Below are 57671 nucleotides of genomic sequence, written 5' to 3'. Positions count from 1 at the left end.
ACCACGGTGTCAACGCTGTTCTGGACGTCAACATCGAGGGCGAGTCCCAGCTGTCCATGGTCAAGGCTGTTGACCAGAACCCGCTGACCCTCGACATCGACCACGCTGACCTGCTCGCCATTCACCGTGACGAGAAGGTTGAGGTTGAGGTTCCGGTCGTTCCGACTGGCGAGCTCGCTCCGGGCGCCCTGCTCATGCAGGATGCCGAGACCATTCTGGTCAACGCACCGGTTCTGGCCATTCCGGAAGAGATCGAGGTCTCCGTCGAAGGTGCAGAGGTCGGCACCATGGTTCACGCCGGCGACGTTACCCTGCCAGAGGGCCTGGTCCTCACCGACGACGCTGACCTGCTCATCTTCAACATTGTCGAGCCGGAGGAAGAGCCGGCTGGTGACGTCGATGCCGACATCGAGGGCATGGGCGAGGCTGAGACCCCGGATGAGCCAGCTGAGGAATCCGCTGAGTAATTATGAACTCGCAGGCCTAGCTACCACAGCTAAGTAAAAAGGGACGGACACTCTTGTCCGTCCCTTTTTTGCACTCCCCATAATCAAGAGACCGCGCACCGTGTGCCAAGATTGGACTCATGAACGCCTCCACCACACCTTTTCTTGTCGTGGGGCTCGGCAACCCTGGGCCCAAATATGAACTCACTCGCCATAACGTCGGGCATCTGGTGCTAGATGAACTAGCCAGCCGCACTTCTCCGATGCCGTCGTCGTTTAGCGTGCACAAGAAGTCCAACGCTGAGATAGTCCAGACTCGGTTTAAGACCTCCGATGGTGGCGAGCGGCAGGTGATTCTGGCTAAGCCCCGGACGTACATGAATCTGTCGGGTGGGCCGATTGCAGCGCTGGCCAAGTTCTTCAACGTCGCACCTACCGACGTCGTGGTAGTCCACGATGAGCTGGACCTGGACCCGGGCGTGGTGCGCCTCAAGCGCGGCGGGGGCGAAAATGGCCACAATGGCCTGCGCTCGACCACGAAGTCGTTGGGCACGAAGGACTACATGCGGGTGCGTATTGGTATTGGCCGTCCTCCGGGCCGCCAAGATCCGGCGGATTACGTGCTGCGTAACTTCAATGCTAAGGAACGCGAGGAGCTCGCTTTCACTCTGCCCACTGCTGCGGAGGCGGTGGAGCTAATCGCCAGCCACGGGCTGGAGATTGCGCAGAACCAAATCCACGGGCGGTAGCAGCAGCGGCAGAGGCAGCTTCAGGCTTACAGCTCGTCGATGTGCTTGCGCTTCGGGTAGACCCGCGGACGAGCGCCTGCGATCTCCTCAGCAATGCGGATGACCTGGTTGGAGTAACCGAACTCGTTGTCGTACCAGACGTAGAGCACCAGGTGCTTACCGTTGGCGATGGTAGCCAGACCATCGACGATGCCAGCATGGGTGGAGCCGACGAAGTCGGTGGAAACCACTTCTGGGGAGTGGATGTAGTCAATCTGCTGGCGCAGGACGGACTTGAGGGAAACCTCACGCAGGTAGTTGTTGACTTCGTCGCGGTCGACCTCAGTGTCCAGGGTCAGGTTCAGCACCGCCATGGAAACGTCCGGGGTGGGAACGCGGATGGCGTTACCGGTCAGCTTGCCCTCGAACTCCGGCAGAGCCTTGGCGACGGCCTTTGCGGCACCGGTCTCAGTGAGAACCATGTTCAGGGTGGCTGCGCGGCCACGGCGAGAACCCTTGTGGAAGTTGTCGATCAAGTTCTGGTCATTAGTGAAGGAGTGAACAGTCTCGACGTGCCCGAACTCGACGCCCCACTTGTCATTGACGACCTTCAGCACCGGGGTGATGCCGTTGGTAGTACAGGAAGCTGCCGACAAAATGTTGTCAGAGTCCTCGATGATGTTGTGGTTGATTCCGTAGACGATGTTCTTCACATCGCCCTTGCCCGGCGCGGTGAGCAGAACCTTGGAAACACCCTTGGACTGAAGGTGCTGTGACAGTCCCTCGCGGTCGCGCCAACGACCGGTGTTGTCAATGACAATCGCATCGTTAATGTCGTAGGCGGTGTAGTCGACAGTTGCCGGGTCATTGGAGTAAATAACCTGAATCGGGGTGCCGTTTGCCCAGATAATGTTGTTTTCGCGGTCGACCGAGATGGTGCCGTCGAATGCACCGTGGACGGAGTCACGACGCAGCAGCGAAGCACGCTTGACGATGTCGTCCTCACCATTCTGGCGAACCACAATTGCGCGCAGGCGCGGGCCGTTGAACAGTGCCTCGCGGGCCAGCAGAATGCGAGCCAGCAGGCGGCCGATGCGGCCGAAACCGTAGAGGACAATGTCGGTTTTCGGGGTTTGTGTCCCGGCACCGATGACGTCGGCAAGCTCACGCTCGAGGAATGCGCGCAAGTCGCCGCCTTCCTCTTCGAAGCTGGTAGCCAGGGCGCCCAGGTCGATGGAGGCGGTGCCGAGATCCATCTTCACCAGTTCCTGCAGAATCGGCAGGGTCTGGCTCAGGGGCAGCTCCTGCGAGGTGATGCGACGGGCGTAGCGGTGCGACTTAATGATGCCGGTCTCGGTAACGTTTTCCAGTCGGCGGCCGAAGATTGAAGTCACGACATCATTGTTGCGGCGCAGTTGCCCCAGGAGGGGGATCATCTGCTCTGCAAGGCTGATGCGCTCATTCCAGTCATTGCGCTTGATGGGGGCCGAATCCGACATAAATCCTCCTGGCTTAAATGAATATGAGTTCCCCCTCAAAATACCCCGCACATGCTATTCACCGGCTATCGCCCTCAACTGGGTACCCCGTATTGTGGTCCAGCTTTCACCCAATCGGGGGAGACACTGGGAGACACCCCAAGGAAGAAAATTGAACCCTACTTACCCGTTAGAATAAGAGCCATGACGGAACCCCTGGATATCCAGCAGCAATCTCCCGCCCAGCCGCCATACCGCCTTGTAGTCACGGATATGGACGGGACTCTATTAAATGAAGACAAGGAAATCCCGGATTCCTTTTGGCCGGTAGTCACCGAGCTGCTCGACCGCGGTGTCCACTTCGCTCCCGCGTCGGGCCGCCAGTACGCAACTCTGGCCGACCAGTTCGCCCCCATTGCACACCGCATCCCAATCATTGCGGAAAACGGCAACTACGTCGCGGATGCGGGCGAGGTGGTCTCGGTTACCAGTATCGACCACGACATCGTCACCCAGTTGGTGCACGCAATCCGCCAGTTCAACGACAACCGCGTGGCGGCGGGCCGCACACCCCTGTCGGTTATTATCTGTGGCGCTGCCAGCGCATACGTGGAGTTTTTCCCGCCGCATTTCAATATTCCGGAGGAAGTGCAGCAGCTGCAGTTCAACGAGGCCGCCAAGTACTACTTGAAGCTGCAGAAGGTCGATGATGTCATCGCCGCTGCCGCCGAGGACGGCATCGTCAAAATTGCCGCCTTTGATCCTTACTCCGTCGAGGAGGGGTCGGCCGATTACTTGCGTTCCCAGAGCTCGCACCTACGCGCGGTGGTCTCCGGTGCGCATTGGGTCGATCTCATCGATGCCAATACCAACAAGGGCACGGCACTCGCCGCCCTGCAGGAGGCCATCGGTATCTCTCCTGCCGAAACTGTCTGCTTCGTTGACTACCTGAATGATCTCGAGCTCATCGACCACGCAGGCCGTTCGTTTGCCATGTCCAACGGTCACCCGGCAATCAAACGCCGCGCCACCGACATCGCACCGTCGAACGCGGAGGAAGGCGTCATCACGACGCTGCGCGAGCTGTTCAACCTCTAACTGCAATTGACCCCTTACCCCACTGGAGCGGTAAGTTAGAAAGGTTGAACCCGATTCCCTTATTCCGATTTTCTTTTTAAGGAAAGCGTAGTTTCCCTGTGACCACTCTCGCCGAAGAAGCCGCACGCCGCCGCACATTCGCCGTCATCGCACACCCGGATGCCGGTAAGTCCACGCTCACCGAGGCGCTGGCGCTGCATGCTCATGTCATTAACGAGGCCGGTGCTGTCCACGGCAAGGCCGGCCGTAAGTCGACTGTGTCCGACTGGATGGACATGGAGAAGGATCGCGGCATCTCGATTGCCTCTTCCGCGCTGCAGTTCGAGTACCAGCCAGAGGGGCACGACGGCGAGCCGTACATGATCAATCTCGTCGATACGCCTGGTCACGCTGATTTCTCCGAGGACACCTACCGTGTGCTCACCGCTGTCGACGCCGCTGTCATGCTTGTCGACGGTGCCAAGGGTCTCGAGCCTCAGACGTTGAAGCTGTTCCGGGTTTGTAAGTCCAACGGAATTCCCATCGTCACCGTCATCAACAAGTGGGACCGCCCGGGTAAGGCTCCCCTGGAATTGATGGATGAGATTGTCGCGGAGATTGGCCTGCAGCCGACTCCGCTGTACTGGCCAGTCGGTGAGGCCGGCGACTTCCGCGGTCTGCTGGAGCGTGGTGAGGACGGCGAAGCCAAGCAGTTCATCGGCTTCGAGCGCACTGCCGGTGGCGCCACTATTGCCGCTGAGCGTCACCTCACCCCAAATGAGGCCGCCGCAGAGCAGGGCGACGCCTGGGAGACGGCAGCCGAGGAGTCCGAACTGCTCTCCGCCGATAGCGCTGACCACGACCAGGAGATGTACCTCGCTGGCGACACCTCTCCGGTGATTTTCGCCTCCGCCATGCTGAACTGGGGTGTCCACCAGATCCTGGACACTCTCTGCGAGCTGGCTCCGGCACCTGGTGCCCGCGAGTCCGACCCGGCTGCCGTTGCCGCTGCAGCGGCTGGCGGCCAGGGGGCTATCGTCGAAAAGCGCGAACCGACGGATGATTTTTCGGGCGTCGTGTTCAAGGTGCAGGCGGGTATGGATACGCACCACCGCGACAAGCTGGCGTTCATGCGCGTTGTCTCTGGCGAGTTTGACCGCGGCATGCAGGTCACGCATGCGCAGTCGGGACGTAGTTTCTCCACAAAGTATGCTTTGACCGTTTTCGGCCGGACACGTTCGACTGTGGAGACGGCTTACCCGGGCGATATTGTCGGCCTGGTCAATGCGGGTTCACTGGCGCCGGGTGACACGATCTACGAGGGCCGCAAGGTTCAATTCAAGCCGATGCCGCAGTTCGCACCCGAGCACTTCCGCACCCTGCGCGCCAAGAGCCTGGGCAAGTACAAGCAGTTCCGCAAGGCTGTCGATCAGCTCGATGCCGAGGGCGTGGTGCAGATTCTGCGCAACGATGCCCGCGGCGATGCCGCCCCGGTGATGGCCGCGGTCGGCCCGATGCAGTTCGAGGTCATGATGGCACGCATGGAAAACGAGTACAACGTCGAGACCATTGCCGAGCCCATCCCCTACTCCGTCGCCCGCCGCACGAACGAAGAGACCGCGCCTGAGCTGGCAAAGCAGCGCGGCGTGGAGATCTTCACGCGTTCCGACGGCGCCCTCATCGCGCTCTTCGGGGACAAGTGGAAGCTGTCCTTCATTGAGAAGGAGCACCCGGAGTTCACGCTCGAGACGCTGGTCGCGGACTAGAGTTTTAAGGAGATTTCACCAACATTGAGCCAACCGGTTGAGCTTCCTCCACAACCAAGTGCATGGCAGCTTTTTACTGCCTTCCACTCCCGTGCACAGAGATGGCCAGGCGCCCTCCGCGCAGCACTCGCGCTATTCCTGCCGGGTGCCGTGGCACTTCTCACCGGACATGGCTCGGAAATGCTCCTTATCGCCGCTGGTGGTTGCGTGGTCATCTATGGCGAAGGCCACCCCTACCGCAGTCGTCTGCGCGTGATGGCTATCGCCGGGCTATGCCTAATCGCCGGCGTTATGTCCGGCAGTTTTGTCGGCTCGGTGGTCCACAGTGAGATCGCTTCCGGCGGCAGTAATCTATGGCTGCTGCTCATTGCGCTTTTTACGACGATACTGGCCACCATCGGCGCTTTTATTCAAAACGCACTGCGCCTGCCACCGCCGGGTTCATTTTTTATTGTGATGGTCTCCGGCGGCACAACAATGGTCGCCCGCCTTGGCTTCAACCCGGCGGAAACCGCCATGTGGGCTACCGTTGGTGTGCTTTCCGCGATAGTCATCGGTATGGCACCGCGGTTGTGGAATCCGCACGGCCCCGAAATGGCGGCTGTCGAATCCCTTGAATCGGCCATCGATGCGATGGAAAAGTCAGACTCGACATCTTTCGCCGTTCATCATCAGGCGCAAACTGCACTCACCGACGCATGGGAATCGCTTGCCGACGCAGGCATCATCCGTGGCAGCAAGATCGTCAAGCCCTCCCACACGGAACTGGTCAACCGTGTCATTGCTGCTCATCAGCGTCTGATTGCTATCCGCACACGCTTGGGCGTGCACGGCAGCGCTGTGGACATCGTGGACACGCCTAACCTCTTCGACGAGACGCAGACAACCATTCCACTCGCGCGACCAAGCGTGAGTTACCGAATCTTCCGCTCTTTCGATCGCTATTCCCATGCGTCGATGACTGCGGCAAAGGTTGCTATTACCGGTGGCTTAGCTGGTCTCATTAGCGTGCTTGTCGGTCTTGACCGGCCTGACTGGGCGGTGGTCAGCGCATTGATGACTCTGCAGTGGGGTCCCGACCGCACCGCTGGTTCGATCCGAGGGATTCACCGCATGGTGGGCTCGATTATCGGCATTTTCCTCTATGCGCTGCTCTTTTCCTTTGGCCTGGACAGCTGGACGCTACTTATCGCGCTTGCAGCCTGCCAATTCGGCGCGGAGGTTCTCGTGGTGAAGAACTATGCGCTGACGACAATCGTCACCACTCCATTGGCGCTGCTGCTGGGCGGAAACGTCGCTGGCGAACTCGCACCGATTGTGACCGATCGTGTCTTGGAAGTCGGTATCGCCTGCGCGCTGGCTCTCGCTGTCCTGCACTTCTGGCCCACTGAAAGCATTGAAAAGCACTACCTGCGTCACATTCCGCGCTGCTACCGACAGATGGGCGCTCTTCTCGGCGCGCTGCTTACCGGCACTCCGAATCAGGCGCTCGATATTCGTCGAGATCTCCAGTACGAGCTGCTCAGTGAGCGCCAGGCCATCTCGTCTTTGGCCACCAACGACCCCGAAATCGCCGCTCCACACTGGGATGGGCATCGTCGCATTCGCACAGCTGGCTACTTGCTGTTGGACTACTGCCGTACGCATCCGGATATCCGCCCCTCTCACGAGGAGATTTCCAAGCTCGCCGAGGTAGTCCAGGCAGCTAAATCCGAGGAGCGCTAGTCCTCCGGCAGCGGGGGCTCCTTGCGCAGGTCGCGGGCGGTTGCCCGCCGTACCTCGCGCGGTTCCTCCTCCGAGCCCCGCGAACGGAACTTAGCCGCGATGTCCTTCAACGAAGACGACAGCGGCGGCAGCTTCTCCAGCGCGTCACGGCCCGCGTCCCACGCGTCGGTAGCAATATTTTCCGCTTTCCGACGGAACTTGCGGACCTTCTCCTCACGCTGCCGCTTAGTCTCTGCCGCGTCATTCTGCCGCTCGCGCTCACGCTCAAAGGCCGCGACATCGCGGGCCTCCGCGTCGGAAAGCCTCTTCGAGGCGTGTGCCGCGGCGTCCCACGACTCCTCCAGCGATTCCGCGAGGTGCAACATGGCATCGATGCGCTTTTCAACTTCGCGCAACTTCTCGCGGTAGCCCCGCTGAATGTCATAGCGGCGCATGATGCGGCGGGCACGAGTGGCCTCATTGCGCCAGGTGATGATTGCGCCCTCAGAAATCGACTCATCGACGACGAAACGCATCGTCCACGGGTCAACATCAGCGCTGGCCAGATTGTTGCGTACCCGCTCCTCGCGGTCGAGGACGTCCTGCACGAGACTGCGGGCACGCTCTTCGGCTTGATGGGCGCGGTTGGTACGGGAGTTATCTGGTCGGAAGCTCACCTGGACTATCCTACCGCTCGACTGCTGCCAAAGCCGGTACTTGGTCGGCCGCGGAGCTCTTCTGCTGGTCATTGTCGCTCTGGTGCTCGAGGCGAACCCAGGAGACAAAGCCCCAAATAACGAAGCATCCGTAGAAGAGGTACAGCGCCGCCGACGGGTAGTAGCCACCCTTGAGCAGCAACGGCACTCCCACGGCATCAACGGCAATCCAAATCAGCCAGAATTCGTTCCAACCGCGGGCCATACCCCAGGTCGCCAACATCGAACCGACGAAAATCCAGGCATCGGCCCACGGCCCCCACGAGCCCAGCATCCCAAAGACATTGGCACAGATCACAGTGGCGAAGATAGCAACGGTAATCATCCCAATGCGTTCCGATGCCGTCGCCCACCGCGGCTCAATTGCGACCTCGTCACCGCTCTGATTGCGGCTCTTGACCCAGCTGAACCACCCGTAGAGACTGACGACGATAAACATGACCTGACGCCCCGCCTGGCCATAGAGATCAAGATTTTGCGGCGTGTGGAAAACTCCGCCGAGGAAGACGGTAAACAGCAAGGCATTTCCGATAATGCCGACCGGCCAAGCCCATACCTTGCGTTTCATACCCAGGAAGGCACACGCGAGGCCAAAGAGGTTACCAACAATTTCACGAATCAAGATTGGTGCGCCCGCCACACTGAGCTGTGCAGTGAGGAAACCCACCAAAAAATCCGACACGTATTCCACGAATTATTCAACTCCTTCTCTTTCATCCGGACTATGACCGTCGGTTTCGGATTCCAACCGAAATCTGCTTGTCCCCTACCTGATGACCCTTCTGGCCACAGGTAGGGCGCTCGTGGACTTGTCTGCGTCAGCCGCAGCTTCACCACCGGTGAGGAATTTCACCTCGCCCTGAGAATGCGAGTTCAACGTTAGCACTGTCGCCTTGCGCGCATGTGCATTTTATTCAATGAGGTTTCAATATGAGGTTCCAATACAGCCCCGACATAATTACGCATCTATAATGCGTAGTATGAGCCAAAAGCCCAGCCAGCCACGTCCTTCCCGCCCCGCCCGCCGCTCCCACCACAAGCGCTCCGCTGGCTGGGTTCCGGACCAGCACGGTGCCTGGTTCATGGTCACCATTCCCCCACTGACCGCTCTCGCCCTCAACCCCACATGGACAGGCCTTGCCGTCACCGCAACCTGGCTGCTCGGCTACTTCGCTTTCTTCGCCGTGAGCGTCTGGCTCCGCTCTCGTCGCCAGCGCCGCCACCTCGCACCCGCCGCCACATACACCGCGCTCACCGCCGTCGCCGGCTGCATCACGCTGCTTGCCGACGTTTCCCTCCTCATCTGGGTCGCCCTCATCGCTCCTCTTGCCGCTATCGCTATTTGGGAGACCTACCGCCGCCGACCGCGCTCACTCCTCTCTGGTGTCTCCACCGTTCTGGCCGCCAGCCTCATGGTGCCCATCATCGCCGGGCCAACCCCGAAAGCTTGGGCAATTGCGGCTATCTACGCTGGATATTTCGTCGGCACCGTGCCCTATGTAAAAACTATGATTCGCAAGCGCGGCAACCGGCAGTGGCTCATCGGCTCGGTCACGTATCACGTTCTCATTACCGCCGCGGCCATCATCGGGTGGCTCCTCCTCCACGACCGGAACCTCATCAGCTTCGGTGTGCCCATCGTCGCAATTGGGCTTCTCATCAGGTCTTTTGCCATGCCCATCTCCGGCGCTCGCCGCGCTCGGGCGTGGACTCCGAAACAGGTCGGAATTCTCGATGCCTTCTTTGGAGTCGCCGTCGTTCTGGCTGCGTGGTAAAAACGACGGCGGGGACATACTTTGGGGATTTTTGGGGAGGGGATGAAGTCTATGACTTCCACCAAACACGCAGTCAATCACGCAGTTTCCGTCTCAGACTTGGCCGCTAGCCTGCACTCGCGGCAGGCACCACAGTCGGGCTGGCGCAGCTGGGTTCATAAGGCCACCTGGGGCGCAATTTCACCGCGGGAATCATCGTCGGCACGCAAGCAACGCGAGCTGATAGAGCGGGTGCGACAGCCTATCTACGGTGACTACAACATCGCTGTTATCAGCGTGAAGGGCGGCGTTGGCAAGACGTCGACAACCATGTGCCTGGGCGCCACGCTTGCAAGCCTGCGCAGTGACCGAATCGTCGCGATCGACGCGAATCCGGACTTTGGCACCCTCGGCGCACGCGTCACCGCAGCCAATCCCGCATCTATTCGCGATCTGCTCCGAGCCCCGGATACGGACAAATACGCGCAGGTCCGCGCATATACATCACACACGCCGTCAAGGCTGGAGGTTGTCGGCAGCGACCAAAATCCGACATCGACGATCGCGCTTTCCGACGGCGAATACTGCGCGGCCCTTGACATCCTTCGGCGTCATTACAATGTGAGCCTGACTGACTGCGGCACCGGCCTGACGCAGCCCATCTCCGCTTCGATTCTGTCTGCAGCCAATTGTCTGGTGCTGGTCACCACGCCTGCACTGGACGGCGTGAAAAGCGCCTGGACGACATTGGATTGGCTTTCAGCGCACGGCTTCGAACGGCTGGTCTCTACCACTGTCGTGGTGGTCAACGAGCTAAATAAACAGGGACTGTCCACAGAGACCGTGCACGAGTTATTTGCCCAGCGCTGCCGCGCAGTGCAGGTCATCCCCTACGATCCACATATCGCGAATGGTGCCAATATCGAGCTGGACAATCTCCAGCCCGCCACCACCCAGAGCTATCTCGAATTGGCGGCCATGATTGCCGATGATTTCGCGCCGACGACTGGCCGCCACAGCTTTGTCTAACGCATAGCCAGCTAACGAAGGTGCTGTCGAATCTCTTCGACGTCGACTTCCTGCACGGTAGCGGGTTTAAAGGCGGCGTCGCGGTCCTTATCCACCAACACTGCCCTCACACCCTCGGCAAAATTGGGGTGCTGACGCATGTAAGCGCCAAGCTTCATCTCCCGGTCTAGCGCCTCCTGCAGGGTGACCTCGTGGGCGGAGTTAGCCGCATAAAGTTCCACAGCCGCCACGAGACTCTCCGGGTTGGCGTGTGCCAGCAGATCACGGAAGGTCTCCACTGTTGACGATGCACAGGAGCCCGCCTCAGCGGCTTCGTTGAGGGCTCGCTCAATCTCCGCCCAGGTATCAGCCCCAAAGCAAGCCTCAATGCAGTCGCTCCACTCGGCCAACTGCGGATCCCCGAGCAGATCACGAGCCTCAGCTGAGTCCACATCGAGCGCGTACTCCGCGAGCGCCGAATCAATTCCATCGCGGTCCAGAGCCGCAACAAACTCGTCCAGCTGCGCGGATGGGACCGCATGCGTCGCCCATCCAGCCCACAGCATGTCCGCCGCAGTTAGGCGGTAACCGGTCAGCCCCGTAAACCGCGCGATTGCCGACGAGGGCCCTCCCAACCGCGTGTTCACATGCTGCGAAAAGTGGGTAATGCCAACGTCGGGAATAAAGCCGATTGCCATTTCTGGCATGGAAGCGCTGGCACGCTCGGTCACGATTCGGTGGGAGCCGTGCATGGAAACGCCCAGGCCACCACCCATAGCGATGCCGTCAATAATCGCGATGTATGGCTTGGACTGAGCGAATTCCGCAATCATCGCGTTCATCTCGTACTCATCCCGGAAAAACTCCTCCCCCTGCTCCGGAACGCCATCGAGCACAGCCTGCCGAACTGCGCGCACGTCACCACCGGCACAAAACGCCTTGGGGTGACCGGATGAAACAACAATGTGGTCCACCGAGTCGTCGTCACGCCATGCGCGGAGCCCCTCGACGACCTCGGTGACCATATCCAAATCGAGCGAATTAAGTGCCTTCGGCCTATTCAGCCGAAGGTGACCAGATCGCCCGTGGACTTTTCGCAGCACCTTCGGCTCATCGACCTCGGTGCGTGCAGTGCCAGAACCATTATCAGTAGCAGTCATGCCACCCAGTGTGACACAGATAACTAACCAGGAAAAGGTTCTGCTGCGAAGGTCCTGACGACCAGAACCTCACTGAGACTAAAAAGCTACTTCTTCTTGCTCTTCTTGTCCTTTTTGTCCTTCTTGTGCTTCTTGCCCTTCTTATCGGACTTGCCTGCGCCCTTCACGCGGTCAGCCTCGAGATTGGCAGCAACGTCCGGCACATAGCGGAACTCCGTGCGCGGCGGACGCTCGTAGCTTCCCTCCGACTCCGGACGCTCCGGGATTTCCGGAACATCGCGCTGAATGCGCTCGTACGGAATGGTCGTCAACAGGTGGTTGATGACATTGATACGCGAACGCTTCTTGTCCTCAGACTCAACCGTGAACCACGGTGCGGACGGGATATCGGTGTGGATGAACATCTCATCCTTTGCACGGGAGTAATCCTCCCAGCGGGTGATGGACTCCAGATCCATCGGCGAGAGCTTCCAGCGGCGCAGTGGATCCTCACGACGGGACTTGAAGCGGGCAACCTGCTCCTCGTCCGACACAGAGAACCAGTACTTACGCAGGATAATGCCGTCTTCGACCAGCAGACGCTCAAAAATCGGCGCTTGATGCAGGAAGCGACGGTACTCCTGGGAGGTGCAGAAGCCCATGACCCGCTCAACGCCGGCACGGTTGTACCAGGAGCGGTCGAAAATCACGATCTCACCAGCAGTCGGCAGCTTTTCGACGTACCGCTGGAAGTACCACTGACCCTGCTCACGGCTAGTTGGGGCCGGCAGAGCCTCAACACGGCAGGTACGGGGGTTCAGGTACTGCGTGATGCGCTTAATGGCCGACCCCTTGCCAGCAGCGTCACGCCCCTCCATCACGATGACAATTCGGGCACCGGTTTCTACCACCCACTGCTGCATTTCGACGAGCTCCGCCTGGAGCTTTTTGAGCTCGGCCTCATAAGCCTTCTTGTCGAGCTTCGGTGGGCGCTGGACGTCGTCATTATTCATAGTCCACAGTTTACCCGGCAGGGCGCGACGACCCTATTCGCCGGGTTTAACCGCGGGGCCTAATCGCTAACCTTTTTGCAACCCTAGTCACGTGAGTAAAGACGCAGCGTGACCTGCGCAACAAGCCCGGCAAAGACCATGCCGATAACCACCACAATCGGCGCCACCACACCAATATCGCCGTTGGTCAGCGGCGCCAGGAGCTGTGCCTTGTACAGGTTGCTCAGCGCCGGATCGATAACCGTCGCCTTGCCCAGGAACAGCGCACCGATGGCCAGCACGCCACCAATCAGCGACGCAATCACAGCCTCGAGGACGAACGGCGCCTGCGTGAACCAACGGCTAGCACCGACCATGCGCATAATCTCAACTTCCTTACGACGCGAGAACGCCGCAATCTGCACCATGTTCGCAATCAGGAACACAGCGGCAACGGCCTGCACCGCCGCCAGCAGGAAGGTCGCATTTCGCACCGAGTCCAGGTTCTGAGCTGCAGTACCGATCTCTTCATGCTGGTCAGTAACGTGGTCGACCTGTGGCAGCTCCCGAATCGGATCGAGCGGGCTGACATCGGTCGGGTCGCTCAGACGCACCATCACGACAGCCGGCAGCGACTCCGGCGTCGCATTTTCCACGAGCACGGGGTCACTGTCCTTGAACATCTCCACGAAGTGGTCAAAGTTTTGCTGACGGTTTCGGAAGGTCACCGAATCAATGCCGTCAGCCTCTTCAAGCTTGCCGACGACCTCAGCACACTCCGGCGATGAGCAAGTTTGATCTTCGGCGGAGATTTGTTCATTCAGCTCAACCTGCACTTCTACGCGATCGAGATAGAGATCCTTCGTGCGGCTGGTCTGCTCAGTAACCAGGATGCCCGTCGCAAGCAGCGCCAACGACACCGCAGTCGTAATAATCATCGCGATGGTCATCGTGATGTTTCGGCCCAAGGAGGAGAAAGCCTCACCGAGGACAAAGCGAGTCTTCATAGGTCAGTAATACCTTTCGAATGAGTTCTTCTACCGATGGACTGTCTGCTAATTGTTCAGGCCGTAAACACCCGTGGCGTCGTCACGCACGAGACGCCCCAGCTCCAGCTCCAGCACGCGGCGACGCATGGAGTCCACGGCATCGTTGTCGTGAGTCGACACAATAACGGTCGTGCCCATGCGATTGATGCGGTCAAGCAAGAGCATGATGTCACCGGAGGTGCTTGGGTCGAGGTTGCCGGTGGGCTCGTCGGCAAGCAAGATGAGCGGGCGGTTGACGAAGGCGCGAGCGATGGCGACGCGCTGCTGCTCACCACCAGACAGCTCGTGCGGGTAGCGGTTTTCCTTACCCGAGAGCCCGACCATTTCGAGCGTTTCCGGAACTGCCTTGTCGATTTTCGCCTTCGGCTTGCCAATTACCTGCAACGCGAACGCGACATTTTCGTACACCGTCTTCTTTGGCAGCAGGCGGAAGTCCTGGAAGACATACCCCACCTTTTGACGCAATTTAGGGATGTTGCGACGAGAAATCTTGGTCAGATCCTGGTCTGCAACCGTCAGTTTTCCTGAATCCACTTTCTCTTCACGCACCATAAGGCGCAGGAAGGTCGACTTACCAGAGCCCGACGGTCCAATGAGAAAGACAAACTCACCTTTATCTATGTGGACTGAAACGTCGTCGAGAGCTGGTCGGCTAGAAGTCGAGTAGGACTTGGTAACCCCGTCGAAAGTGATCATAAGTAGACACTCTAATCACTTAAGCCACTCAAGTCACTCTGGAATGCGTGGAATTGGTCGCCGTGACGGGATTGCGGGGACGAGCAGCGGCTAACACTAACCCCCAGAGCGTGCGACCGCACGAAAGCTCTCGCCGGAGCAATGTTCGAAACTATTTTCCCCAAAAATCTTTAAATGCCCCTTTACTTCGCTTACCTGTTCGATTAAAATGAGCCATGAAAGATTAAAAGCGAGGATTGAAAACACCAAATAACGTCGCCGAGCTGCTTCAAGCTTGGAAAATTGACACTCAGAGTTAGTCGAAAATACTTTCCCTACCTCTTCCTTATTTCAACATTTCAACGTCCAGGCCTTATCTTTCAGGGGGGATTCACCAATGGCCAGCGGGGAACATATACCACGCAAACGCACTTACGCTGCGGCAATGGAAGCGACGGCACCACGCTTTCACCATGAGATTTCTCAAACAGCACCAGCACGTCTTGGAATTGACCGCAATCGAGCTGACTTGAAGCTTGCCCTTGCTTGTGTTCCCTCTTCTTCAACAAAAGATGTCGAAGATTACATCGCCAAAATCGCTCCAGCTCTTGGCATGTCACGTGGGAGAACACTCCAGTACATCGATGTCGGGATGCAACTAGCGCGACTCCCGCGGTTAAAAGAGCTTCTGCTCAAACGCGCACAGCTACCGCTTCCCCACATGCGGGTCATTGCCACGGCCGTCCTCCCCTTGGATGACGCCTCGGCTGTGAGATATTTCGAAGACCATCTCCTTGAGCTGATCACGCCGAGAGTCAATGGTGAAGTTCTTCGCGGAGTTCGGAGCCTTCAACAGAATATTCAGCGACTTATTGATGAAGTCAGCCCCCTATTGCGCCCGAAGAATGAGTACGACCCGCCGATCACTTCGTTTCAAAAAGGCATCGAGCAAAAAGCTGGCGAATCTATAACGTTCGAGTTAAAGGACAACCTCACTGAAGTCACCATGGAACTGATGCCTGAGCGGGCAATTGAGTTTCAGAAGGTCTTGGAAGAAATCACCGCTGATCAGGACTGCGACTTTGTCGAGGCCTTTTCACATCTTCTGCACGGGACTGCCCAGGTCACCGCCACACTGAATCTGTACTGCCCACTAACCCAAGACAAGCCCCAGGAAGCCTGGATCGGTGGCCTGGGGTGGATCAACAAAATCGCCACTGAATCCTGGCTCGATCGGGTCACTAGCATCCGGCTACTAGCAGACGAGAAAACGGAAAAGTACTCGCCAACAGAGCGACAGCGTACTTACATCCAAGGTAGAGACGGCACCTGTCGCTTTCCCGGATGCGATGTCGATGCGACGAAGTGCGACATCGACCACATTCAGCCGTATAACCACGAGAATCCCGACGAAGGTGGCCAAACCGAGACGCCCAACCTCCATTGCCTATGCCGTCGCCACCACAATCTAAAAACGGCCGGTCTTTGGAATGTCGTGCGCGATATCGACGGCGTGGAGTACTGGACCTCCGCCACTGATCAGAGCGCTGAAAAAGCTGCCCTAATCAGCACAGAATCAGGGCCGCTTTCCGGCCACGGTCGCTACTCCTTCGACCTGCGCAAGGCAAAGAAAGCACAGACACTCAAGGAGTACAACGAGCAGAGGTTGGAAAACCTCCGCGAATCACAGGAGCTGACAAATCAGGCTCGCGAAGAACTGGGAATGAACAAAAACGAGAGAAACGCAGAAGCCGACGAGCCCACCACACCGGAAGCACCCGAAGACGAACCGCCCTTCTAGCGCTACTCCCCTTCGGACTGCTGAGCCATGCGCCAGCGAATACCGGCCTCAATGAAACCGTCGAGGTCACCGTCGAGGACCGACTGCGGGTTGTTGATTTCGTATTCGGTACGCAGATCCTTCACCATCTGGTACGGGTGCAGCACATAGGAGCGCATCTGGTTACCCCACGAGGCATTGCCGCCTGCGCCGAGAGCGTCCAGCTCCGCGCGCTCTTCCTGGCGCTTCTTCTCCAGCAACTTCGCCTGCAGAACACGCATGGCAGATGCCTTGTTCTGGTGCTGCGACTTCTCGTTCTGACAGGTCACTACGATGCCGGTTGGCACGTGCGTAAGTCGGACCGCGGAGTCCGTGGTGTTCACCGACTGCCCACCTGGGCCGGAGGAGCGGTAGACGTCGATACGCAAATCTGACTCGGGGATGTCGATGTGATCTGTTTCCTCTACAACTGGCAGCACCTCGACCTCAGCGAAGGAAGTCTGGCGGCGCCCCTGGTTATCGAAAGGACTAATACGAACCAGACGGTGCGCGCCCTGCTCGACCGAGAGGGTGCCGTACATGTACTCGCCATGGACGACGAAAGTAGCGGACTTAATGCCGGCCTCTTCAGCGTAGGACGTGTCGTAAACCTCGACCTTATGTCCGTGCTTGTCGGCCCAGCGCAGGTACATGCGCATGAGCATCTCGGCCCAGTCAGCGGCATCCACGCCACCGGCACCGGAGCGGATGTTGATGACCGCCTCGCGCTCGTCGTAAGGCCCCGAAAGCATCGTCGTGACCTCGAGGGATTCGATGTCGGCACGCAGCTCAGCGCGTTCGGCATCGGCCATCTCGACGGCGTCGGGGTCGCCCTCCTCTTCCGCGAGTTCGTACATCACGGAGAGATCGTCGAGGCGCCCGCGCAGCGAGTCGATCTTTTTCTTCTTCGCCTGCGCCTGCGACAGTGCGCTGGTGACCTGCTGCGCGTGGTCGGGGTCGTCCCACAGCGACGGGTCGGCGGCCTGGGCTTCCAACTCCCTGATCCGGTCGGAAAGCTCGTCGACATCGACCACCTTCTCAATGGTGGTCAGCGTCGCGTCGAGTTCTTTGAGGTCAGCATTCAGATCCGGGTTCACGGGTACTACCTTAGCTATACCGCCTGTTTCGGTGCACAATAGGACGTATGTCTGAATCCACCGCCAACCAAGATTCCAGCCAAGACCTAGAACTCTTTCTCTCCCAAGTATCCGAATCGATCGTGGCATCGGATACCAGTGTTGCGGTTGCCATCGTGAAGCGTGCCGCTGCCATTGCCGCGCGTATGCGCGACGAAGGCCTGGTCACGGAGTACAAGACATCGATTTCCGACGTCGTCACCGCGGCCGACCGCGCAGCGGAGAAGTTCGTCGTCGAGGCTTTGGCCGCGCTCCGCCCGGAGGACGGCATTCTTGGCGAGGAAGGGTCGGCGAAGGAGTCCCAGTCTGGTCGCACATGGGTGATTGACCCTGTCGATGGCACCTACAATTTCACCACTGGTTCGGACTACTGGTGCAGCGCATTGGCGCTGGTTATGGGCGATGCGAACAATCCGGATGAGGTCATCCTCGGCGCGGTACACCGACCTGCCACGGGCGGAAGCTGGATTGGGGGCCCCAATCTCCCGACCACTCGTATCAACATTGACGGAACTGTTGACGATCTCCGGGTCACTGACCACCCGCTTTCGGAAGTCTGCGCGGCGACCTACCTCCACACCACGGTGGTGAACTCGAGCGAGGAATCCGAGGTCACAGCCACAAAGTCCTGGTTGGATGCGGTGTCCCGCAGCGCTACCTGGCGCATGCTGGGCTCAGCGTCGGTGGATATGGCCGGCGTGGCCGACGGCCGCATCGGCGTGTGGTTCCAGCGGGACGTCGCCGCCTGGGACTGGCTGCCTGGATATGCGCTTATTACCGGTGCAGGCGGCGAATGCACGTCGGTGGGGCGCTGGAAGCTTGCGGGCTCGAGTGGCCAGGTCGCAGAGTTACGTGAGGTTCTGCGCTAGAATTTCGGCCATGACCACCTCTTACTCCGAAGATCTCGCCCTCGCACTCTCGCTTGCCGACGCAGCCGACGACCTCACGATGTCCCGCTTCGAGGCGGCCAATCTAATCGTCGAGTCCAAGCCCGACCTCACACCGGTCTCCGATGCCGATATCGCGTGCGAAAAGCTGCTCCGCGAGATTCTGTCGGACAAGCGTCCGAACGATGAAGTTCTCGGCGAAGAATTCGGTGGCGAAGCTGTGTTTGAGGGCCGTCAGTGGGTCATCGACCCAATCGACGGCACGAAGAACTTCGTGCGCAATGTCCCGGTCTGGGCAACTTTGATTGCCCTGTTGGAGGACGGCAAGCCAGTTGTCGGCGTGGTCTCCGCACCTGCGCTGGGACGTCGCTGGTGGGCGTCCAAGGGCGACGGCGCATTCAAGCGCGTGCAGGTCGGCGGCCGGGACGCCGCTGAGCGCCGCATTGAGGTCTCGAAGGTGGCGAACATCGCGGACTGCTCAATTTCCAACTCTTCGCTCACAGGTTGGGCCGAGCGCGATTTGCGCGACAACTTCATCGGTCTCACCGATGACGCGTGGCGTCTGCGCGGCTACGGTGACTTTTTCTCCTACTGCCTGGTAGCCGAGGGCGCGGTCGATGTCGCCGCTGAGCCGGAAGTTTCCCTGTGGGACCTGGCTCCGCTTGCAATTCTGGTAGAGGAAGCTGGCGGCCGCTTCACTTCCCTGGCGGGCGTCGACGGCCCGCACGGTGGGGACGCAGTTGCGACGAATAGGTTGCTTCACGACGCCGTCGTCAAGCGCCTGAACGCTTAAGCGCGTGGCCCATCGGCACGATTTCCGTGTCGATGATGCCGTAGCCCGCAAGCGAATCGACGAAGCGGACGATGTCAGAAGCGTTCGGCAAGACCACGTTCGCCATCATCTGATGCTGCCCGGAGGTGGCGGCAACGAACCGCGTTTCGGGAAGACTGCGCAGGTGGTGACCCAGTTTTTCGATATGCCCAGGGCTCACGCGCAGCCATAGATTGACGTCGCCGGTGGAGGTTAGGGCGTCCGGATGCACGTCGGCTTCGAAGTAGAGAATGCCGGAATCGACAAGTTTGCGGCGGTGCCGAGAAACCGTCGCAGCGTCAATGCCCAGCTCCGCGGCGAGATGCGAAGCGGTCGCGCGACCGTCCTTGGCGTAGGCGGCAAGCAGGAGGCGATCGATGTCATCAATGGTCTCCGCGCCGGACGTCACGCTGCCCGGCTGACCCCAGACCTCGAGCAGTTGATGGACCTGGATATCGCGCGCGGGCACGGTGGAATGCAGACGAAACAGCAGGTCATCATAGATAGACGGCACCGTGATGACACCGCAGATCAGCTCGCCGCGGTCGCGCGAAAGCCGCACCCAGCGCGTTGTCTCCAGCGCCGCCAGCTCCGCGGCAATCGGCCCGAGCCGACCCGGCGCGGCATAAATACGCGTCAACCAGGCAATTCGCCCGCCAAAACCCGGCAGCGTGCGGCCGTGGACACGCAGCACTTTGTGGCGCGTCAGCAGCTCGAACCGGCGCGCGACAGTGCGTGACGACGACTCCGTCTCCTCAGCCCACTGCGCATATGAGGCCTCTGGGTGGCGGATGATGGCTGCGACCAGCGCGCGGTCGAGCTCATCAAGTTTGTAGTCCAGTTTGCTGTCTACTTTGCCGGGTTCTTGCATTCTATTTTCACCATTTGACGTTTTTAGCGCTTTTTATTGCGATATTGCCATTTCCTTGCATCCTACTATTTTCGTGAAATGAGTCCCCTTAGTGTGACGACGTCAGATTGAGTCATCAGATTGAAACGAGAAAAGGGGCTTACTTCGTGAGTGACACCAAACAAGCCGCGACGCCGCTGATTGCCGTAGCGGCGTTTTCCTGCCTGGTGGTAACACTGCTGCAATCACTTGTGGTGCCAGCGGTGCCACAATTTCCGGCGATTTTGGACACCAGCGCGACGACGGTGTCCTGGCTGGTCACCTCTACCCTGCTGACTGGTGCGATTGCTACGCCGGTCATCGGTCGCCTCGGTGACCTGCTGCCGCGCCGCAGCATGATGATTTTCACTATGGCACTGGTGCTGGTGGGCTCGATTATTGCGCCCCTGGGCGGCATCACCACGGTGATTATCGGCCGTGCACTGCAGGGCATGGGCACTGCACTCATTCCGGTCGCCATGGCGGAAATGCGCTACAGCCTGCCGCCAAAGCGCATTGGTGGCGCATTGGCCCTGCTCAGCGCCATGCTGGGTATCGGCGGCGGCTTGGGTATTCCGCTGGGTGGCGTGATTCTGTCGGCATTCGGCTGGCAGGCAATGTTCTGGTTCGCCGCACTCATGGCGGCAATTTCCATCGTGCTGATTTTCATGTTCGTACCAGCGGATACCTCTCACAATGAGGGCAGCTTCGACTACGTCGGCGCCATCCTGATGTCGCTGGGACTAACCGCTGTACTGACCGCGCTGTCGCAGGGCGGCGCCTGGGGTTGGGGCAGCATGCTGACCATCGGCCTGTTCATTGTCGGCATTGTCATCTTCATCGCCTGGGGCTACTACGAGCTGCGCCTGGACTCCCCGCTGGTCAACCTGCGTACCACCGCGGATCGACCAATCCTGCTGACCAACATCGCCTCCATCCTGCTGGGTATTTTGATGTTCACCAACCTGCTGCTGACCACGCTTGAGCTGCAGAACCCGGTTGCAGAGGGTGGCTTTGCCTGGGACGCCAGCTCCGCGGGTCTGGCTATGCTGCCGTCGGCGGCATCGATGTTTGCCGTCGCACCGATTAGTGCTCGACTGGCGGCGCGCTTCGGTGCTCGCCTGGTGGTTACTATTGGTTCGGCAATTACCGCGCTCGGCTACGTCGGCCGTCTGTTGCTGGATCCCAATGGTGCAATGGTCATCGTGTGGGCAACGATTGTGTCCATCGGTGTCGGTATCGGCTACGCCGGCCTGCCGATGATGATTGTCAAGTACGCACCGGCTGAAGAAACCGGTTCGGCCAACGCCGTCAACGCCCTGATGCGCTCGATTGGTATGGCAATTTCTTCTGCCATGGTGGCTGCCGTTACCGCCACTATGGCTGTGATGAATGAGGGTGTCGCGGTGCCGTCGGCAAGCGGACTTAATACGCTGGCAACTATCGGCATTGTGATGGGCGTGGCGGCCACTGCCCTATCGCTTGCCGCGCGCCACAAGAACGAAAACCAAATCGACGCCAACCACACTGTTTTGGAATGATTATGAGTTACGGTCACGAGAACGCCATCGACACGCATGCACACGTTTTTCCTGCGCGCTACCTGAACTTTTTGGAAAAGCATGGACGCCCGGAAAGCGAAATTGCAATCGCCCGCGGCATGAACGCGGACTCCAGCGATGCGGAGATGTCCGCGCGTATTGAGTGGATGGATCGCGCCGGCGTGAAAACGCAGATTATTGCCGTCACGCCGCAGGTGCCATCGCTTCCCGACGCACAGGATTCGCTCGACGCTGCCCGCCTGGTCAATGATCAGTACGCCGAAATTGTGCGCGATTACCCCGGCCGCTTCTTTGCATACGGCGCGCTGCCGCTGCCGCATATCGACGAAACGCTTGCGGAAATTCCCCACATCTTCGACGAGTTACAGTTCGTGGGCGTATCCATCCCCACCGTGACAATGGGCGATTTCTTCCTCAATGATCCATCGCTGGATCCGGTGTGGGAAGCGCTCAATGAGCGCCACGCGATTGTGAATATCCACCCCACCGGCTCGGGCGCGTGCTCGAAGATGCTGCTGGGTGACCAGTTGGAGTGGGTCAACGGCGCACCGGTGGAGGACGCCACTGCGGCACTGCAGCTGATGAAGGCCGATGTGCCACGGCGATTCCCCAACATCACCTTCCACATCGCGCATCTGGGCGGTGACCTGCCATTTCTCGCCCGCCGCATCGAGGATAACTACGAGGACTGGGATGCCTTCCCCGTTTCCCCGATGCAGCAGTTGCGCGAAATGTACTTCGACGCGGCCAACTTCCACGAGCCCTCACTGCGGCTAGCTGCGGAGACTTTTGGCATTCGCCAGATTCTGGGCGGCTCGGATTTCCCGTACTTCCAAAAGGAAAAGTACGTCCGCGCGTTCACATACATTCGCGAGACCAATCTCACTCAAGACGAGATTGATGCTGCGCTATTTGGCAATGCGCAGCGCCTGTACGGGATTTAGTCCTGCAGCGCGTCCACTGGGTGTGCAATCACGTCATAGTTGCGGTCTTTGAAACTGAAGGTCGCAACTGATTGCCACCCAGTTTTTTCATGCGCAATCATCGACGGCTGGTTGGCGTGCTCGACAAAGCCCACTGCCCAGCGGTATTTGCCAGTCTCCGCCGCCCTGCGAATTGACTCGTCCTTCAACGCCCGCAAAATGCCCTGACCACGGTATTCTTTGGCCACAACGCCGGGACCATACAGGTAGAAATCGCTGAGGCCAGCCTCCTTCGCAGCCGCAACCGCAAGCGCCGGCGGGCCCTGCGTGTACTCGTCGGCCGACGCTGTCAGGATGGCGCCGACGCCACGACCGTCGATAAGCGTGACGACGGACGCAGGGCCGTCGATGCGCCCTGCAATCATGTCGGTGTCGAGTTTGCCCTGGACGAATCCTCCGGTGCGGCGTTGCTCTTCGGTCAGGTTATCGCGGGCGTTGGCCTGGAAAAGTGCGCTTACCCAGGCGATATCCTCATGCGTGAGGGGACGAAGCTTGCGAGTCATGCGGAAATTAGCCCTCCTTGGTCATCAGTTTGCGGATTGCGAGAGTAAGCCACACCACCGCGCCAATGCCGGCGATGAGACCGAGAAGCAGGAAGATGAGGCCCACTCCCCACAGTCCTGTGGTGTCATCGGTGCCGGCAATGATGCTCCAGGCCAGCGAGTAGCCAGCGACGGCCGCCCACCAGATTGGAAGCAGGTTGGGATACGGTGCGCGCACGCGCATCATGGCGATGATGGCGAGAATGACCATGACAAAGCCGCTGAGAAAAACTTGCCACGGCGTGTAGTTGTATTCGCCGGTGGGCATCCACGACAGAGTCGCAAAGCAGATTGCGAAAGCCAGCACGAATACGACGCTGACCTGGCCATAGGCAATTCGTTCACCGTATTTCTTGGCCAACCATGCGGCACCCACCCACGCGAGCGCGGTGGGAATCGCAATGATGAGCAAATATACGAGTAGAACGTTTGGCACCTCAGACCAGGTGAAACTGGTCAGCAATAATCTCATGGCACCAGGTTACGCGCTCTAGCTGAGAGTCCCGATGGGATCTTGCCAGAGCTGATAGGTCGCGACCACCCTCGCGGCATCCTGCACGATTGATTTGCCCGCACGCTGTATTCGCAAGTCACTGAGGCCATGTGAATCCTGGCGCAGCTGCTTCGCGATGAGTTGCACGCCAGCTGGGTCAGCGGTGAATGCGTCACCGGCAAACACAACTGTCTTTGGATCAACCACATCGATTGCCAATTGGATAATGCGACCCAAAAGTTCAGCGCGCTCGTCCAGGAGGCGACGTGCAGTGCGGTTGCACTGCGCAATCTCGACCAGATGAGAAAGATTTTTCGCCGGGATGCGGCGCTGTCTCGCAGCACCTACTACTGCGGCATTGCCCAAGGGATGAACCCCTTCTTGCGCTGTGAAAGTGCCCGATTGCGCGATGCGAGCAAATGCCTGTGGTGGCACTCCTCTGTGTGGCCGGTGAACTGCCCCATGAAATATCCAGGCGTGTGCAATAACTTCGCGGGCATAAAAGTAGAGGGTTGACTCGTTTTCCTGTGGGTTTATTCTCAAGGGACCGTCGTCAAGCGGTGCATATGCGAGTTCTGCCCCGGCCATAGCGCTCACACCGGAGGCGATCCACACTGACCTTCCCAAAATGTCGGCGATGATGTCGCCAGCTGCGACGTTGTCCCAGCCGTAGACGGAGGAAGTTATCGTTCCGGCGCTGGCGACATGTTCGGAAAACGCGACTCCAATGGTCACGGGCCCGCTCAAACCACGGGCGAGCTTGTGTATTTCCTGGCACATTCTTCCTAGCGCGTCGGAGGCGCTGTGCTCGACGATGTGGAGGTCGATCGACTGGGAGCGCACCACTCGTCCCCCACCGTCAGTGATGACCAGCTCCGTTGTCCGCGCGCCGATGTGGATTCCCCACGCCACAAGGTTTTGTCCGTCTATGACAAGTTGCTCTGCCGGCCGCCCGGCGCGAATGTCGCGACAGTGCTCGAGCTGTGTCCGAACAAGCCCGGCGTCAATCAATGTGTTCACGTAGCGCGTGACGCTGGGCTGCGAGTATCCCAGTGTCTTCACCAGTTCAGCGCGGCTGATCGGCTGCATGACTCGAATCTGCTGCATGACCCGGGCTATCGGCTGATTGGGCAGGGAAAACTGAATGCCGTGCGCTTGCGTGCGTGGGGCTGCGATTCGAGTAGTGATTACCATGCCAATGAATTATAGACAGTGTTGTCTACGTTTTATTCACTCTGTAAGAAAGACTCGACCATCAAATAGACCATGTGGTCTACTTTTGGCATGTCAGAAAACAACACCGTAACTCTTCATTGGTTCCTTCCCACCTACGGCGACTCGCGTGCCATCATGGCTGGCGGTCACGGCACCGACCCGCACGTCGGGGAACGAAAAGCAGACCTTCACTACCTAACTCAACTCGCTCTCGCGACAGAAGCCAACGGCTTTGAATCCGTCTTAACTCCCACCGGACAATGGTGCGAAGACGCTTGGCTGACCACCGCGGCGCTTATCGGCCACACCTCAAAGCTGAAATTCTTGGTCGCGCTGCGCCCTGGGCTAGTCAGCCCGACGATCATTGCGCAGCAAGCCCAAACTTTCCAGGACCTCTCAAACAATCGCCTGCTGGTCAACGTTGTCGTCGGCGGCGAGGACCACGAGCAGCGAGCTTTTGGGACCACTTGAACAAGCAGCAGCGCTATGAGCGTGCCGACGAAGTTCTCACAATCACCAACCATCTCCTTACAAAGCCAGACCCCATTGACTTCAACGGCCAGTACGTAACCGTCGAGGGAGCACAGCTGAAATCCCGGCCACAAACCGCACCCCCGATTTTCTTCGGAGGCTCTTCCAAGCCCGGCATTGACGTTGCTGCCAAACATGCCAATGTGTACTTGACCTGGGGCGAGCCGCCACAGAAAGTCTCGGAAAAGATCACCCGCGTTCAAGCGCAGGCCGACCAAGAAGGCCGGGAACTCGACTATGGCATTCGGCTGCATGTGATAGCCCGCGAAACTAGCAAGGAAGCGTGGGCTGTTGCCGAACGACTACTCGCGGAGCTCAATCCCGATACTGTCGAACGCATTCAGGCAGGTCTAGGCTGTTCCCAGTCGGAGGGGCAGCGTCGGATGACCGAGCTGCACAATCAGGGCGGCAACTTCACCAACAGCACTAATGCCCGTGACCTGGAGATTGCACCGAACCTGTGGACCGGCGTAGGCCTCCTTCGTGGCGGAGCTGGCACCGCATTGGTCGGCTCCTATGACGAGGTCGCAGCTCGGATAGCTGAATATCGCAGCATTGGCCTTGAGCACTTCATCTTATCTGGCTATCCGCATCTCGAAGAAGCCTACCACGTCGGCGAAGGCGTCGTTCCCGCATTACAGCGCTTGGGCCTCGAGGTCACTAACCACGACTGCAACACCACTCCCCAGCACAACGCCGTGCCTTTTGTCCCCGTGACCCGATAGGAAAACATGACTTCTCCCGCACTCACCGGAACACATCTCCGCACCGTTCTCGCCCACGCACCGACATCAATTGTCGCATTGGGGTCGCTTGTCGACGGTCAACCGGATGGCATGATCGCAGGTTCTTTTGTCGGCATTAGCCTGGATCCTCCCCTCGTCGGGGTGGCTATCCAAGACACCTCATCGACTTGGCCTCGGCTTCGTTCGGCCAACGCCGTAGGCATCAGTGTGCTGACCGAAAACCACGCTCACCTAGTTCGCCAACTCGCCGGCCCCAAGGAACACCGATTTGACCGAGTTGGCTGGTTTACGGACGGCGATGCCGTGCACCTCGACCACTGCTGCGCACAGCTGACCACTTACGTGGTTGATGAGATTCCTCTCGGGGACCACATTCTCGCCGTGTTGAAGGTCGACGGTGCCACTGAATTCAGCACTACTCGCCCGCTGGTCTTCCACGGTTCCCAGGTAACAACAGTTGCCTCAACTTCTCCCTAACAGCTGGCCCTTAAAAAAGGACACAACAACCATGTCTGAGCGACAAACAAAACGGCAGATCCTCCTCAACGCATTCGATATGAACTGCGTAGCGCACCAATCACCCGGGCTATGGCGACATCCCGATGACCATGCTCGCGATTACAACACCATCGACTACTGGGTTGATTTAGCAAAGACGTTAGAAAAAGGACTATTTGACGGCCTTTTTATCGCTGACGTACTTGGCACCTACGACGTCTACGGCGCTAACAACGAAGCCACTTTGCGTGCTGGCACGCAGGTTCCCGTCAATGATCCGATCTTGCTCGTCTCCGCAATGGCACAAGCGACCGAGCACCTTGGCTTTGGAATTACTGCCGGAACCGCTTATGAGCACCCCTATCCCTTTGCCCTTCGTCTAGCGACTATCGACCATCTCACGAATGGTCGTGTTGGTTGGAACGTCGTCACCGGCTATCTGCCCTCAGCTGCACAAAACCTAGGCGATACTGACCAGCTTCCTCACGATGAGCGCTATGACCGCGCGGATGAATATCTCGAGGTCGTCTACAAACTCCTCGAGGGGTCGTGGGAAGACGATGCTGTTCAGTACGACAAAGCCAGCGGTGTCTTCACCGATTCTGACAAGGTGCACCCCATCAACCACCATGGCAAGTACTTCGACGTTCCCGGCATTGCCATCGCTGAGCCGAGCACTCAGCGCACTCCAGTGATTTACCAGGCGGGCTCGTCGCCGAGGGGCCTGCGCTTTGCCGGAGAAAATGCTGAGGCTGTGTTTATTAACAGCAATACGCCTGCGGCGATGAAGAAGACGGTTGCCAAGATTCGCAGCGCAGCCAAGGCCGCCGGGCGTGATCCGCACTCGATTAAGGTATTCGCAATGCAGACCATCATCACTGCAGCTACCGAGGACGAGGCCGTCGCAAGGCTCAAAGAGTACCAGACCTATACCGATGCTGTCGGCGGTTTGACGCTCATGTCAGGGTGGTCCGGCGTGGATCTTTCGAAGTATGACCTTGATGCCCCGATTACCAACATCGAATCCAACGCGATTCAGTCAACTGCGGCAACAATTTCCTCAGGTACGGGCGCTGACGACGGCGCGTGGACGGTCCGGAAGCTTGGCGAGTGGACTGGAATCGGCGGATTCGGCCCAATTCTGGTGGGGTCGGGCAAACAGGTTGGTGCTGTTGCAAAGTTGGGGCAGTAGGAAGAGCGACGTGAAATAATCACAGCCATGGGTATCTTCTCCGGTCGTCATTTCCCCCGTGACATCATTCTGTGGGCAGTGCGGTGGTACTGCCGCTACGGGGTGAGCTACCGCGATCTGGAGGAAATGATGACCGAGCGGGGCGTGCCGGTCGATCACACCACAATCTACCGCTGGGTCCAGAAATACGCCCCTGAGCTGGACAAGCAAACACGGTGGTACCGGCAAGTACCTGACTGGCAGGCCAGTTCCCGGCGGGTGGATGAGACCTATATCCGGGTCGGCGGCAGGTGGTGCTATCTCTATCGGGCGATCACCGCCGGTGGCCAGACCCTGGACTTTTACCTCTCTCCGAAGCGGAACGTGGCCGCAGCGAAGCGTTTCCTGGCCAAGGCCCTCAGATCCAATGCATCAGCCGGGTATCCCAGAGTGATCAACACCGATAAAGCACCCTCCCTGGCCAGGGCAATCGCCGAGTTGAAGTCAGAGGGAATCTGCCCGCAGACCGTGGAACACCGGCAGGTGAAATACCTCAATAACGTCATTGAAGGAGATCATGGGCGGCTGAAGCGGATCCTCGGGCCGAAAGGGGGCGTTCAAAAACCGGACCTCGGCGTACCGGACGTTGAAAGGGATGGAGGCGATGCACTCATTGCGGAAAGGGCAAGGCACGATGTTTGCCTACGGGCAACCGAACCCGGACGCGGTGATCGTCAACCGGGTCTTCCAGAATATCTAAGCAGGCTGGGCCATAATGCTGGCCAGGCGACGAAGAAAGGAGTGTTCGCGGTTCTCCACCCAACTTTGCAACAGCACCCGAAAGATCCTAGGCCAAGTTGGCTGGAGTATTGCCGACCTTTTTGCAGTAGCGGACTACTTTAATGTTGAGATAACTGACCTTCTCCCCCGTCGCGTTCCCCAAACGCAAGAAACCCCCGATTCGCTTTCGCGAACCGAGGGTTCCACCTTAGTGGCGGGGGCAGGATTCGAACCTACGACCTCTGGGTTATGAGCCCAGCGAGCTACCGAGCTGCTCCACCCCGCGTCAACTGTCCTGGCTTTTACAAGCACTCACAGCGGGCGCTGGTCTCTCTGACCAACGAGAAGTAACTGTAGCACGACCCTCCCAACAAAGACCAATCCCCAGGTCATAGCCGATTTCGCTACAACCTGGGGAGTCTGCGGACCATAGAAACCTATGATTCTCGGTTAACTACTCGTTGCACGTCTTACTGGCCGTTGGCCTTCTGGTAGTCAGCGGCAGCGCGGTCGAGCTCGGCAAGTGCCTGGCCCTGTGCCGCGTAGTCACCGTTCTTCTGTGCGTCGTTAAGCTTTTGCAGTGCGTCGGAGATACGGCGAGCGGCGTCGTCACGCGCGGCGACATCAACCTTGCGCTCTTCCTTCGGTGCCTCGTCGTCGGACTCAGCGTCAGCGGCATCCTTGTCCTTATCCGCCGACTGCTCCTCAGTCTCTTCCTCACCGCGGACCTTGGTCGCGGCGGAAGCATCGATACCGACCTGACTCAGAGCCTCAGTGACCGTGGCGCCGTAGCCCACCTGACCGCGGTAAGCGACGAGAATACGCAGCAGCTTCGGGAATGCGGTCTCCTGGCCCTTGCGCTGGGTGTAGACCGGTTCGACGTAGAGAATCTCGCCATCGCCGACCGGCAGCGTCAGCAGGTTACCGTTGGTGACCACGTTCGTGCCCTCGAGCAGAGTACGGTCCTGGGCGACCTCATCTGCGGACATCATCGTGTCCTGCGCCTGCCGTGGACCCATGGTCTGGGTGTTGGTCGGCAGGGCACGGATGGTGATCTGACCGTACGTCTCCGGATCGGAGGAAGCGCTCATCTGGGCGGCGAGGAACTCGCGCTCCAGACCGCGGAATGCGGAAATCAGCTGGAAGCTCGGCTTTCCGGTCTTCGGATCGGAAGCGACAACGTAGTACGGCGGCTGGGAGAGGTTCTGCTCTTCCGGCGCGGTCGGATCGGACGGGACGGACCAGAAGGAGTCATTGGCGAAGAAAACGCCCGGATCGCTGACGTGGTACTTGGCCATCAGCTCACGCTGAACCTTAAACAAGTCCTCCGGGTAGCGCAGGTGCTCCTGCAGCTCCTCGGAAATCTCCGACTTTGGCTTCACCACACCCGGGAAGACACCCTCCCAGGCCTTGAGGACCGGATCCTTCTCATCAAACTCGTAGAGCTCAACGGTGCCATCGTAGGCATCGACGGTCGCCTTGACCGAGTTACGGATGTAGCTGACCTCGCTGTTCGGCAGCGGGCGTGGAGTGCCATCCGGGTTAATGGAGTCCTGTGTGGTTTCCTGGAGGCTCATGCGCTGGGAGTACGGCATCTTGGCCAGCGTGGTGTAGCCGTCGACGATCCACTTCATACGGCCATCGACTACAGCCGGATAGGTCTTGGTGTCAGTGGTCAGCCACGGGGCGACCTTCTGAACACGGTCACGCGGATCGCGGTTGTAGATGATCTTGGAGTCCGGCCCAATGCGGTCGGACAGCAGGATGTTGAGTTCCTGGTAGCGGGTGGCGAAAATCATGCGGCTGGCAAGCCCGCCTACGCCAACTCCACCCTCACCGTCGTAGGTGAAGTTACGACCGTCAGCATCGTACTCATAGTCCTTGCCATCACCGTTACCGCCAACAATCGCATAGTCGGCATCGCTGTTGGCGATAACCGGTCCGTAGTAGATACGCGGCTGCTTCAAGTTCAGGTTCATGCCGTTCGGATCCTCGGACTCGAACAGGTCAGCCACGGTGTACAGCGGGTAACCGCCGCGGGCAGAACCGGACTCGGAGGCAACCTCGTCGACCTTATTGGCCGGCGCAGCGACGAAACCATTGCCGTGGGTGTAGACCGTGTGACGGTTGATCCAGTCAGTCTGGTTACCCTGCAGCGTCTGCGGGTTCAGTTCACGAGCAGCGACGATGAAGTCACGGGACTCGCCATCAATCTGGTAGCGGTCAATGGCAAGCGGATCGGAGAAACCATAAAAGTTCTTCAGCTGGCGCTGCTGCGTGAAGGTACGTGGCAGCACTTCCGGATCCAGGATTCGGATATTGGCCAGAGTAGCGGCATCGCGGGAAATCGAGTCCGCACCTTCCTTCGCAGCTTCCTTATCGCCTTCCTTTTCAGCCGGAACGCCCCAGTCGCGCTCGACCTTCACCTTTTCGTCAGTAAGCCCGTAGTGGTAGCGCGTCGATTCAATATTGCGCGCAATGTATTCGCGTTCCTTGGAAGCGCGGTTCGGGTTCACCGAGAACTGCTCAACTGCCATCGGCCAAGCCACGCCAATCAGACCGGCGGAAACCAACATCAGCACGGTGGCAAACGCCGGGATGGAAAGATTGCGCAAGAAAATGGCCGCGAAGAACGCAGCGGCCACGACAATTGCGATGACCAGCAGCGTAATCTTCGCCGGCAGCAGCGCGTTGATATCGGTGTAGGAACCACCGGTGAAAGTCTTCTGCTTGTTATTCAGCAGCTCATAGCGGTCCAGCCAGTAAGACACAGCCTTGAGCAGCATGAAAACACCGGCCCAGCACGCCAACTGCGCACGAGCCGCATTGGAAACGCGGGTCTTCTCCCCTGTAGTCGGGTTACCTGGGCGGATGCCACCAAGGAAGTAATGTGTCACCAGCGACAGCAGGAACGCAATAACTACCAGGACAACCAGCGTCGAAACGATGTACGACCACAGCGGCAACTGGAATGCATAGAAGCCCAAGTCCTTGCCGTACTGCGGATCAGTCTCACCGAAGGACTGCCGATTTAAGAACAGCTGCACCGTCTGCCAATTACCCTGCCCCACAAGGCCACCGAGTACGCCGAATACAACGGGCAGCGTGGTGAACATCGACTTCGAACCGGATTCAGCCATCCGTCGGTACACTGCCTGCGGGCTGCGTGGATCCGTCAGTCCGAGGTCGACGGGCCGCGAGCGCCACGCCAGCCACATAGATAGAAATGTCAGTGCGCCCGTTATCAGGCCTACAGTGATAAACAGGACGATACGAGTGAGCCACGTGGTGGCGAATACCCCTCGATAGCCCACTTCACCGAACCACTGAAAGTCCGTATAAAAATTGACGGCGATTGGAATAACAAAGGTCAGCGCGGCAATCACCAACACGGTAATTGCCAGCCACCCCGGGCGGCCACCCGCCGATCGTCTCGGTCGAGTCTGGTTTAGAGACAACGTCTCTCCTGTTCGAGTTGAGCTTGACTTGCCAGCGAGCTGGTAAGTCGGTCGTACGCTTATCTGTCATCTACTCTAAATAAAGTTCCTAACATTTGACTAAGGATGCTGTTAATACAGCGTTGCCAGGAAAGGGGCGTCGTCAAGCGTCATGAGCGAAAACAACGGCACTCAGACTCATCTCAGCCAGCAGGCACTCAATCGCGCCGTGCGCGAAGCTGTCGAATACGTCCATGCCGAAGGTTGGGACCGCGCTCCGAGCCTCTTCGCCCTCGTCCCCACCGCCGCGCTTGCCGACGTGCTTGCCGACGAGCTGATTGACAGCGCCCCATTGACTGTCGTTGCGCAGGAACCTCTCCCCGAGGGAATTGAAGGTGGTAGCCCTGAGTTGGCGGACTTTATCGCTCGGACATCATGGCCGGCAGGTGTCGTCGGTGCAGTGTTGGCGCAGGAGATTATGGTCATCGCCCCGGAGCAGGCGGACAGTTTTGAGGGTGCATCCCTGGACGAGGTGCGGGCTCAGGCGGATGGTGAGGCGGCTCGCCAGGCACGGCTTTTCAGTGGCGTTATCAGTGAAGGTCCGCACCTAACGCTGATTCAGCCTCGCCCCACAGAAGCAGAACTGGATGAGCGTGGTCCCTTTGCTGAAGATGAGATTGAGCTAAAAGATGGTTCTGGGGTGGCCGATGGTGTCATCGCTGCGCTGTATTCCACGTTCGGAAGCGCCTCATAAATCCACCTACCAGCGATAAGAGACAAAAAGAGGCATTGAAAGCGCCGAATATCCATATAACTAGCTTATTCCGGTTGACATCGGGCTTAGAACCTAGTTGTATAACAAAGTGATAAAGGCGCGTCTCTAAGTATCCGCTCAGGGTTCTGTCGGACTTGGTTCTGTCGGACTGGGTTCTTACAGGGACGGTCTGTGGCGAAGAAATCGCGAGTGTAGCGCGAGTTTTTCCTTCTATAGGTTTTCAACTAAGAGGTTTTTAATTATGAAGAACAACGTTGTTCGCCGTGCAGCAGCCTCGGCAGCTGCAGCTTCTGCGCTGGCAGCCTCCCTCCTGACTGGCGGTGTTGCCAACGCTCTCCCTACTGGTAACTACGTTGCCTTCGGCGATTCCTTCGCTGCTAACCCGGGTCAGTCCGATCCAGCCGTACCGGGCCGTGGTGGCTGCCCGATTTCGGTCTCCAACATCGGCTCTCACGTTGCTCGTGAGACTGGTCTTGAACTGCACGACTACTCCTGCAACGGCACTACCGCTTTCATGCCGACTCAGCCGCAGAAGTCCCTGATGGGCCAGGTTGACAACGCCATCGCTCAGGGCTCCCTCGGCGAGGCTACCCAGCTGGTGACCATTTACGTTGGCGCCAATGACGCGATGCAGGGCGCTGTGCTGCCAATGCCGGTTCAGGATGACCTGTACACCACCAACGTTGTGGCCGCTGTGGAGAAGATCCGGGCCGCTAACCCAACCGCTCGCGTCATGCTGATTGGTTACCCGGCTTTCACCTCTAATGACCCGACTCACTACGCTTGCCCGGTTAACGCCGCAGGTTTTGCACCGCACATTCCGGCTGCCGGTATGCACCACTTTGAGATGGCTCTGCAGAACCGCCAGATGCGCGCTGCCGCTGAATCCGGTATCGGTTTCGTCAACATGAAGGAAGTCACCAACATCGACGTCGCAATGTGTGGTCCGGACGGTGAGCGTCAGGTCTCCGCAATCCTGGATACCGATGTTGCTTCCTACAACATGACCAACCACCCGACCTTCCACGGTTCGGCAGTTGCTGGCACCACTATCGCCAACGTCTACAAGAGCACTTTCTAAGACTTCTCAACGTCGCTCCGGCGTTATAGAGCGCAAAAACCCTCGACCCCGCTTTGAAAAGTGAGGTCGAGGGTTTTGCTATCTATTGCCGCAGCGGGCCCAGTTTTTACACTTTCGCTTCCGCCACGTCCGCCTCTGCAGTGACCTTAATGCGTTCTCTTCCCTTCAGCGCGCGGAGGGCGTAGAGAATTGTTGCTAGGTCGATAACCTCCTGCAGTAGCGCACCAACCACTGCTGGGATGTAGCCGAATGCTGCAACAAGCATCAACACAACGGAAAGCACGATACCAATCCAAATGGCTGTCTTGGCTACGGTCAGCGTCCAGCGTCCAATATCAATAGCTCTTGCCACTCGAGAGATATCGTCGCGAGTGATAACCACATCTGCGGCCTCGGAGGCTTCCGTGTCACCGCGCGCGCCCATGGCAATACCGACGCCAGCAGCTGCGAGCACCGGGGCATCATTGATACCGTCGCCCACCATGATGACCGGGTGCGGTTCCATTTCCTTCAGCAGGCGTACCTTGTCCTGCGGAAACAGTGAGGCATGGTATTCGGAAATACCCACCTGACCTGCAATTGCATGCGCGGTATTGGCATTGTCACCGGTAAGCACCACAGTCCGTTCAAAGCCGTGATGTTTGAGTGCGCTTACGAGCTCCGCCGCATTTGCGCGTGGCTGGTCATCCAGGATTAGCGCGCCAGCGTACTTATTGTCGATGGTGACGTACGCCGCCGTCTGCCCGTGACGGAAGGCAATTTCCCTGACTTCCGGCGCTACCCGACGAATGAAGTCCAGCGTGCCGACGCGCACCTTCACCTCAGCTACCGTGGCCTCCACACCTTCGGCATCTACCTCCGTACCATCTTCGGCCACTGGGAGCTCCAGCCCATCGGCCGCCTGAATAATGCTGTCAGCCAGGACGTGCGTGGAGAACTGCTCGGCTGCCGCAGCGTAAGCGAGCATCTGGTCACGATCGATGCCTTCCGTGTGGACCTCAGCGACTGTTGGGCGTCCATAGGTCAGCGTGCCGGTCTTATCGAAGGCGATTGACTTAGCAGCAGCAAGGCTCTCTAGAACGGCACCGCCCTTAACAATCACACCAGCATTGGATGCACGACTCATGCCGCCGAGGAACGCCACCGGAGCGCCAATCAGCAACGGGCACGGGGTAGCTAGAACGAGCACCTCAGCAAATCGCACAGGATCACCACTGATAGCCCAGGCGACGGCCGCGATGAGGAGTGAAACCACTGTAAACGGCACCGCGTAACGATCCGCCACACGCACAATAGGCGCCTGCTGATCCTCCGCCTGCCGCACCAGCGCAATAATCTTCTGGTACTGAGAATCTGCCGCTGATTTGGAGGCTTGGATTCGAATTGCCTGTGTTCCGTTGACGGAACCTGACAGAATCGTGTCCCCGACATTCTTATGCACAGCCCCTGCCTCACCCGTCAGCGAGGACTCATCAACCGAAGCTTTATCAAAAGTCACGCCGTCAACCGGAACGACCTCCGAAGGACGTACCAGCAGATAGTCGCCCTTTGCGACATCCTCAATAAGGATTTCCTCCGCATCATCCGGCGCCGCCTCCAGCGAAGGCAGACGACGTGCCATATTCGGTGCGCGATCTAGAAGGCTACGCAAATCCCGCTTTGCGCGATATGCCGCATAGTTTTCTAGTGCCTCACCACCTGTGAGCATTAAGACAATAATCGAGGCCGCGATGTATTCCCCCACCGCAAGGGTCGCAATCATTGCAATAACAGCGAGAATATCTAGCCCAAATTCCCGGCGTATTATCTGCTTTACCATGTCGAATGCTGTCAAAATAATGACGAATCCGACAAAAACTGTTGCAACAATTTGGGCTGAAGCCATCAAACCTGTGAAATGCAGAATAAGCACAACAATAAGCTCGATTACTACAGCAACCAAAAGACGGTATTCCTTTAAAATGTTGCGCATTTTCCCCATAGTCCTATAATGCCAGGTTATTGAGCGTTTTGCGAGTTCAACGGGCTCAATTCGGATTGTTCAATGAGCATTACCTAATGTCTTTTACTTCGCAGTGCCTGACAAATTAGAAACACAATTGCGCAACATAAAAAACATACAACGAAAAATCCCCGGTCGTAATGACCGGGGATTTCCATTTGTGGAGCTGCCGAGAATTGAACTCGGGTCCACCGCCAACTCGCCAGGGCTTCTCCGTGCGCAGTTCGCACGATCGCCTCTACTCGACCCTTCGGCTCAGGCAAACATGTCCGAATGACGGGCCCAGCCGCAAGTAAGAAGATCCCCGATGAGCCTTACGGCACACCCATCGGGCGAGCCCTTTTAAGTCGATGCCAGGGTCCGGACCAAAGGGCAAGCCCGGTCTGACAGACACGCTAGTCGCTTAATTAGGCAGCGAGAGCGTAGTCGCGCTGAGTGTTCTCGGCGCTTAATCAGTTGCTACGACGCTTAACGGTGGTCTCTAGCCTGCACCGGCACGCTTCCCCTGGCTCACTGTACGGTGTCGAAACCATGTCAGCCCCATACAATGCCTTCGAGCACGGGAAAGTGCGTAGCACTCAAAGGATGCCCAAGAATAACGCTTTACGACGAGAAAAGTCAACAGACCTCGTCGTAAAGCCCACTACCCCTTGATGCCCTTCACACGGCGGCCCAGCGCACGAGTAGCTTCGCGCTCCTCCGTGCGGCGTTTGATGTCCTGGCGCTTGTCATAGTCCTGCTTACCGCGGGCGAGTGCGAGCTCGACCTTCAAGCGACCGTTGGTGAAATACAGCTTCAGGGGTACAAGCGTGTTGTTGCCATCGCGGACCTTGCCCCACAGGGTGTCAATCTCCTTGCGGTGCAACAACAGCTTGCGCGAACGACGCGGCGAGTGATTAGTCCACGAACCGTAGGAGTACTCCGGGATATGCAGCCCGCGCAGCCACACTTCTCCGTCATCGATGGTCGCGAAGGCGTCGTTAAGCGATGCTTTGCCCTCGCGCAGCGCCTTGACCTCAGTGCCAACGAGAACGACACCGCATTCGTAGGTGTCAAGAATGTTGTAGTCATGGCGGGCACGACGATTGGTGGCCACCACCGCGTTGTTGGCGCTGACCTTTTCTTTCTTCGACTTCTTCTTGCCCATAACCTGCTTAACTCTAGTCGAAGAAGGTGCACTACAGCTATTCCCTAGCTATTCCCTTAACTTTCCCTTGTGCGCCTCCTTGCAGCCAACATATATATGCCTCTGGCCTTTTACGTTGTGACGCAACTTACTTTCCCCTAACCTTTTACCAACGTCTAACACAGAGGGATTTAAATATGGGACAGTCAAAAACGTTGGAACCGGACAAAGCGCCCCCGAAGCCAAAGGGGTTCCTAGCAACACTGGAACGCATCGGCAACGCACTGCCAAATCCGTTTTGGCTGTTTGTAATTCTTGCCGGTGTAGTCATCGTTTCTTCGTGGCTCGGTGAGGCTGCGGGGATGCAGGCCAAGGATCCCGCGTCGGGTGACATCATCGAGGTGGAAAGTCTCGCTACCGCTGAGTATCTGCAAAAGATGGTTTCTGAGGCGGTAACGAACTTCACGGACTTCGCACCAGTTGGCCTGATTCTGGTGTGCATGCTCGGTGTCGCCATTGCGGAGTACTCCGGTTACATCGGCTCGGCAATTCGCGCGGCAATTTCCAAGGTGCACTCCCCTGTCCTGCTGACATTCATCGTTGCACTGGCCGGCGTGACTGGTTCGATCGCTTCTGATGCCGTCTACGTGATTCTCATTCCGCTGGGCGCCGCCTCATTTGCCGCCGTTGGTCGTAACCCTATTGTCGGTGCGATGGTCGCCTTTGCCGCCTCGTCGGCCGGGTTCAATTCGTCACTGGTGCTCAACATTACCGATGTGCTGCTGGCAGGCATCTCCACGCATGCGGCGCACTTCGTAGATCCGGAATACGTAGTTTCGCCGCTGGCCAACTACTTCTTCACCATGGCCTCGTCGATTGTGCTGGCTCTGATTATTACGGCTGTTACTGAGCTGTTCATCACCAAGCACGTGGAGAAGACCATCCACGAAGATCATGTTGACCACGAAGCTGCCGAGTTCACCAAGCCGGGCGCTTCGGAGGAGGCTGCTGAGGAAAACGCTAAGAAAAAGGAGCAGGACACCGCGTCGAGCAGCTCCAACAGCGGCCGCGAAAAGCTCGTTCTAAATGCCTCCGAACGCCATGGCCTGCGCTACGGCAACATCGCCGCCGTCATCTTCCTGGCGCTGTGGTTCGCTGCCCTATTCATCCCGGGTTCGCCTCTGCGCGGCGAAGGCGACGGCATCTTGAATTCCGTGCTGCTTACCGACGTCGTGGTGTCCATTGCCCTCTTCTTCGCCGTGGTCGGTATTGCGTACGGCATTGGCGCCAAGACCATCACCTCCTCTGCAGATGTGCCCGCCTTCATGGAACGTGGCCTGGGCACACTGACCACAATGATGGTGCTCTTCTTCGCTGTTTCGCAGTTCACGGCCTACTTCAAGTGGTCCAATATCGGCCAGTGGACCGCCATCAAGGGCTCCGAATTCCTGACCAAGGCGGATCTGCCGCCGCTGTTGCTCTTTGCTGCCTTCGTCCTGATGGTGGCTGTTCTCAACCTGCTGATTACCTCGGGCTCTGCACAGTGGGCACTGATGGCGCCGGTCGTGGTGCCGATGCTGATGTACGTCAACGTCTCCCCGGAGGTCTCTCAGCAGCTATTCCGTATTGGTGACTCCCCGACCAACATCATTACACCGATGTCGCCGTACTTTGCGCTGGCCTTGACCTTCCTGCAGAAGTACTACAAGCCGGCGGGTGTCGGCACACTGATGTCACTGGCCATCCCGTACTCGTTGTGCATGCTGGTGGGCTGGTTCCTATTCTTTGTCGTGTGGTATCTCGCGGGTATTCCACTGGGGCCAGGAGTTCCGGTGCGTTAACTCACAACTTCTGGGCAACTGAGGGATTGGTCGAATTTTTCGGCCAATCCCTCAACTATTTGCGGTACTCGGGTTTAGTATTGCGTACGGTCGCCACCACAACGGGCGTCGTTAAGCGAAAACGTACACACTTTGAGCACACACTGAGACGCGGATATAACCTATGCCAACAAAGCACCTAAAATTTACGGGATCGACAGGCGAGACTCTGGCTGCATCGATTGATTTGCCGGACGGTAAGCCACGCGCGTGGGCACTATTTGGTCATTGCTTCACGTGTAATCGGATGGTGCCCGGCGCATCACGCACCTGTAAGGCGCTGGCGAAGAAGGGCATTGCGGCGTTCCGGTTCGACTTCACTGGCCTTGGGCAGTCCACTGGCGATTTCGGTGAGACGACGTTCCAGACCAACATTGATGATCTCAAGGCTGCCTACAAGTTCATGGAGGCAGAGTTCGAGGCACCGTCACTGCTAATTGGGCACTCGCTCGGTGGCGCAGCGGCACTGAACGCCGGCCACGATATGCCGAAGGTCAAGGCGGTAGCGACAATCGGTGCGCCCTTCGATCCAGCTCACTCGATTGTGCGCATCGCCGGTGATATTTCGACGGTCGATGAGCATGGCACGCAGGTTCTGCAGATTGAAGGTCGTGGCATTCCGATCTCCCGTGAGTTCCTGGAAGTGTTGGCGGACTACAACCCGGAGGTCTATCTCAGCCAGCTGCGCAAGCCGCTTCTGATTCTGCACTCTCCGACCGACCAGACCGTCGGTATCGACAGTGCGCAGAAGATTTTCCAGGTATCTCGCTATCCAAAGTCTCTGATGAGCTTGGATCGCGCGGACCACTTGCTCACTCGCGCTAAGTCCGCTGCGCGTGCCGCTGACCTGATTTATGCGTGGGCTGACAGCTATCTTCCGGAGGCTGAATAGCCCCGTTATCATTAGGGGTTATGGACACGACTGAACACTCTGGCCATTCACACGGCCACGGTCACTCACACGGTCATTCACACGGCCACGGTCACGGCCATGACCACTCTCATTTTGACCCTGCGAATACTCCTGCCCGTCGCCTGCTCGCGGCTGCGGGGCTGACTCTTGTCGTTTTTCTCGCCGAGCTCATCGGGGGCTTGGTTTCGGGTTCACTGGCGCTGCTGGCAGATGCCGGCCATATGGTGACGGACTCCGCGGGCCTGCTGATGGCAGTTGCCGGTTTGGCTATCGCCCAGCGCGGAGCCAATCACCGCGCGACGTACGGGTACCGTCGTGTTGAAGTTCTGACTGCTCTCGTCAACGGTCTGACCGTTTTCATCATTGCCGCTGTGATTCTCTGGGGCGCAATCCGGCGATTCGGGTCAGTGGAGCAATCTGAAATCCAGACCACGTCGATGCTCATCATCGCGGTCATCGGCCTGCTGACCAACGTTATTGCGGCGTTTCTGCTCGCAGGTGCTGCCAAGGAGAGCGTCAACGTCCGCGGCGCATATCTCCATGTGCTTGTCGACGCCGCTGGTTCGGTCGCCGTCATTATTTCCGCTATCGCTATTGCATACACCGGTTGGACCGCCATCGACTCGGTGGTCTCCATCGTGATTGCGGTCTTCATTGTCCCGCGCGCTGCCATTCTGGTGCGCGACTGCCTTCACGTGCTGCTGGAGTACACCCCGGAGGGCGTAGACACCGAGAAAATTACTGCTGACCTGTCTGACCTGGACGGAGTGGTCGATGTCCACGACCTCCACGTCTGGTCCCTCAATGGCAATGACCTGCTGGCGTCTGTCCACCTCGTGCGCTGCGATACGCTCCCTGACGGCGATGAGCACGTATTACTCGACCGTGCGCAGGCACTGCTTCACGACGTCCACGGGATTGAACACGCCACGGTGCAGATTGAAAGAACCGGGCACGCTGACCACGAGTACCCGGCTCATACCTAGATTGTTCGGCTAGTAGCTGAAATAAGGTGCTAGCCCTCGAGCTGCTCCCCTAGCTCCAGCCATTCCATCTCCAGCTCTGCCTTCTGCTCAGCCACCTCCGCAGCACGGCGATCGAGGTCCGCCAGCTTTTGTGTGTCCAAGTTGGCTACATCCGCACTCGCTTCCGCCATCTGCGCATGCAGTTCACTTTCCTGCTGGCTGAGCTTCGCCATCTTCCGCTCCAGGGCACTCATCTTCTTTTGAACAGCATGAGCTTCCGCGGCCGAGAGCTTCGAGGCATCCTCCTCTGAACCTGCGCCACGAGTCTGCGGACTACCGGCATTTGCTTGAGAGGCCCCGCTACTTGCGGCCGAGTCAGCCAGCTGTGCGCGGCGCTGGAGGTATTGACCAATCCCACCTGGCAGGTTCGTCAGCTCACCATCGCCGAAAAGGGCCCAGGTCGAGTCGGCAATACGCTCAATCAGGTAGCGGTCGTGCGAGATGACCACCAGCGTGCCCGGCCAATTGTCCAGCAGGTCTTCCAATTCCTGCAGCGTGTCAATGTCCAGGTCATTCGTCGGCTCGTCGAGCAGCAGGAAGTTCGGCTCACTCATCAACACACGCGTGAGTTGCAAGCGACGGCGCTCACCACCGGAAAGGTCTGCGATTGGAGTGCGTTGCCGTTTCGGGGAAAATCCCAATCGCTCGGCCAGTTGCGAGGCGCTAATCTGCTTCTTGCCCAGGTCAATATAGGTCGCGACGTCCTCCACAGCGTCGAGCACACGCATATCCAGCGGCAGATCATCGAGCTCCTGTCGCAGCCAGCCCAGGCGCACCGTCTTGCCCTCAATTCGCTTGCCATCGCTTAAGGGGTAGTCTCCCGCCAACGCACGCAACAAAGTCGTCTTACCCGAGCCGTTGACACCGACCAGGCCGATGCGCTCGCCGGGGGCCAGGCGCCACGTGACGTCGTTAAGCAATTCCCTACCGTCGGGCGTTTCCAGGGACGCATGCTCCAACTCCACGACCACCTTGCCCTGACGACGCTGCGAAAACGCCATCAGCTCCACGGAATCACGCGGTGCCGGGACATCGGCGATGAGCGCCTCAGCTGCTTCGATGCGGTAGCGAGGCTTCGAGGTGCGGGCCGGTGCACCCCGGCGCAACCACGCGAGTTCCTTACGCGCAAGGTTCTGGCGACGCTGCTCGGCGGCATCCGCCTGTCGCGCACGCTCGGCACGCGCGAACGTCCAGTCGTTGTAACCGCCATCGTAAAAATCGACGGTACCGTCGTGGACTTCCCACGTCTTCGTGGCAACGGTATCCAGGAACCAACGATCGTGCGTGACGACGACCAGGGCTGCCCGGCGCGAAAGAACATGATCGGCCAACCACTGCACACCCTCAATATCGAGGTGGTTCGTTGGCTCATCGAGAATGAGCAGATCCAGATCGCGGACCAGTGCGGCCGCCAGGTTAACGCGACGGCGCTCACCACCGGAGAGATTGGCGACCTTGGTATCCATACCGAGGTCATTGATACCGATGCCATCGAGGACCTCGCGGATGGAAGCGTTACCCGCCCACTCGTGTTCAGCGAGGCCGAGCGGTGCGATGACGCATTCAAACACGGTGGAGTTCGGGTCGAGCTCCGCGCCCTGGGTAACATGCGCCATGGCCATGTCGTTGGCTCGCGAAATACGTCCGGAGTCCGCCGGCTCCACGCCTGCCAGAATCTTCAGCAGTGTGGACTTGCCGCCACCGTTCAAACCGACAACACCGATGCGGTCGCCCTCTTGAACGCCGAGGCTGACGCCGTCGAGCAGAGTCTTGAGCCCGAAGGACTTAGAAATATTCTCGCAATTAATCAGATTCGCCATGATGAGTATTTATTGTGCCCCATTCGACGTTGCCAAGCACACGCCGGACATACCAGGCCACCGGCAGCTCATCGAACTGATCTCGGGTTACCCATTTAAATTCCGGATGCTCGCCACTGAGCTGGACAGCCTGCGCGTCGTCAGCCTCGCGTACTAGAAAAGTCACCGTGTGGAAGCGGAAGTTCTCCCCGCCCATATCCGGATTGGAATAGTGGGCAAATTCGCTGACCTCCGCTGCGCGCAGGCCGGCCTCTTCACGCAGTTCGCGCACAGCGGCCTCCGCGGGCTCCTCCCCTGCGTCGAGCTTGCCACCGGGCAGATCCCACTGGCCCCCGAGGAAGCCCTCGTATTCACGCAGCAGAAGCAGCAAGCGGTCACCGCGGAAAACTATGCAGTTGCACACCCAGCCGTCGTCGTCAGGCCAGAACTTGGTCCAAGCCACGCCGCGCGGTTCGCGCCGGCCGATCTCGGCCCTGCTGGGGTTGTCATCACAGTGCATGAAGGGTGTGCCTACCTTTTTCAGTTCTGCTTTTTGGCTCGCTTCTAGGTGCCTCTTCCCACTTTAGCGGTGCGCTCACTACAAAAGGGTGTACTAGGCGGCTCCACCGATGAGACTTGGTGAATACCAGTAATTTATAATTCACGGATATTCTTTTGCCACTAAATTCTTCTGGCGCAGCGACGGCACTTCGTCACTGCGCTTTTAGTTATTGAAAGAACTTCCCTACCTCTATGCCTCGTCCAGTAAAACATCCCGAGCAGTACGTACCGGCTCTCGACGGAATCCGTACCATCGCGGTCACACTCGTAGTCCTCTACCACCTGGCAGTGCCTGGCTTCGGCGGCGGCCTACTCGGTGTCGCTGTCTTCTTCACCCTGTCGGGCTACTTGATCACCACAAATCTGGTCAATTCCAAGCTGCGCCATGACACCTTCCGTTTAAAGACCTTCTGGTTCCGACGTTTCCGGCGACTCCTGCCAGCCGTCATCACCACGCTGATTTCGGTCATGTTTCTCACCATCGCATTTCGCCCCGAGGACACCGCCAAGACCGGCTGGCAGGCACTATCTGCACTGTTTTACGTGAACAATTGGCATACCATCGCCGCCGGTGAATCCTACTTTGACAAGTTCGCCGGTCTCGGCCCGCTGGATCACATGTGGTCACTGTCCATCGAGGAGCAGTTCTACATCATCTGGCCGATCATCCTGGTCATGCTCTTTGCGGTACTGCGCGGTCGTCGTCGTATTGTCGCCGCCACCGTCGCGCTGACTATCGGCTCCTTCGCGCTGATGTGGGGGCTAGCGTCTGCCGGCGCCGATCACACGCGCATCTACGAAGGCACCGACACCCGCGCAGGTGGGCTGCTGCTCGGCGCGGCACTCGCTATCGCCCTTGCTTTCCGACGTCACGAGGGCATCACCGCAACCTTAAACCGCGGCCTGTCCGGGCTACTGGGCTTAATCGGCCTCGCCAGCATTCTTGCGCTGGCCACACAGACTTCGCAGCGGGGACTATTCCTCTACCAGGGCGGTCTCATCCTCGTGACCATTGCGAGCGTGCTGGTTATCATGGCCGGGCTGAATCGTGAGAGTCTCTTCAGCCGAGTGTTAGGAGCCGCCCCATTGCGTTGGCTGGGTGAGCGTTCCTACGGTATCTACCTCTGGCATATGCCCATCATCGCTTTCCTTCCCCGCCAGTGGCTGCCGGGAACTGCGGAGAACACCATCGTCGCATGGGGGACCGGTGCACTGGTATTCGGTGGCTCTATCCTGCTGGCCGCCATCAGCTGGGTGGTGCTGGAAGACCCGATTCGTCGTCACGGCATTGTCCAGCCGCTGCGTGAACGCCTGCAGGCGCGCCGTGCTGATAACGAAGACGCCAAGGAATACGTGCCTCACTACATGGGCGCCATTCCAGCGACCTCGACTATTACGATGCTGGCACTGATTGTCATCGGTGCACCAGTGCTTCTCAGCGGTGCTGACAACCGTGGCGGTAGCAATGGTGGAGCCGGCGTGGCCGGTGTAGCCATGGAACTGCCGAAAGACGCTTCGGAGAAGTCTAAGGCGGGAAATAAATCAGCTGGTGGTGCGAAGACTTCCGAGGATGTGCGGATGCGCTGTACAACAGTCGTGCATGTCGGAGATTCAACCTCCATTGGGCTGTTCGACCCGTACCAGGTTCCAGAGGGAGCCGACACCGGTTTCCAGACGTACCTCGATCGTGGCGCAAGCGAAGTAATCGACAGCGTATTTGGTGCCCGCGCGACCAACCGGGGCTACCAGGACTACCCCTCCGCCGTGCAGTCGGTCACCGAATTGCTGAGCGTGGGTCAGGATGAGGATACCTGCTGGGTCATTGCCACTGGCGTCAACGACGCGGCGAATTACGCTGCGTTGCCAGACTACGGCTACGAACAAAACCCTGAGGAAATCAAGGCAAATATCCGCACCATGCTGGACCTTCTCAAGGGCCAGATGGTCATGTGGAACACGGTCGGCACCTACCAGCCGGCAGACAGCTACTACGACAATGCCAACATGAAGCTGTTTAACAAGCTGCTGAAGGAAGTCGCCAAGGAATACCCGAATGTCGCGATTTGGGACTGGGCCTCGGAGGTCTCGGAGCACAACGACTGGTTCATCCCTGGCGATGGCACACACTTCCTGCCGAAGGGCAACGCCGAGCGCGCAAAGCGCTTCGCCAGCGCTTTGGTCCACGCCTTCCCAGAGGACGGCACAGGCCACAAGCCAGCTAAGAAGATTGTCAACAGCTAGTTCAGCTAGCTTTTAGCGCGAGACCTCCGCGAGACGAACGAAATCGGCAATTTCGAGCTTCTCTCCTCGCTGCTTGGGATCAATCCCCGCTGCCATAAGCGCCTCTTCGGCTGCGCCACCAGATCCGTAAATCCCCGATAGGGCCGCCCGGAGGGTCTTGCGGCGTTGCGCAAAAGCAGCGTCGATAAGCGGGAAGAGTCGCGCGCGGAACTGCGGCGAGATTTCCCAAGGGGCCTCGGGGGCATCGGCGGTCTTGGAGTTCTCTGGAGCGTCGGAGCGAGCGTAGCAGTCAATGCGAACGAGCCCGGAATCAACCTTGGGGACCGGCCAGAAGACGTGCGGACCAATGGCACCGGCGCGACGCACCGTACCGTAGTAGGCGGCCTTGACACTGGGGACACCGTAGATCTTGGAGCCCGGCTGAGCCGCCAGCCGGTCAGCGACCTCAGACTGCACCATCACGAGCACGCGACGGATGGTGGGAAGCTCGGCAAGCATGTGCAGCAGCACCGGTACAGAAACGTTGTAGGGCAGATTGGCCACCAGCGCATCTGGGGCAGTCTGAAAGTCCTCGCGGCTGACCTTCAGCGCGTCTTTCTCAATGAGCTCAAGTGCGCAGCCCTCGGCGCGCTCAGTGACCGTCTGGGGCAGACGCGCCGCCAGCCGCGGATCGATTTCAACAGCCGCGGCGCGGCCGCAGTGTTCGAGCAGCCCGAGGGTCAGCGAGCCCAAGCCGGGGCCAACCTCAACAGGGTAGGAATCCTCCGGCAAGTCCGCCGCAGCGACAATTCGACGCACGGTGTTGGCGTCGTGGACGAAGTTCTGCCCCAATTTCTTCGTCGGGACAATATCCAACTGTGCCGCCAAGTCGCGTACTTCGACCGGCCCCAAGAAAGAAACTTCTGCTTTAGTCACAGTTAGATACTACGGGGTCAACACAAAAATAGTTTTAGCGAAGCCCCATGGAAGCGGTACAAGCGGGCCATGCGCCCCAACCCTGGCCAGCCTGGACACGCTCAGCGACAGCAATCTGCTGCTCGCGGGAAGCCTGCGATGCACGCGGTGCATACTCAGTACCGCCGTAAGCTGCCCAAGTGGAATCGGTGAACTGCAGACCACCGGAGAAACCGTTACCGGTATCGATAGCCCAGTCGCCGCCGGACTCACACTGAGCCAGCTGATCCCACACGCCGTAGCCGGCAGCCGGAGCTGCAATGCGGGACTTAGTGCCCTGGCGGATAGTGGAGATACCCGGAGCCTTTAGCTCCTTTTCTTCCAGGACCTCGCGTCCGAGCTCTTCACCATCGCGAGAGGTGACCTTGACCTGACGCTCTACCTGGCCCGGCTCACCCTCCTGCTCAACGATGCGCTCATCTTCGAACATCGAATCATCTTCAATGATGTTCTCGTGAGCTGGAATCTCCTCAGTCTCGGTGATGGTCTTATCAATCAGACGAGACAGAGCGATGCGCATCCCCTCGGTGACCGGGGCATCCAGACCCGGCTCGACGGTGTCGTCTTCACGCAGTTCAATGCCACGCTGAGCCAGCACATCACCGACGGTCATAGCCGGGACAGCCAGGTCGATGTCCTTGGCATCGTCGTGAAGCACAATATTCTTGGCACGAACGACGTCGAGTTCGACCCCCTTAGCGGAAATCTCGCCCTTTTCGACCTCGACCTTGTCCTTATCGGAGATGAGCCCCTGCTTCTTCAGACCTTCAATCAGCTCATCGGTAGTGATGGCATTTGTCTTGTGCTCCTGCGGCTTGCCATCGACAATCATCGTGACCGGCTTGGCAGAGCGGTAGACCAGCTTGCCGCCGTCCGTGAGATCGCCCTGACGCTGAACCAGGTCGCCACCGGTGGTTTCGACACCAGCCTTTTGCAGAATGGCCTTGTCATCCTTGGACCAGGTTGCGATTTGCTCGACCTTGCCGTCGATTTCGACGGTGATGGTGTCATAGTTGGATGCTGCGACAGTGCCACCCAGAGCAACAGCAGCGACCAGACCGCCTGCGGCGATCTTGGACGAAGTGGAAACTCCGTCGTTAGCACGATTGAGATGACGCTTCTTCGCAGCACTCACGGGGTTCGTCACAGCCTTTCGGAGGATGGGCAGGTAGCAGATGAAAGAAATACAGTTTGTAACAGTACGGTAAAGATTCAGTGTTGTCTAAAATATATCGATAAAAGTGACGGGAAATACAACTAACCGCCCCGGCTGCATTTCCGCAGATCAGGGGCGACAATACGCCAGCACGTGCTTAAATGCCGTACACCCGACGTGCGTTATCCGTCAAAATCTGCGCCATCTCCTCCGCCCCGATTTCTCGGGCCGCAGCCATCGCACGTGCCTGATGACCGATAAAAGTGGACTCGTTACGCGCACCTCGGAAAGGCTCCGCGGTCATGTACGGGGCATCGGTTTCCACCAGCAGCTGCTCCGCCGGCGCCTCAGCCACAGCCTGCCGCAGGTAATCATTGCGTTTGAAGGTCACGTTGCCGGTAAAACTCAGCAGGTAACCGCGTGCAATGGCTTCGCGGGCAACCTCGATGGGCGAAGAGAAACAGTGCAAAATGACCGTATTGTCGTAGCCGTCCAACGCCGCCATCAGGTCTTCATCGGCGTCGCGGTTATGAATCATTAACGGCTTGCCGACGGTTGCTGCGAGCTCCATATGCCACTGCAACGCAGCCAGCTGTTCGCTCTTCGACGCGCAGCCGTCGAGGGAATCCAGCCAGTACCAATCCAATCCCGTCTCCCCCACGGCCACAACCCTGGGGTCGGCAGCCATTTCGGTTAAGCGGGCCTTGGCGTCGTCGTCAAGCTCGTGCGCGCGCGTCGGATGGATGGCGGCTGCGGCCCAGACGTTGGGGTGCGCGTGCGCGGCGGCAAAGGCCAGTTCGGTTTCCGGCATGCCATCGCCGACCGTGCAGACTCCGACGACGCCCGCTGCGGCGGCCCGGTCCATGAGAGCCGCAATCTCCTCCGGAGTTTGCGCCCCACAGGACGCGAGATGCGTGTGGGCGTCAAACAGCGGAGTGAGATACTCCGCGGGTTCTGCAATCTTGCGTTTGCGCTTTCCCATACCTCTACTGAGCCCCTACTTCACCTGTGCCCACTCAGGGCCATGCTCAGCCAACTCAGAGTCGAGCTTGGTGAAAATCGGCTTCGGCTTGGCCAGCGCCGTACCCGGCTCAATGTCGAAGCGACGCCAGGCGGCCTTCTGATTGACGTAGTCACCAGTGATGATTGGGTAGCTCCTGCCCTCTGCCGGCAGGTCAGCGCCGACCGGCTCGACCGGCATGTCGTCCTGGACTTCCTGCACTTCCGGCATTGCGGCCCAGATGCCCTCGCCGCCCAGGGTCTCGAAGACCTTCTGCGCGCTTTCCGGCAGGTACGGGGTCAGCAGCACATTGGCATCGCTGACTACCTGCAGTGCTGTCCACAACACGGTGGCCAGGCGCTCGCGCTGAGACTCATCCTTGGCTAGCTTCCACGGCTCCTGCGCGGCAATGTAGGCGTTGGCCTCTCCGACCAGGTGCATTGCGGCAGTGATACCAGCGCGGAAGCGGGACAGCGCAAGTGCGTCGCCGACCTCGGCGAAAGAGCGCTCAGCCAGGTCGAGCAGCTCACGATCAGCGTCGGTGAGTTCGCCCGGAGTTGGCACCTCTCCGAAGTTCTTGAAAGCCATGGACACGGTGCGGTTGACCAGGTTGCCCCAGGAGTTGGCCAGCTCGTTATTCACTCGGCGGACGAACTCATCCCAGGTGAAGTCGGTGTCCTGGTTTTCCGGGCCTGCCATCGCGATGAAGTAGCGCAGCGGATCCGGACCGAACTCCGCCAGGAAGTCCTTCACATAGATGACAACGCCCTTGGAAGAGGAGAACTTCGAGCCCGACATGGTCAGGTACTCCGAGGAGACGACCTCCGTCGGCAGGTTCAGCTCACCGAGCTCCCCTACCTCACCCCCGCGGGAGCCCTCGCCACGATAGCCCAGCAGCTCAGCCGGCCAAATCTGGGAGTGGAAGGTGATGTTGTCCTTGCCCATGAAGTAGTAGGACAGCGCCTCCGGGTCATTCCACCACTTGCGCCACGCTTCCGGGTCACCAATGCGCCAGGCCCACTCGATGGAAGCGGATAGGTAACCGACGACGGCGTCGAACCAAACGTAGAGCTTCTTCGTCCCGTTTTCCGACCAGCCCTCCAGCGGAATCGGCACACCCCAGTCAATGTCACGGCTCATTGCACGCGGGCGGATGTCCTTCAGGATGTTCAGGGAGAACTTCAGCACGTTTGGGCGCCAGTCTTTGCGCTCCTGCAGCCACTCGGTCAAGGCCTCTGCCAGAGCCGGCAGGTCGAGCAGGAAGTGCTCTGTTTCAACGAACTTCGGGGTCTCGCCGTTGATTTTCGACACCGGATCGATCAGATCAGCCGGGTCAAGCTGGTTACCGCAGTTGTCACACTGGTCACCGCGGGCACCGGAAGCGCCACAAATTGGGCAGGTACCTTCGATGTAACGGTCCGGCAGCGTGCGACCGGTCGACGGGGAAATCGCACCCATCGTGGTCTGCTTGACCATATAGCCGTTTTCGTAGAGCCCACGGAAGAGCTCCTGGACAACCGCGTAGTGGTTGCGCGTGGTGGTGCGCGTAAACAGGTCGTAGGAAAGCCCCAGACCCGCGAGGTCCTGCACAATCTGGCGGTTGTAACGGTCGGCCAATTCCTGGACAGAAACGCCTTCCTTCTCCGCCTGCACAAGCAGTGGCGTGCCATGCTCATCAGTACCGGAGACCATCAGCACGTCATTGCCAATCATTCGCTGGTAGCGAGCGAAAACGTCCGAAGGGACACCGAAACCTGCAACATGGCCGATATGTCGCGGACCGTTAGCGTACGGCCACGCAACTGCTGTGAAAATGCGAGACATATCTAACAGGGTAATAGATGACCTACCATCGCGATGAACTGTGCCCTCATGAAGTCTTCATGAACTTGTCCCCTAGCGTCATCGCGCGCTCGCGCAGTCACTACGCTTATGTCCTATGTCCACTCGGTCCACCTCCTCCGACTCGGCCGCTGACTTCACTTCGCGCGCGACCACTGCGCTAGCTCGTCTTATCGCCGCCGGTCATCGCCCCGCTGCACTCATCGGCTCCTGGTTCGGTTATCGCGCGGTTCTCGCCGCTAACGTCGAGCTCACCGCCTGCGATTCGACAGCGCTTTTCACCAGCCCCGACCCCGATGCGTGGATATTTGGGTTCCGCCCCTACTCCGGCACCAGCGCGCATGGGATCGCTGCCTGCGTCGCCTTGCTTGCCGACGACGGCACGTGGCATTTCGACGGCCCCGGCACCGGTGACCCCTTAAATCCGGATTTCCAAGCCATTCAGGAGGCCATCACTTACTCGCGCGAAAACACGCGTGACGACGCACTCCCCGCGGCCACACCACTGGAGTGGGATCAGGGCGACCGCGTCCGTCACCAGCGTGCAGTGGAGAACTGTAAGGAAGCAATTGCCGCGGGCGAGGTGTACCAAACCTGCATCTCTACACGCTTTCACGCGGAGCTGAATGCGGGATCGGGCACGAACGTCGATGTGGACAACGCTGCACTAGCCCACGCCGGCGCGTGGTTTTCCTCCCGCGTGGCGCAGTATCAGCCGGCTCGAGCGGCATTCTTGCCCGGCAACCTCGATGCTGGAATTCCAATTCTGGCCTCGCTGAGTCCTGAGGAGTTCCTCATTCGCGCGGGCACAAGCGTGACTGAAACTCCTATCAAAGGCACGATTCCCGCTGACCGGCCCCCGCATGAGCTGTTGCGCAGCGATAAGGATGTCGCCGAGAACATCATGATTGTCGACCTGGTGCGCCACGACCTCGGCCAGGTGGCCAAGACTGGCACTGTAAAGGTCACGGATCTGCTCAGTGTGCGTCCGGCACCGGGCGTGTGGCACCTGTTTTCCACAGTTTCCGCGGAACTTCCCGATCAGCTCAGCCACGCTGAGCTGATCGATGCCTGCTTCCCACCGGCCTCAGTCACCGGTACACCGAAGCTGCGAGCAATTGAGCTTCTGCGCGAGTGGGAACCCGAGCCCCGTGGTGCTCACTGCGGCGCGATTGGTGCGGCCCACGGGGATGCGCTTGAGCTCAATGTCGCCATTCGTACCGCTGAGTACGCAAAAGACCCGAACTCGGGGAGAGTTCGGGTCGAAGCTGGCATCGGCGGTGGCATCACCATCGGGTCTACGCCCGAGGGCGAATGGGCCGAGATTGAGGCCAAGGCCGCACCGCTGCTGTTGGAAAGCTAGTTGCGCAATTTACGAGCACGGCGGCGTTCGCGCTGTTCGGCCGCTTCCGCCAAGCGGCGCTCGCGAGCCATGCGCAGGGCAAACTGACGCTGTTCCTTGTCATCGAGGTACATCGGATCGTCGGAAAGCCCCTTAACCAGCGCCACCATCAGCGCCAAGATAACAATGACGAACGGGCTTGCCGCCAAAATGGTGATGTTCTGCAGGTTGGACAGGGCATCGCTGCCGCCGGTGACCAATAGGACAATCGCAATCAGAGCGGTGAAAATACCCCACATAGCAGTGACCGTGCGCGATGCTGTGAGTCGACCGAACTGGCTCATGGTGCCCATCACCGTGGAGGCGGAGTCCGCCGAGGTAATGAAGAAGGTAGCCAGCAGAACCATTGCGATGACGGAAGTAATCGCACCACCCGGCATGGAATCCAGCAGGTTAAACAGCTGACTCTCGGCCGAACCGTCACCGTAGATGGACACGCCCTCCTGCTCGCGGGTAATGGCGGTGCCACCAAAGATGGAGAACCATACCGCAGAGACAATCGACGGAACTGCGACGACGGTGAAGACGAACTCACGGATAGTACGGCCGCGCGAAATGCGCGCGATAAACATACCGACAAACGGCGACCATGAGATCCACCAGGCCCAGTAGAAGATTGTCCAGGACGAGAGCCATTCGCCGGCGGTACCGTCAGCGGAAGCGCTGGAGCGGGCGGCCATCTCAAAGAAGGAATTCAGGTAGCTGCCAATAGAGGTCGGAATCAGGTTCAGAATCACCACGGTAGGGCCGAGGACCAACACCAGCAGAGCCAACAGACCAGCGGCAATCATGTTGAAGTTCGAGATGTACTGAATGCCCTTACCCACACCTGACAGCGCAGAAGCCAAGAAGGCACAACCCAGAATGAGGATAAGACCAATCCACAAACTTGTGCCCTTGATGGCGGTGAAACCGTTGATCTCCAAACCAGCGGAAATCTGCAGCACACCAACACCGAGAGAGGCTGCCGTACCGAAGACGGTGGCAAAAATCGCAAGCGCGTCGATAAGCTTGCCCAACCATCCCTCAGCGCGACGTGCACCGATAAGCGGGATGAACGCCGCGGAAATCAACTGCTTGCGACCAAGACGGTAGGTCGAGTAAGCAATGGCGAGACCGACAATGGCGTAGAGTGACCACGGGTGCAGAGTCCAGTGGAACATCGTCGATGCCATGGCGGTACCGACTTCCTTTGGCTGGTGACCCGGTACACCTTCGCGGTAGAAGGTCAGTGGCTCAGCAACGCCGTAGAACATCAGACCGATGCCCATACCGGCGGCGAACATCATGGCAATCCAGCTAGGTGTGGAAAACTCTGGTTTCTCGGCGTCCTTGCCCAGGCGGATGTGACCGAACTTGGAAATCGCGATGGACACAATAAAGAAGACAAAGACGGTGCTAGCCAAGATAAACAGCCAGCCGGTGTTCTCCACAACCCAGTTCAGAGAACTAGATGCAAACGTGGAGAAACTATCTGGCCACACCAGGCCCCAGACGATAATTGCCAGAATTGCGACAATGGCGGGGACGGTAACCCCGAGGTTCACGGGAGCGTGAGAATCGTCGGCCCTGACTTCGCCAACGACCGACTCCCCTACTTCTTGTTGTATTTCATGTTCTGGTGGATTCGTCATTCCTCCACCATGTCCACCATTGACCTGGGATTTCAACTTAGAATGTGGGTTTTCTCAGGTTTTCTTCATTTTTCCCAGATTGCAAAAACTGCCAATAATGGCGTTTACCCTGTTCACTGCCGTGCGCTGGGCATTTCCTGGCACAAAGTAACAATCGCCTAACGATTTTCCTCGCGAGCAGCCAAAACCGCCTGATAGAGATCACGATGCTTTGTCATTCCAGCCTCTGCCGCAACCTGCTTCGCGGCATCCTTCAACCGCATACCATCAGCCACGAGGTCCTCAACGCGGTCAACTAGGTCCTCCGTGGATACCTCCGTCGCCTGCTGACCCGCGCCCTCAATCACCACCGTAATTTCTCCGCGGACGCCTTCTTCCGCCCACGCAGCCAGCTCTCCCAGCGTCGCGCGGCGAGTCTCTTCAAAGCGCTTGGTCAACTCACGGCTTACCGACGCGCGCCGCTCCTCACCTAAAATCTCCGCGGCATCCGCCAACGTGACAGCCAATCGATGCGGCGACTCAAAGAAACAACAGGCTCGCTTCTCTGTCTTCAGTGATTCCAACCAGGCCCGGCGCGCCCCCTGTTTACGAGGTGCAAAGCCATCGAAGCAGAAGTGGCCGACACCCAAGCCGCTGAGAGCCAATGCGGTAGTCACCGCGCTCGGTCCCGGTACGCAGGACACCGGCACACCCGCGTCGTGAGCAGCCGCCACCACAGCCAGGCCAGGGTCTGACACTACCGGCATCCCCGCATCGGTCACCACAATGACTTTCTGTCCCGACTTCGCCGCCTGAATCAGCGACTCAGTGCGGCTGTCTTCGTTGTGATCGAAGTTCGAAACAAACTTCCCCTTGGGGGAAATGCCCAGCGCTGTGGCTAGGTTGCGCGCCCGCCTGGTGTCTTCCGCGGCGATGATATCGGCGTCGATAAGCGCACCGCGCAAGCGGTCGGAGGCATCGGCGATATTGCCCAGCGGCGTTGCCACCAGAGTGATGCCGGGAGCCAGCGTCGTAGCCTCGCTGAGGGGCTCGTTCTCGTGCGGTTGGAAGTTCGATGCCGAATGCGTCATGATTCCATAGCTTAAACTGACATTCGTGACCGATGCCGCTTTAACCCCACCACCGGAAACCGAGCGCCGTGCGAAAAAGCGTTTTCTGCGCCCGATTCCCCCGGTTCCCCCGCTGCCGCCACTGCGGCGGTGGGATAAATGGGATACCGCCACTTTTGTGGTTCTCGGAATCGTCGCAGCGCTAACGCGTTTCATCGGGCTTGCTGCCAAGACCGACAATGGCACCCCGCTCTTCGATGAGAAGCACTATGTGCCGCAGGCATGGCAGATTCTGGAGTCCACGCGCGACCCCATCTCGTCTGGCATTGAGGACAATCCCGGCTACGGTCTGATTGTGCATCCGCCAGTGGCCAAGCAGGTCATCGCCTTGGGCGAGTGGATCTTCGGTTATTCACCAATGGGCTGGCGATTTATGTCGGCGGTGTGTGGCACGCTGGTTATCCTGCTGCTCATGGACATCGTCCGACGCATCTCTCGTGGCTCGCGGTTGGCGGTGGGTATTGCTGGTCTCTACGCGCTTGCCGACGGAGTGCTGTTTGTCTCCTCCAGGGTCGGCATGCTGGATATGATTCAGACCTTCTTCATCATCGCGGCCGCGTGGGCACTTCTCATTGACCAGGCCGATGCCCGCAAGCGCCTGGAATTTGCCACGGAGCTAGGTAGTTTCGGCCCCTATCTCAGTTATCGCTGGTGGCGACTGCTCGCCGGCATCATGCTGGGGCTTGCCACCGGGGTGAAGTGGTCCGGTCTGTACTACATGGCCGCATTCGGCCTGTGGTCCGTCTTCACGGATCTGGTGTCACGCAAGAATGCCGGTGCAGACAAGCCCGTGCTCGGCGCGCTCGCCCGCGATACCGCCCCGGCGTTGCGTGATCTGGTGGTGGTTCCGCTGGGCGTTTACTTCTTAAGTTGGCGTTCCTGGTTCGCCGAAGAAACGTCGGTTTATCGCCATGTCTCGCCCGAAGAGCGCGATACGGGACTCCCCGGCACCGACTGGCTTCCCGAGGCCGTGCAGAACTACCTGCACTACCAAAACAGCGTGCTGAAGTTCCACGCCGAGCTGACCACCTCTAATGGCCACAAACACCCTTGGGAGTCCAAGCCCTGGGAGTGGCTGGTCAGCTGGCGCCCAATGCTCTACTACTCCACCGAAACCACCTGCAGTGGCGGCCAAGAGTGCAAGGGCTGGATGATGCTCTTTGGCACCCCACCCATCTGGTGGTTGCTGGTCCCCGTGGTCTTGTGGGCCACATGGCGCTGGCTCGGCCGCCGGGACGGCCGCTACGCGCTGCCGGTCATCGGTTTCCTCGCCTCGTGGCTGCCGTGGGTCATCGGCTACGACCGTCAGATGTACTTCTTCTACGCCACCGCGCTGATTCCCTTCGTACTCATCGCCTTTGCTCTGCTTGCCGACGATCTCTCACACTGGCGGCCCCGCGATAAGCCGGTGGGGTTGGTAATCGTTGGCACGCACGCCGCACTAGTGGTGGCCGCGTTTGTGTTCTGGCTGCCGATTTTGACCGGCTACCCGCTGCCTCTCAACCACTTTGACTGGCGGTTCTGGTTGCCGTCCTGGAGCTAGTCCCGCTGTGGCGGCACGCCTGTGACCGGCAACCCGGAGGCGGCTCGCCATGCCTGTGCGATTGCCGTCGGCGTATAACCGCCCAGCCACACAACGGCCAGTGTCAAAGCGGAGACAAACATCAAGGCCAGGCCAGCAATCTCTGATGCTCCCTGGGCACCGATAAGGATGTCACGAATACCAAAACCGATGCTGAACGTGGCGACGGCACCGTAGACCGGCGCCATTCCCATGGCAGCGCGTGGCCGCCAAGCAGCCCAGAACAATCCCACTGCCAATGCAAGCCGAATTGCCGCAAGCTGGATGGCAAGGCGTGCTCCGAGCTCCATTGGGTCAACGGTGGCAGTGGAACCGTCGATAGGCGCTCCCGTGCTTGTTGCGATTCCTGCACCGTCCTGCGGCTGCGTCGAGGAAAGTCCGAGCGTCATCATGCCGGAGGCGTCGACCAGTGTTGCAATCCCCCAGACCGCCCAGCAAAGGCCCAGTGCAATGAGCACCCCTCGGGCGGTGCCGGCCATGAGCAGCCATGCGCGCTCACGGCGCCGGCGCTCCGGTTCGATGGAGACCAAAATGCGCTCCGAGAGATCATCCGTGGAAATCTCCGGCATACCATCGGCAGGCCCAACCGTAAGGGCGCGGTTCAGCCGCACCGCTCGCTCGTACCAAGCTCGGCACTCCTCGCAGGCCCCAAGATGGGCATCGATGACTTCATCGGCAATGCTTGCCTGCTCGCCATCGAGGCGAGCTGACAATGCTGCGCGAATTTCCTCGCACTCCACGGGGAATCTCCACCGCCTTTAACTCTTAAGGGGGTTGTACCTAATGAGGTCTTACCTGATGAACTGCCTGTCCAAACTGAAGCGGCCGGCCCCGAAAACGAAAATCATCACCAGACCACCGATGAGTGACATCACAAGCTCTGCACCGTTGTCGCGGATAAACAGGCCATTGCCCAGGTGCATCGACCACCAGGCACCAATCATCTCAATGATGAAGACCATCGCCACCGTCGGGGCCAAGAGTCCCAGAATCAGCAACGCGCCACCGACCAGTTCGACTAGAGCGACAACCCAGACCGTCAAGTGCGCCTGCGGGATATTCGCGGCGACAAAGTAACCGGTCGTCTTGTCGATACCGGTGATAAAAATCTTGTCCCAGCCATGGCAGATGAAGATAATTCCGAGTATCAGGCGGAGAATCACGAGCGCGATGTCGCGCATTACCGGTCGATCCATGAGGGACATGCTACCCGACGGCACGGTCAAAACACGGTAGCACTGCGGCTGCGAGAGGCCAGCGGGTTAACATGCAAAAAGGCTTCTCCCAACCCCTCGGGAGAAGCCTTCCGCCAAACACACCCGGTGTGTCATGTCTTAGGTAGTGACATCGTAACAGGCCGAGTTTCTAACAAAAAATCGCGCTGACGTGCTCAGACAACTTTAAGGTTGTTCTACGGCTCAGCTCACAGGACTAGCTCACACGAGCCTGTGGCATTTCGTCATAATCGTCGTCATCAAAGCGGTAGTCAGTGTAGGCCAAATCTGCGAAATCCGGGTCCTCATCATCAAGCTCGACCACTACCGCGCCCGGACGGCG

Annotated in this window: 47 protein-coding genes, 1 tRNA gene, 1 other RNA gene, 3 pseudogenes and 1 riboswitch (2 of these 53 running past the window's edge); of the genes and pseudogenes, 24 read left to right on the top strand and 28 right to left on the bottom strand. The window is 58.8% G+C overall.

Going from position 1 to position 57671, the window contains the following annotated elements; translation table 11 throughout:
- Window positions 1-467: the 3' portion of a 50S ribosomal protein L25/general stress protein Ctc gene (locus NQ014_RS04125; protein WP_038626221.1), read on the top strand. 175 nt of this gene lie to the left of the window's left edge; 467 of the gene's 642 nt are visible here — the last part of the coding sequence; its start codon lies off the left edge, out of view; its stop codon occupies window positions 465-467.
- Between the two features lie 119 nt (window positions 468-586).
- Window positions 587-1195, top strand: coding sequence for an aminoacyl-tRNA hydrolase (gene pth, locus NQ014_RS04120; RefSeq protein ID WP_257073870.1), 609 nt, complete (start codon window positions 587-589; stop codon window positions 1193-1195).
- Between the two features lie 26 nt (window positions 1196-1221).
- On the opposite strand, the gene NQ014_RS04115 is transcribed toward pth, so the two are convergent.
- Window positions 1222-2673: a glyceraldehyde-3-phosphate dehydrogenase gene (locus NQ014_RS04115; RefSeq protein ID WP_257073869.1), complete on the bottom strand. Its 1452-nt coding sequence runs from the start codon at window positions 2671-2673 to the stop codon at window positions 1222-1224.
- Between the two features lie 183 nt (window positions 2674-2856).
- Between NQ014_RS04115 and NQ014_RS04110 the strand changes: the two genes are divergently transcribed.
- The 3 genes from NQ014_RS04110 to NQ014_RS04100 all read left to right on the top strand — a co-directional run bounded on the left by NQ014_RS04110 (window position 2857) and on the right by NQ014_RS04100 (window position 7220).
- On the top strand, window positions 2857-3750 hold the full coding sequence (locus tag NQ014_RS04110; RefSeq protein ID WP_257073867.1) for a Cof-type HAD-IIB family hydrolase: 894 nt from the start codon (window positions 2857-2859) through the stop codon (window positions 3748-3750).
- 98 nt (window positions 3751-3848) lie between these two features.
- The gene (locus NQ014_RS04105) at window positions 3849-5495 is read left to right on the top strand and encodes a peptide chain release factor 3 (RefSeq protein ID WP_257073865.1); all 1647 of its coding nucleotides are present in this window, start codon (window positions 3849-3851) and stop codon (window positions 5493-5495) included.
- 24 nt (window positions 5496-5519) lie between these two features.
- Window positions 5520-7220, top strand: coding sequence for an FUSC family protein (locus tag NQ014_RS04100; protein WP_257073864.1), 1701 nt, complete (start codon window positions 5520-5522; stop codon window positions 7218-7220).
- Here NQ014_RS04100 and NQ014_RS04095 read toward each other — a convergent pair.
- The gene (locus NQ014_RS04095; protein WP_016423226.1) at window positions 7217-7876 is read right to left on the bottom strand and encodes a hypothetical protein; all 660 of its coding nucleotides are present in this window, start codon (window positions 7874-7876) and stop codon (window positions 7217-7219) included. The genes NQ014_RS04100 and NQ014_RS04095 overlap by 4 nt on opposite strands.
- Window positions 7877-7886: 10 nt before the next feature.
- On the bottom strand, window positions 7887-8606 hold the full coding sequence (pnuC, locus tag NQ014_RS04090; protein WP_373467704.1) for a nicotinamide riboside transporter PnuC: 720 nt from the start codon (window positions 8604-8606) through the stop codon (window positions 7887-7889).
- A gap of 10 nt (window positions 8607-8616) precedes the next feature.
- Window positions 8617-8786, bottom strand: a riboswitch (FMN riboswitch).
- A gap of 109 nt (window positions 8787-8895) precedes the next feature.
- Between pnuC and NQ014_RS04085 the strand changes: the two genes are divergently transcribed.
- Entirely contained in the window at window positions 8896-9690 is a 795-nt protein-coding gene (locus NQ014_RS04085) for a YwiC-like family protein (RefSeq protein WP_257073863.1), read from the top strand.
- 51 nt (window positions 9691-9741) lie between these two features.
- Complete coding sequence (locus tag NQ014_RS04080; RefSeq protein WP_257073862.1) at window positions 9742-10698, top strand: MinD/ParA family protein; 957 nt, start codon at window positions 9742-9744, stop codon at window positions 10696-10698.
- An 11-nt stretch (window positions 10699-10709) separates the two neighbouring features.
- On the opposite strand, the gene NQ014_RS04075 is transcribed toward NQ014_RS04080, so the two are convergent.
- The 4 genes from NQ014_RS04075 to ftsE form a co-directional block, all read right to left on the bottom strand.
- A complete protein-coding gene (locus tag NQ014_RS04075) occupies window positions 10710-11837 on the bottom strand; it encodes a 3-hydroxyisobutyryl-CoA hydrolase (RefSeq protein ID WP_257073861.1) in 1128 nt (375 codons plus the stop codon).
- A gap of 86 nt (window positions 11838-11923) precedes the next feature.
- Window positions 11924-12829 (bottom strand): polyphosphate kinase 2, encoded by a 906-nt coding sequence (gene ppk2 / locus NQ014_RS04070; protein ID WP_016423231.1) that lies wholly within the window; start codon window positions 12827-12829, stop codon window positions 11924-11926.
- A gap of 83 nt (window positions 12830-12912) precedes the next feature.
- The gene (ftsX, locus tag NQ014_RS04065) at window positions 12913-13815 is read right to left on the bottom strand and encodes a permease-like cell division protein FtsX (protein ID WP_257073859.1); all 903 of its coding nucleotides are present in this window, start codon (window positions 13813-13815) and stop codon (window positions 12913-12915) included.
- Window positions 13816-13863: 48 nt separating this feature from the next.
- Window positions 13864-14553 (bottom strand): cell division ATP-binding protein FtsE, encoded by a 690-nt coding sequence (gene ftsE, locus NQ014_RS04060; protein ID WP_016423233.1) that lies wholly within the window; start codon window positions 14551-14553, stop codon window positions 13864-13866.
- Between the two features lie 424 nt (window positions 14554-14977).
- On the opposite strand from ftsE, the gene NQ014_RS04055 reads away from it, so the two are divergent.
- Window positions 14978-16333, top strand: coding sequence for an HNH endonuclease signature motif containing protein (locus NQ014_RS04055; RefSeq protein WP_257073857.1), 1356 nt, complete (start codon window positions 14978-14980; stop codon window positions 16331-16333).
- Window positions 16334-16335: 2 nt separating this feature from the next.
- On the opposite strand, the gene prfB is transcribed toward NQ014_RS04055, so the two are convergent.
- Entirely contained in the window at window positions 16336-17448 is a 1113-nt protein-coding gene (gene prfB / locus NQ014_RS04050) for a peptide chain release factor 2 (RefSeq protein ID WP_257073856.1), read from the bottom strand.
- Window positions 17449-17495: 47 nt separating this feature from the next.
- Here prfB and NQ014_RS04045 point away from each other — a divergent pair, with 47 nt between their 5' ends.
- Together NQ014_RS04045 and hisN are read left to right on the top strand one after the other, a co-directional pair.
- Window positions 17496-18356: an inositol monophosphatase gene (locus NQ014_RS04045; RefSeq protein WP_257073854.1), complete on the top strand. Its 861-nt coding sequence runs from the start codon at window positions 17496-17498 to the stop codon at window positions 18354-18356.
- 10 nt (window positions 18357-18366) lie between these two features.
- Complete coding sequence (gene hisN / locus NQ014_RS04040) at window positions 18367-19167, top strand: histidinol-phosphatase (protein WP_257073853.1); 801 nt, start codon at window positions 18367-18369, stop codon at window positions 19165-19167.
- Here hisN and NQ014_RS04035 read toward each other — a convergent pair.
- Window positions 19148-20056 carry a winged helix-turn-helix transcriptional regulator gene (locus NQ014_RS04035; protein WP_257073851.1) on the bottom strand — a complete coding sequence of 303 codons (909 nt, stop codon included), beginning with the start codon at window positions 20054-20056 and terminating at the stop codon, window positions 19148-19150. The genes hisN and NQ014_RS04035 overlap by 20 nt on opposite strands.
- A gap of 146 nt (window positions 20057-20202) precedes the next feature.
- On the opposite strand from NQ014_RS04035, the gene NQ014_RS04030 reads away from it, so the two are divergent.
- Both NQ014_RS04030 and NQ014_RS04025 read left to right on the top strand, forming a co-directional pair.
- Window positions 20203-21615, top strand: a complete 1413-nt coding sequence (locus NQ014_RS04030; protein ID WP_257073849.1) for an MFS transporter — start codon at window positions 20203-20205, stop codon at window positions 21613-21615.
- Complete coding sequence (locus tag NQ014_RS04025; RefSeq protein ID WP_257073848.1) at window positions 21612-22580, top strand: amidohydrolase family protein; 969 nt, start codon at window positions 21612-21614, stop codon at window positions 22578-22580. Before NQ014_RS04030 ends, NQ014_RS04025 begins: the two co-directional genes overlap by 4 nt.
- Here the strand turns inward: NQ014_RS04025 and NQ014_RS04020 are convergent.
- The 3 genes from NQ014_RS04020 to NQ014_RS04010 are packed head-to-tail and all read right to left on the bottom strand — an operon-like array spanning window position 22577 to window position 24848.
- Window positions 22577-23122: a GNAT family N-acetyltransferase gene (locus tag NQ014_RS04020; RefSeq protein WP_257073846.1), complete on the bottom strand. Its 546-nt coding sequence runs from the start codon at window positions 23120-23122 to the stop codon at window positions 22577-22579. The two genes, NQ014_RS04025 and NQ014_RS04020, sit on opposite strands and share 4 nt — an antisense overlap.
- A 7-nt stretch (window positions 23123-23129) precedes the next feature.
- Window positions 23130-23633, bottom strand: coding sequence for a hypothetical protein (locus tag NQ014_RS04015; protein ID WP_257073843.1), 504 nt, complete (start codon window positions 23631-23633; stop codon window positions 23130-23132).
- 18 nt (window positions 23634-23651) lie between these two features.
- Window positions 23652-24848 (bottom strand): ROK family transcriptional regulator, encoded by a 1197-nt coding sequence (locus tag NQ014_RS04010; protein ID WP_257073842.1) that lies wholly within the window; start codon window positions 24846-24848, stop codon window positions 23652-23654.
- A 90-nt stretch (window positions 24849-24938) separates the two neighbouring features.
- Between NQ014_RS04010 and NQ014_RS04005 the strand changes: the two are divergent.
- From NQ014_RS04005 to NQ014_RS03990, 4 genes and pseudogenes are all read left to right on the top strand, one after another.
- A pseudogene (locus tag NQ014_RS04005) lies at window positions 24939-26125 on the top strand (LLM class flavin-dependent oxidoreductase).
- Window positions 26126-26131: 6 nt separating this feature from the next.
- The gene (locus NQ014_RS04000) at window positions 26132-26623 is read left to right on the top strand and encodes a flavin reductase family protein (RefSeq protein ID WP_257073841.1); all 492 of its coding nucleotides are present in this window, start codon (window positions 26132-26134) and stop codon (window positions 26621-26623) included.
- Window positions 26624-26654: 31 nt separating this feature from the next.
- Window positions 26655-27809: pseudogene (locus NQ014_RS03995) on the top strand (LLM class flavin-dependent oxidoreductase); the annotation flags it as partial.
- Between the two features lie 54 nt (window positions 27810-27863).
- Window positions 27864-28575: pseudogene (locus NQ014_RS03990) on the top strand (IS6 family transposase).
- Between the two features lie 232 nt (window positions 28576-28807).
- Here the strand turns inward: NQ014_RS03990 and NQ014_RS03985 are convergent.
- Together NQ014_RS03985 and NQ014_RS03980 are read right to left on the bottom strand one after the other, a co-directional pair.
- Window positions 28808-28881, bottom strand: a tRNA-Met gene (locus NQ014_RS03985).
- Between the two features lie 184 nt (window positions 28882-29065).
- The gene (locus NQ014_RS03980) at window positions 29066-32053 is read right to left on the bottom strand and encodes a UPF0182 family protein (protein WP_257073839.1); all 2988 of its coding nucleotides are present in this window, start codon (window positions 32051-32053) and stop codon (window positions 29066-29068) included.
- A gap of 151 nt (window positions 32054-32204) precedes the next feature.
- On the opposite strand from NQ014_RS03980, the gene NQ014_RS03975 reads away from it, so the two are divergent.
- The gene (locus NQ014_RS03975) at window positions 32205-32786 is read left to right on the top strand and encodes a PPA1309 family protein (RefSeq protein WP_048733546.1); all 582 of its coding nucleotides are present in this window, start codon (window positions 32205-32207) and stop codon (window positions 32784-32786) included.
- 262 nt (window positions 32787-33048) lie between these two features.
- Entirely contained in the window at window positions 33049-33888 is an 840-nt protein-coding gene (locus NQ014_RS03970) for a GDSL-type esterase/lipase family protein (protein WP_257073837.1), read from the top strand.
- 106 nt (window positions 33889-33994) lie between these two features.
- Here NQ014_RS03970 and NQ014_RS03965 read toward each other — a convergent pair whose 3' ends face one another.
- The 3 genes from NQ014_RS03965 to smpB all read right to left on the bottom strand — a co-directional run bounded on the left by NQ014_RS03965 (window position 33995) and on the right by smpB (window position 37037).
- On the bottom strand, window positions 33995-35860 hold the full coding sequence (locus NQ014_RS03965; RefSeq protein WP_257073835.1) for a heavy metal translocating P-type ATPase: 1866 nt from the start codon (window positions 35858-35860) through the stop codon (window positions 33995-33997).
- Window positions 35861-36048: 188 nt separating this feature from the next.
- Window positions 36049-36432, bottom strand: a transfer-messenger RNA (tmRNA) gene (gene ssrA, locus NQ014_RS03960).
- A 101-nt stretch (window positions 36433-36533) separates the two neighbouring features.
- Window positions 36534-37037 carry an SsrA-binding protein SmpB gene (smpB, locus tag NQ014_RS03955; protein ID WP_005511394.1) on the bottom strand — a complete coding sequence of 168 codons (504 nt, stop codon included), beginning with the start codon at window positions 37035-37037 and terminating at the stop codon, window positions 36534-36536.
- Window positions 37038-37213: 176 nt separating this feature from the next.
- Here smpB and NQ014_RS03950 point away from each other — a divergent pair, with 176 nt between their 5' ends.
- The 3 genes from NQ014_RS03950 to NQ014_RS03940 all read left to right on the top strand — a co-directional run bounded on the left by NQ014_RS03950 (window position 37214) and on the right by NQ014_RS03940 (window position 40795).
- Window positions 37214-38857, top strand: a complete 1644-nt coding sequence (locus tag NQ014_RS03950; protein ID WP_257073834.1) for an AbgT family transporter — start codon at window positions 37214-37216, stop codon at window positions 38855-38857.
- Window positions 38858-39020: 163 nt separating this feature from the next.
- Window positions 39021-39788 carry a S9 family peptidase gene (locus tag NQ014_RS03945; RefSeq protein ID WP_005511397.1) on the top strand — a complete coding sequence of 256 codons (768 nt, stop codon included), beginning with the start codon at window positions 39021-39023 and terminating at the stop codon, window positions 39786-39788.
- A gap of 20 nt (window positions 39789-39808) precedes the next feature.
- A complete protein-coding gene (locus NQ014_RS03940; RefSeq protein ID WP_257073833.1) occupies window positions 39809-40795 on the top strand; it encodes a cation diffusion facilitator family transporter in 987 nt (328 codons plus the stop codon).
- A 29-nt stretch (window positions 40796-40824) separates the two neighbouring features.
- On the opposite strand, the gene NQ014_RS03935 is transcribed toward NQ014_RS03940, so the two are convergent.
- Window positions 40825-42654, bottom strand: a complete 1830-nt coding sequence (locus NQ014_RS03935; RefSeq protein ID WP_257073832.1) for an ABC-F family ATP-binding cassette domain-containing protein — start codon at window positions 42652-42654, stop codon at window positions 40825-40827.
- Window positions 42638-43153 carry an NUDIX hydrolase gene (locus NQ014_RS03930; RefSeq protein ID WP_257073831.1) on the bottom strand — a complete coding sequence of 172 codons (516 nt, stop codon included), beginning with the start codon at window positions 43151-43153 and terminating at the stop codon, window positions 42638-42640. The genes NQ014_RS03935 and NQ014_RS03930 overlap by 17 nt, the downstream gene beginning before the upstream one ends.
- Before the next feature lie 233 nt (window positions 43154-43386).
- On the opposite strand from NQ014_RS03930, the gene NQ014_RS03925 reads away from it, so the two are divergent.
- Window positions 43387-45435 carry an acyltransferase family protein gene (locus NQ014_RS03925; protein ID WP_257073830.1) on the top strand — a complete coding sequence of 683 codons (2049 nt, stop codon included), beginning with the start codon at window positions 43387-43389 and terminating at the stop codon, window positions 45433-45435.
- Window positions 45436-45447: 12 nt separating this feature from the next.
- Here NQ014_RS03925 and rsmA read toward each other — a convergent pair whose 3' ends face one another.
- From rsmA to metG, 4 genes are all read right to left on the bottom strand, one after another.
- Window positions 45448-46350 (bottom strand): 16S rRNA (adenine(1518)-N(6)/adenine(1519)-N(6))-dimethyltransferase RsmA, encoded by a 903-nt coding sequence (gene rsmA, locus NQ014_RS03920; protein WP_257073829.1) that lies wholly within the window; start codon window positions 46348-46350, stop codon window positions 45448-45450.
- Between the two features lie 34 nt (window positions 46351-46384).
- On the bottom strand, window positions 46385-47536 hold the full coding sequence (locus NQ014_RS03910; protein WP_373467703.1) for a transglycosylase family protein: 1152 nt from the start codon (window positions 47534-47536) through the stop codon (window positions 46385-46387).
- 166 nt (window positions 47537-47702) lie between these two features.
- Window positions 47703-48527, bottom strand: coding sequence for a TatD family hydrolase (locus tag NQ014_RS03905; protein ID WP_049171274.1), 825 nt, complete (start codon window positions 48525-48527; stop codon window positions 47703-47705).
- A 15-nt stretch (window positions 48528-48542) separates the two neighbouring features.
- The gene (metG, locus tag NQ014_RS03900; protein WP_016423256.1) at window positions 48543-50369 is read right to left on the bottom strand and encodes a methionine--tRNA ligase; all 1827 of its coding nucleotides are present in this window, start codon (window positions 50367-50369) and stop codon (window positions 48543-48545) included.
- Window positions 50370-50484: 115 nt separating this feature from the next.
- Here metG and NQ014_RS03895 point away from each other — a divergent pair, with 115 nt between their 5' ends.
- Window positions 50485-51750 carry an aminodeoxychorismate synthase component I gene (locus tag NQ014_RS03895; protein ID WP_257073828.1) on the top strand — a complete coding sequence of 422 codons (1266 nt, stop codon included), beginning with the start codon at window positions 50485-50487 and terminating at the stop codon, window positions 51748-51750.
- Here NQ014_RS03895 and NQ014_RS03890 read toward each other — a convergent pair.
- Window positions 51747-53423 carry a BCCT family transporter gene (locus NQ014_RS03890; protein ID WP_257073827.1) on the bottom strand — a complete coding sequence of 559 codons (1677 nt, stop codon included), beginning with the start codon at window positions 53421-53423 and terminating at the stop codon, window positions 51747-51749. The two genes, NQ014_RS03895 and NQ014_RS03890, sit on opposite strands and share 4 nt — an antisense overlap.
- 158 nt (window positions 53424-53581) lie before the next feature.
- Entirely contained in the window at window positions 53582-54493 is a 912-nt protein-coding gene (rsmI, locus tag NQ014_RS03885) for a 16S rRNA (cytidine(1402)-2'-O)-methyltransferase (protein ID WP_257073826.1), read from the bottom strand.
- Between the two features lie 85 nt (window positions 54494-54578).
- Between rsmI and NQ014_RS03880 the strand changes: the two genes are divergently transcribed.
- Window positions 54579-56075, top strand: coding sequence for a dolichyl-phosphate-mannose--protein mannosyltransferase (locus NQ014_RS03880; RefSeq protein ID WP_306438465.1), 1497 nt, complete (start codon window positions 54579-54581; stop codon window positions 56073-56075).
- On the opposite strand, the gene NQ014_RS03875 is transcribed toward NQ014_RS03880, so the two are convergent.
- From NQ014_RS03875 to glpR, 3 genes are all read right to left on the bottom strand, one after another.
- Window positions 56072-56854 carry a zf-HC2 domain-containing protein gene (locus tag NQ014_RS03875; RefSeq protein WP_070429947.1) on the bottom strand — a complete coding sequence of 261 codons (783 nt, stop codon included), beginning with the start codon at window positions 56852-56854 and terminating at the stop codon, window positions 56072-56074. The two genes, NQ014_RS03880 and NQ014_RS03875, sit on opposite strands and share 4 nt — an antisense overlap.
- Window positions 56855-56905: 51 nt before the next feature.
- Window positions 56906-57310, bottom strand: coding sequence for a DoxX family protein (locus NQ014_RS03870; RefSeq protein ID WP_038629133.1), 405 nt, complete (start codon window positions 57308-57310; stop codon window positions 56906-56908).
- Between the two features lie 235 nt (window positions 57311-57545).
- Window positions 57546-57671: the 3' end of a gephyrin-like molybdotransferase receptor GlpR gene (gene glpR / locus NQ014_RS03865; protein ID WP_257073824.1), read on the bottom strand. Its footprint extends 1146 nt past the window's final position; only the last 126 of its 1272 coding nucleotides appear in the window; its start codon lies beyond the right edge, outside the window; it ends in the stop codon at window positions 57546-57548.

It is taken from the genome of Corynebacterium sp. 5QC2CO (assembly GCF_024580435.1).
GTDB lineage: Bacteria > Actinomycetota > Actinomycetes > Mycobacteriales > Mycobacteriaceae > Corynebacterium > Corynebacterium jeikeium_D.
Note: the sequence above shows the minus strand (reverse complement) of the source record. Positions and strands in the feature narration are given on the sequence as shown.

Bases quoted from the DNA above. Each gene is read 5' to 3' on its own strand.
- NQ014_RS03935 (WP_257073832.1), bottom strand. From the start codon at position 42,654: ATGGCGAATCTGATTAATTGCGAGAATATTTCTAAGTCCTTCGGGCTC.
- NQ014_RS04115 (WP_257073869.1), bottom strand. From the start codon at position 2,673: ATGTCGGATTCGGCCCCCATCAAGCGCAATGACTGGAATGAGCGCATC.
- NQ014_RS04010 (WP_257073842.1), bottom strand. From the start codon at position 24,848: ATGGTAATCACTACTCGAATCGCAGCCCCACGCACGCAAGCGCACGGC.
- NQ014_RS03950 (WP_257073834.1), top strand. From the start codon at position 37,214: ATGGGACAGTCAAAAACGTTGGAACCGGACAAAGCGCCCCCGAAGCCA.
- NQ014_RS04035 (WP_257073851.1), bottom strand. From the start codon at position 20,056: ATGCAAGAACCCGGCAAAGTAGACAGCAAACTGGACTACAAACTTGAT.
- NQ014_RS03965 (WP_257073835.1), bottom strand. From the start codon at position 35,860: ATGCGCAACATTTTAAAGGAATACCGTCTTTTGGTTGCTGTAGTAATC.
- NQ014_RS04015 (WP_257073843.1), bottom strand. From the start codon at position 23,633: ATGAGATTATTGCTGACCAGTTTCACCTGGTCTGAGGTGCCAAACGTT.
- NQ014_RS03925 (WP_257073830.1), top strand. From the start codon at position 43,387: ATGCCTCGTCCAGTAAAACATCCCGAGCAGTACGTACCGGCTCTCGAC.
- ftsE (WP_016423233.1), bottom strand. From the start codon at position 14,553: ATGATCACTTTCGACGGGGTTACCAAGTCCTACTCGACTTCTAGCCGA.
- NQ014_RS04045 (WP_257073854.1), top strand. From the start codon at position 17,496: ATGTCTGAATCCACCGCCAACCAAGATTCCAGCCAAGACCTAGAACTC.
- NQ014_RS03945 (WP_005511397.1), top strand. From the start codon at position 39,021: ATGCCAACAAAGCACCTAAAATTTACGGGATCGACAGGCGAGACTCTG.
- NQ014_RS04000 (WP_257073841.1), top strand. From the start codon at position 26,132: ATGACTTCTCCCGCACTCACCGGAACACATCTCCGCACCGTTCTCGCC.
- ftsX (WP_257073859.1), bottom strand. From the start codon at position 13,815: ATGAAGACTCGCTTTGTCCTCGGTGAGGCTTTCTCCTCCTTGGGCCGA.
- NQ014_RS03895 (WP_257073828.1), top strand. From the start codon at position 50,485: ATGTCCACTCGGTCCACCTCCTCCGACTCGGCCGCTGACTTCACTTCG.
- NQ014_RS03975 (WP_048733546.1), top strand. From the start codon at position 32,205: ATGAGCGAAAACAACGGCACTCAGACTCATCTCAGCCAGCAGGCACTC.
- NQ014_RS03905 (WP_049171274.1), bottom strand. From the start codon at position 48,527: ATGGGAAAGCGCAAACGCAAGATTGCAGAACCCGCGGAGTATCTCACT.
- metG (WP_016423256.1), bottom strand. From the start codon at position 50,369: ATGTCTCGCATTTTCACAGCAGTTGCGTGGCCGTACGCTAACGGTCCG.
- NQ014_RS04025 (WP_257073848.1), top strand. From the start codon at position 21,612: ATGATTATGAGTTACGGTCACGAGAACGCCATCGACACGCATGCACAC.
- NQ014_RS03970 (WP_257073837.1), top strand. From the start codon at position 33,049: ATGAAGAACAACGTTGTTCGCCGTGCAGCAGCCTCGGCAGCTGCAGCT.
- NQ014_RS03930 (WP_257073831.1), bottom strand. From the start codon at position 43,153: ATGCACTGTGATGACAACCCCAGCAGGGCCGAGATCGGCCGGCGCGAA.
- pth (WP_257073870.1), top strand. From the start codon at position 587: ATGAACGCCTCCACCACACCTTTTCTTGTCGTGGGGCTCGGCAACCCT.
- NQ014_RS04075 (WP_257073861.1), bottom strand. From the start codon at position 11,837: ATGACTGCTACTGATAATGGTTCTGGCACTGCACGCACCGAGGTCGAT.
- hisN (WP_257073853.1), top strand. From the start codon at position 18,367: ATGACCACCTCTTACTCCGAAGATCTCGCCCTCGCACTCTCGCTTGCC.
- smpB (WP_005511394.1), bottom strand. From the start codon at position 37,037: ATGGGCAAGAAGAAGTCGAAGAAAGAAAAGGTCAGCGCCAACAACGCG.
- NQ014_RS04110 (WP_257073867.1), top strand. From the start codon at position 2,857: ATGACGGAACCCCTGGATATCCAGCAGCAATCTCCCGCCCAGCCGCCA.
- NQ014_RS04080 (WP_257073862.1), top strand. From the start codon at position 9,742: ATGACTTCCACCAAACACGCAGTCAATCACGCAGTTTCCGTCTCAGAC.
- NQ014_RS03890 (WP_257073827.1), bottom strand. From the start codon at position 53,423: ATGACGAATCCACCAGAACATGAAATACAACAAGAAGTAGGGGAGTCG.
- ppk2 (WP_016423231.1), bottom strand. From the start codon at position 12,829: ATGAATAATGACGACGTCCAGCGCCCACCGAAGCTCGACAAGAAGGCT.
- NQ014_RS03940 (WP_257073833.1), top strand. From the start codon at position 39,809: ATGGACACGACTGAACACTCTGGCCATTCACACGGCCACGGTCACTCA.
- NQ014_RS03870 (WP_038629133.1), bottom strand. From the start codon at position 57,310: ATGGATCGACCGGTAATGCGCGACATCGCGCTCGTGATTCTCCGCCTG.
- NQ014_RS04055 (WP_257073857.1), top strand. From the start codon at position 14,978: ATGGAAGCGACGGCACCACGCTTTCACCATGAGATTTCTCAAACAGCA.
- NQ014_RS04085 (WP_257073863.1), top strand. From the start codon at position 8,896: ATGAGCCAAAAGCCCAGCCAGCCACGTCCTTCCCGCCCCGCCCGCCGC.
- rsmI (WP_257073826.1), bottom strand. From the start codon at position 54,493: ATGACGCATTCGGCATCGAACTTCCAACCGCACGAGAACGAGCCCCTC.
- NQ014_RS04020 (WP_257073846.1), bottom strand. From the start codon at position 23,122: ATGACTCGCAAGCTTCGTCCCCTCACGCATGAGGATATCGCCTGGGTA.